Origin of the sequence: Carboxylicivirga mesophila, from assembly GCF_018271975.1 — a bacterium.
Taxonomy (GTDB): Bacteria; Bacteroidota; Bacteroidia; order Bacteroidales; family Marinilabiliaceae; genus Carboxylicivirga; species Carboxylicivirga mesophila.
In genome coordinates, this window is sequence record NZ_JAGUCN010000004.1 from 115,344 (window position 1) to 173,014 (window position 57,671).

General features: G+C 40.3%; 48 protein-coding genes (2 of these 48 cut by a window edge). 25 read left to right on the forward strand and 23 right to left on the reverse strand.

From position 1 onward, the window contains the following. Together KEM09_RS05220 and dinB are read right to left on the reverse strand one after the other, a co-directional pair. On the reverse strand, window positions 1–1,144 hold the 5' end (the start) of the coding sequence (locus tag KEM09_RS05220) for a DNA polymerase III subunit alpha (RefSeq protein ID WP_212226430.1). It extends 1,832 nt beyond the left edge of the window; only the first 1,144 of its 2,976 coding nucleotides appear in the window; its start codon is at window positions 1,142–1,144; its stop codon lies beyond the left edge, outside the window. A 79-nt stretch (window positions 1,145–1,223) separates the two neighbouring features. Further along, window positions 1,224–2,492 (reverse strand): DNA polymerase IV, encoded by a 1,269-nt coding sequence (dinB, locus tag KEM09_RS05225; RefSeq protein ID WP_212226434.1) that lies wholly within the window; start codon window positions 2,490–2,492, stop codon window positions 1,224–1,226. A gap of 143 nt (window positions 2,493–2,635) precedes the next feature. Between dinB and KEM09_RS05230 the strand changes: the two genes are divergently transcribed. The 3 genes from KEM09_RS05230 to KEM09_RS05240 all read left to right on the forward strand — a co-directional run bounded on the left by KEM09_RS05230 (window position 2,636) and on the right by KEM09_RS05240 (window position 4,900). Further along, complete coding sequence (locus tag KEM09_RS05230) at window positions 2,636–3,349, forward strand: XRE family transcriptional regulator (RefSeq protein WP_212226438.1); 714 nt, start codon at window positions 2,636–2,638, stop codon at window positions 3,347–3,349. A 91-nt stretch (window positions 3,350–3,440) separates the two neighbouring features. Continuing rightward, window positions 3,441–3,908 carry a hypothetical protein gene (locus tag KEM09_RS05235; protein WP_212226440.1) on the forward strand — a complete coding sequence of 156 codons (468 nt, stop codon included), beginning with the start codon at window positions 3,441–3,443 and terminating at the stop codon, window positions 3,906–3,908. Window positions 3,909–3,976: 68 nt separating this feature from the next. Next, a complete protein-coding gene (locus KEM09_RS05240) occupies window positions 3,977–4,900 on the forward strand; it encodes a DUF6263 family protein (RefSeq protein WP_212226442.1) in 924 nt (307 codons plus the stop codon). A gap of 55 nt (window positions 4,901–4,955) precedes the next feature. On the opposite strand, the gene KEM09_RS05245 is transcribed toward KEM09_RS05240, so the two are convergent. The 3 genes from KEM09_RS05245 to sfsA form a co-directional block, all read right to left on the reverse strand. Beyond that, window positions 4,956–6,878: a DUF3857 domain-containing protein gene (locus KEM09_RS05245; RefSeq protein WP_212226444.1), complete on the reverse strand. Its 1,923-nt coding sequence runs from the start codon at window positions 6,876–6,878 to the stop codon at window positions 4,956–4,958. Beyond that, window positions 6,862–8,742, reverse strand: a complete 1,881-nt coding sequence (locus tag KEM09_RS05250) for a hypothetical protein (RefSeq protein ID WP_212226446.1) — start codon at window positions 8,740–8,742, stop codon at window positions 6,862–6,864. The genes KEM09_RS05245 and KEM09_RS05250 overlap by 17 nt, the downstream gene beginning before the upstream one ends. Before the next feature lie 150 nt (window positions 8,743–8,892). Continuing rightward, window positions 8,893–9,591 (reverse strand): DNA/RNA nuclease SfsA, encoded by a 699-nt coding sequence (gene sfsA, locus KEM09_RS05255; protein WP_212226448.1) that lies wholly within the window; start codon window positions 9,589–9,591, stop codon window positions 8,893–8,895. A gap of 35 nt (window positions 9,592–9,626) precedes the next feature. On the opposite strand from sfsA, the gene KEM09_RS05260 reads away from it, so the two are divergent. Beyond that, window positions 9,627–9,935, forward strand: coding sequence for a YkgJ family cysteine cluster protein (locus KEM09_RS05260; protein ID WP_244824847.1), 309 nt, complete (start codon window positions 9,627–9,629; stop codon window positions 9,933–9,935). 7 nt (window positions 9,936–9,942) lie between these two features. Here KEM09_RS05260 and KEM09_RS05265 read toward each other — a convergent pair whose 3' ends face one another. After that, window positions 9,943–10,773: a nitroreductase family protein gene (locus KEM09_RS05265; RefSeq protein ID WP_212226451.1), complete on the reverse strand. Its 831-nt coding sequence runs from the start codon at window positions 10,771–10,773 to the stop codon at window positions 9,943–9,945. A gap of 203 nt (window positions 10,774–10,976) precedes the next feature. Here KEM09_RS05265 and KEM09_RS05270 point away from each other — a divergent pair, with 203 nt between their 5' ends. Both KEM09_RS05270 and KEM09_RS05275 read left to right on the forward strand, forming a co-directional pair. Next, entirely contained in the window at window positions 10,977–11,702 is a 726-nt protein-coding gene (locus tag KEM09_RS05270; RefSeq protein WP_212226452.1) for a lysophospholipid acyltransferase family protein, read from the forward strand. 37 nt (window positions 11,703–11,739) lie between these two features. Continuing rightward, window positions 11,740–13,695, forward strand: a complete 1,956-nt coding sequence (locus tag KEM09_RS05275; protein ID WP_212226453.1) for an OmpA family protein — start codon at window positions 11,740–11,742, stop codon at window positions 13,693–13,695. A gap of 31 nt (window positions 13,696–13,726) precedes the next feature. Here the strand turns inward: KEM09_RS05275 and KEM09_RS05280 are convergent, their stop codons facing one another. Then, window positions 13,727–14,134 carry a response regulator gene (locus KEM09_RS05280; protein WP_212226454.1) on the reverse strand — a complete coding sequence of 136 codons (408 nt, stop codon included), beginning with the start codon at window positions 14,132–14,134 and terminating at the stop codon, window positions 13,727–13,729. 211 nt (window positions 14,135–14,345) lie between these two features. Between KEM09_RS05280 and KEM09_RS05285 the strand changes: the two genes are divergently transcribed. After that, entirely contained in the window at window positions 14,346–16,865 is a 2,520-nt protein-coding gene (locus tag KEM09_RS05285; RefSeq protein ID WP_212226455.1) for a serine hydrolase domain-containing protein, read from the forward strand. 153 nt (window positions 16,866–17,018) lie between these two features. Beyond that, window positions 17,019–19,001, forward strand: coding sequence for a glucosamine-6-phosphate deaminase (locus tag KEM09_RS05290; protein ID WP_212226464.1), 1,983 nt, complete (start codon window positions 17,019–17,021; stop codon window positions 18,999–19,001). Between the two features lie 113 nt (window positions 19,002–19,114). Here the strand turns inward: KEM09_RS05290 and KEM09_RS05295 are convergent, their stop codons facing one another. The 6 genes from KEM09_RS05295 to KEM09_RS05320 form a co-directional block, all read right to left on the reverse strand. Continuing rightward, the gene (locus tag KEM09_RS05295) at window positions 19,115–20,311 is read right to left on the reverse strand and encodes an FprA family A-type flavoprotein (RefSeq protein ID WP_212226465.1); all 1,197 of its coding nucleotides are present in this window, start codon (window positions 20,309–20,311) and stop codon (window positions 19,115–19,117) included. Window positions 20,312–20,482: 171 nt separating this feature from the next. Next, on the reverse strand, window positions 20,483–20,935 hold the full coding sequence (locus KEM09_RS05300; RefSeq protein ID WP_212226466.1) for an SPOR domain-containing protein: 453 nt from the start codon (window positions 20,933–20,935) through the stop codon (window positions 20,483–20,485). 20 nt (window positions 20,936–20,955) lie between these two features. After that, entirely contained in the window at window positions 20,956–21,588 is a 633-nt protein-coding gene (locus KEM09_RS05305) for a hypothetical protein (RefSeq protein ID WP_212226467.1), read from the reverse strand. 114 nt (window positions 21,589–21,702) lie between these two features. Beyond that, a complete protein-coding gene (gene mltG, locus KEM09_RS05310; RefSeq protein ID WP_212226468.1) occupies window positions 21,703–22,770 on the reverse strand; it encodes an endolytic transglycosylase MltG in 1,068 nt (355 codons plus the stop codon). A 33-nt stretch (window positions 22,771–22,803) separates the two neighbouring features. Beyond that, window positions 22,804–23,817, reverse strand: coding sequence for a UDP-N-acetylmuramate dehydrogenase (murB, locus tag KEM09_RS05315; RefSeq protein ID WP_244824849.1), 1,014 nt, complete (start codon window positions 23,815–23,817; stop codon window positions 22,804–22,806). Between the two features lie 119 nt (window positions 23,818–23,936). Continuing rightward, window positions 23,937–25,946 carry a methyl-accepting chemotaxis protein gene (locus KEM09_RS05320; protein ID WP_212226470.1) on the reverse strand — a complete coding sequence of 670 codons (2,010 nt, stop codon included), beginning with the start codon at window positions 25,944–25,946 and terminating at the stop codon, window positions 23,937–23,939. 251 nt (window positions 25,947–26,197) lie between these two features. Here KEM09_RS05320 and KEM09_RS05325 point away from each other — a divergent pair, with 251 nt between their 5' ends. From KEM09_RS05325 to KEM09_RS05360, 8 genes are all read left to right on the forward strand, one after another. Beyond that, window positions 26,198–26,698 carry a hypothetical protein gene (locus tag KEM09_RS05325; protein WP_212226472.1) on the forward strand — a complete coding sequence of 167 codons (501 nt, stop codon included), beginning with the start codon at window positions 26,198–26,200 and terminating at the stop codon, window positions 26,696–26,698. A 97-nt stretch (window positions 26,699–26,795) separates the two neighbouring features. Continuing rightward, window positions 26,796–27,701: a 1,4-dihydroxy-2-naphthoate octaprenyltransferase gene (menA, locus tag KEM09_RS05330; RefSeq protein ID WP_212226473.1), complete on the forward strand. Its 906-nt coding sequence runs from the start codon at window positions 26,796–26,798 to the stop codon at window positions 27,699–27,701. A gap of 37 nt (window positions 27,702–27,738) precedes the next feature. Beyond that, window positions 27,739–28,755 carry an o-succinylbenzoate synthase gene (locus KEM09_RS05335; protein ID WP_342343997.1) on the forward strand — a complete coding sequence of 339 codons (1,017 nt, stop codon included), beginning with the start codon at window positions 27,739–27,741 and terminating at the stop codon, window positions 28,753–28,755. After that, a complete protein-coding gene (locus KEM09_RS05340; protein WP_212226476.1) occupies window positions 28,752–29,828 on the forward strand; it encodes an AMP-binding protein in 1,077 nt (358 codons plus the stop codon). Before KEM09_RS05335 ends, KEM09_RS05340 begins: the two co-directional genes overlap by 4 nt. Window positions 29,829–29,893: 65 nt before the next feature. Then, window positions 29,894–31,648, forward strand: a complete 1,755-nt coding sequence (locus KEM09_RS05345) for a DUF4091 domain-containing protein (RefSeq protein ID WP_212226478.1) — start codon at window positions 29,894–29,896, stop codon at window positions 31,646–31,648. Window positions 31,649–31,802: 154 nt separating this feature from the next. Continuing rightward, window positions 31,803–32,987, forward strand: coding sequence for a C1 family peptidase (locus tag KEM09_RS05350; RefSeq protein ID WP_212226480.1), 1,185 nt, complete (start codon window positions 31,803–31,805; stop codon window positions 32,985–32,987). A gap of 80 nt (window positions 32,988–33,067) precedes the next feature. Then, window positions 33,068–33,652, forward strand: a complete 585-nt coding sequence (locus KEM09_RS05355; RefSeq protein ID WP_212226482.1) for a cysteine hydrolase family protein — start codon at window positions 33,068–33,070, stop codon at window positions 33,650–33,652. A gap of 493 nt (window positions 33,653–34,145) precedes the next feature. After that, complete coding sequence (locus KEM09_RS05360; protein WP_212226484.1) at window positions 34,146–34,880, forward strand: hypothetical protein; 735 nt, start codon at window positions 34,146–34,148, stop codon at window positions 34,878–34,880. 85 nt (window positions 34,881–34,965) lie between these two features. On the opposite strand, the gene pheT is transcribed toward KEM09_RS05360, so the two are convergent. Further along, window positions 34,966–37,416, reverse strand: coding sequence for a phenylalanine--tRNA ligase subunit beta (gene pheT, locus KEM09_RS05365; RefSeq protein WP_212226486.1), 2,451 nt, complete (start codon window positions 37,414–37,416; stop codon window positions 34,966–34,968). A 167-nt stretch (window positions 37,417–37,583) separates the two neighbouring features. Further along, complete coding sequence (locus tag KEM09_RS05370) at window positions 37,584–38,879, reverse strand: tetratricopeptide repeat protein (RefSeq protein WP_212226488.1); 1,296 nt, start codon at window positions 38,877–38,879, stop codon at window positions 37,584–37,586. 96 nt (window positions 38,880–38,975) lie between these two features. Here KEM09_RS05370 and surE point away from each other — a divergent pair, with 96 nt between their 5' ends. The 7 genes from surE to KEM09_RS05400 all read left to right on the forward strand — a co-directional run bounded on the left by surE (window position 38,976) and on the right by KEM09_RS05400 (window position 46,809). Then, window positions 38,976–39,758, forward strand: coding sequence for a 5'/3'-nucleotidase SurE (gene surE, locus KEM09_RS05375; protein WP_212226490.1), 783 nt, complete (start codon window positions 38,976–38,978; stop codon window positions 39,756–39,758). Window positions 39,759–40,059: 301 nt separating this feature from the next. Further along, window positions 40,060–41,208, forward strand: coding sequence for a lipid-A-disaccharide synthase (lpxB, locus tag KEM09_RS05380; RefSeq protein ID WP_212226492.1), 1,149 nt, complete (start codon window positions 40,060–40,062; stop codon window positions 41,206–41,208). A gap of 12 nt (window positions 41,209–41,220) precedes the next feature. Further along, window positions 41,221–41,952: a gliding motility-associated ABC transporter permease subunit GldF gene (gene gldF / locus KEM09_RS21920; protein WP_244824851.1), complete on the forward strand. Its 732-nt coding sequence runs from the start codon at window positions 41,221–41,223 to the stop codon at window positions 41,950–41,952. Window positions 41,953–41,961: 9 nt separating this feature from the next. After that, window positions 41,962–43,656, forward strand: coding sequence for a gliding motility-associated ABC transporter substrate-binding protein GldG (gldG, locus tag KEM09_RS05385; protein WP_244824852.1), 1,695 nt, complete (start codon window positions 41,962–41,964; stop codon window positions 43,654–43,656). 211 nt (window positions 43,657–43,867) lie between these two features. Then, complete coding sequence (gene dnaN / locus KEM09_RS05390; protein ID WP_212226494.1) at window positions 43,868–44,995, forward strand: DNA polymerase III subunit beta; 1,128 nt, start codon at window positions 43,868–43,870, stop codon at window positions 44,993–44,995. A 162-nt stretch (window positions 44,996–45,157) separates the two neighbouring features. After that, window positions 45,158–46,360, forward strand: coding sequence for a tRNA 2-thiouridine(34) synthase MnmA (gene mnmA / locus KEM09_RS05395; RefSeq protein WP_212226496.1), 1,203 nt, complete (start codon window positions 45,158–45,160; stop codon window positions 46,358–46,360). A gap of 8 nt (window positions 46,361–46,368) precedes the next feature. Next, window positions 46,369–46,809: an alanyl-tRNA editing protein gene (locus KEM09_RS05400; protein ID WP_244824854.1), complete on the forward strand. Its 441-nt coding sequence runs from the start codon at window positions 46,369–46,371 to the stop codon at window positions 46,807–46,809. Between the two features lie 54 nt (window positions 46,810–46,863). Here the strand turns inward: KEM09_RS05400 and KEM09_RS05405 are convergent, their stop codons facing one another. The 3 genes from KEM09_RS05405 to ppk1 are packed head-to-tail and all read right to left on the reverse strand — an operon-like array spanning window position 46,864 to window position 50,340. Continuing rightward, the gene (locus KEM09_RS05405) at window positions 46,864–47,736 is read right to left on the reverse strand and encodes an SPL family radical SAM protein (RefSeq protein ID WP_212226499.1); all 873 of its coding nucleotides are present in this window, start codon (window positions 47,734–47,736) and stop codon (window positions 46,864–46,866) included. Further along, window positions 47,733–48,236, reverse strand: coding sequence for a SixA phosphatase family protein (locus KEM09_RS05410; protein WP_212226501.1), 504 nt, complete (start codon window positions 48,234–48,236; stop codon window positions 47,733–47,735). Before KEM09_RS05410 ends, KEM09_RS05405 begins: the two co-directional genes overlap by 4 nt. Before the next feature lie 10 nt (window positions 48,237–48,246). Beyond that, window positions 48,247–50,340, reverse strand: coding sequence for a polyphosphate kinase 1 (gene ppk1, locus KEM09_RS05415; protein WP_212226503.1), 2,094 nt, complete (start codon window positions 50,338–50,340; stop codon window positions 48,247–48,249). Window positions 50,341–50,416: 76 nt separating this feature from the next. Between ppk1 and KEM09_RS05420 the strand changes: the two genes are divergently transcribed. Continuing rightward, on the forward strand, window positions 50,417–50,920 hold the full coding sequence (locus KEM09_RS05420) for a metallophosphoesterase family protein (RefSeq protein WP_212226505.1): 504 nt from the start codon (window positions 50,417–50,419) through the stop codon (window positions 50,918–50,920). A gap of 83 nt (window positions 50,921–51,003) precedes the next feature. Then, window positions 51,004–51,435 (forward strand): OsmC family protein, encoded by a 432-nt coding sequence (locus KEM09_RS05425; RefSeq protein ID WP_212226507.1) that lies wholly within the window; start codon window positions 51,004–51,006, stop codon window positions 51,433–51,435. 37 nt (window positions 51,436–51,472) lie between these two features. On the opposite strand, the gene KEM09_RS05430 is transcribed toward KEM09_RS05425, so the two are convergent. The 5 genes from KEM09_RS05430 to KEM09_RS05450 form a co-directional block, all read right to left on the reverse strand. Further along, the gene (locus KEM09_RS05430) at window positions 51,473–52,348 is read right to left on the reverse strand and encodes an NADPH-dependent 7-cyano-7-deazaguanine reductase QueF (protein WP_212226509.1); all 876 of its coding nucleotides are present in this window, start codon (window positions 52,346–52,348) and stop codon (window positions 51,473–51,475) included. A gap of 18 nt (window positions 52,349–52,366) precedes the next feature. After that, window positions 52,367–53,224 carry a 7-carboxy-7-deazaguanine synthase QueE gene (locus KEM09_RS05435; RefSeq protein ID WP_212226510.1) on the reverse strand — a complete coding sequence of 286 codons (858 nt, stop codon included), beginning with the start codon at window positions 53,222–53,224 and terminating at the stop codon, window positions 52,367–52,369. Window positions 53,225–53,245: 21 nt separating this feature from the next. Beyond that, entirely contained in the window at window positions 53,246–53,911 is a 666-nt protein-coding gene (queC, locus tag KEM09_RS05440) for a 7-cyano-7-deazaguanine synthase QueC (RefSeq protein ID WP_212226511.1), read from the reverse strand. 277 nt (window positions 53,912–54,188) lie between these two features. Beyond that, on the reverse strand, window positions 54,189–55,364 hold the full coding sequence (locus KEM09_RS05445) for a PP2C family protein-serine/threonine phosphatase (RefSeq protein WP_212226512.1): 1,176 nt from the start codon (window positions 55,362–55,364) through the stop codon (window positions 54,189–54,191). Window positions 55,365–55,492: 128 nt separating this feature from the next. Then, a protein-coding gene (locus KEM09_RS05450) for a TonB-dependent receptor (protein ID WP_212226513.1) crosses the window boundary here: on the reverse strand, window positions 55,493–57,671 show its 3' portion. 266 nt of this gene lie beyond the right edge of the window; only the last 2,179 of its 2,445 coding nucleotides appear in the window; the start codon falls outside the window, past its right edge; the stop codon is at window positions 55,493–55,495.

Here is a 57,671-nt window from a genome sequence, read left to right on the forward strand (position 1 = left end):
ATTTGAAGGTAACGTAGTTGCCCAACAGGGCCACGTGCTCATAGCCATAGGTCTCAAAAATATACCGGGTCACATCGTCGCGGTCGGTCCATGAAAAGTCAATGTCAAAATCGGGCGGCGACTGCCTGAAGGGGTTGATAAAGCGCTCGAAATATAAATCCAGCTCAATGGGGTCTACATTGGTGATTCGCAGCAGGTAGGCCACTAAGCTGTTGGCACCGCTTCCCCGGCCAATGTGATAAAAATTCTGACTGCGGGCATAGTCCACAATGTCGAGCGTCACCAAAAAATAGGCGCAGAATCCCAGGTTGCGTATCACCTCCAGCTCTTTGTACATACGCTTGACAACCTCCTCGTTTTTATCCGGAAAGCGATAAGTAAGCCCTTCTTCGCAACGCTTCTTCAGTAGCTCAAAATCTGCTTCTTTGCTGCTGGTGAAAATCTGCTTGTTTTTGTTGGTGCCAAAGCTAAAGTCGATGCTGCACGAGTCCAGCAACTTTTTTGTGTTTTCAATAATCTGCGGATAGGTAGTAAAAAGTTGTAGCAGTTTGTCTTTGGGCAGGATGGTGTCTGCCTCACTGGCCTGCTCGCTTTTAGGTAGTTTGCTCAGCAAGGTGTTGTTGTCGATGGCTCGCAGCAAACGGTGCGCATTGTAATCGTGTTTGTTGCGAAATGTGCAGGTGTGTTTAAGCACCAGTTTATCCAGACGATTTCTCCAGGGAGAGAAGGGAAGCTGTTTCAGCTCTTCCGGCGAAATGCCAATGAACTCATTGTCGCGCAGCTCGTCGTCGTCATGGGTAAAGGGATAGATGATATAGACATTATCAAAAGATGGCGCCAGCGGGTCAAAACTGACCTTCTCGTGTAGATGAGGCGTCAGGTATTCGTTAATTTCTCTAAAGCCTGCATTGTTTTTTGCCAGAGCTATGTATTGCTGCTGCGTGCCGTTTCGAAAGTCCACACCCACCACCGGGCGGATGTTGTGCTGAGCCGCCAGGCGCACAAAATCAATGCTCGCTGCTGTATTGTTGATATCAGTGAGGGCAAAGGTGGTGTACCCGTGATGTGTCAGCACCTTAATCAAATCCTCGGTGGAGATGGTACCGTATTTAAAACTGTAGTATGAATGGCAATTAGTTAGCATGTATTTAGTTTGTAGTTGTATTGTCAGTAGTCAGTAGTCAGTAGTCAGTAGTCAGTAGTCGGTGCATGGTGCGTTGTGCTTAGTGCTCCGGACTTGTATGCATCGCACTCTGCATTGTGCACTGTGCACCGATTGAGGGCTTCGGACTAATAATTGCACCATCCATCTGTCCGTTAAATGGGTTCATCTGTTTTACATGGCGTGCCCGCATGCCCTGAGCGCGTTTGACGGCATCTTCGCCGTAACGTCCACGCAGTTTGTCCATGGCCTGGTAGAGCTTAATCATCTTAAACGAGTCCTCAAACAAGCGTATCTGGTAGCTGCCACCAACCAGGTTGCTAAAGCGCACGCCAATCAGGCGAACCAGTACCCGGCGATTGTATACTTTCTCAAACAGGTCTTTCACCGTTTCAATAAGTGTATGATCCAGAGATGTGTAAGGGATGTGCTTTTGTTTGGTATGTGTTTGAAAATCGGAGTAGCGCACCTTTACCGAAACACACGAGGTGAGTTTATTACTGTTGCGCAGCTGATAGGCCAGACTCTCGGCCATGCCCACCAGTATGCTTTTGAGTGTATACACGTCGGTGGTGTCCTGCTCAAAGGTACGTTCGGTAGAAATGGATTTACGCTCACTCCACGCTACTACCGGCGTGTTGTCAATGCCCTGTGCCTTTTTCCAGATGGCAATGCCGTTTTTGCCCAGTACGCGTTCCAGCAGTTCGGGTGGCATCTCCTGCACCGTGCGTACCCGCTCAATGCCCATGCGTCGTAGCAGATGATAGGTTTTGTTGCCCACCATGGGTATTTTCTTGATGGATAGAGGAGCCAGAAAGGGTTTTTCGTAGCCCGTTTCTATCTGAATGTGGTTATTGGGCTTAGCCTCACCGGTCCCCACTTTGGCTACGGTTTTGCTGGTAGATAGTCCAAATGAAATGGGGAGCTTAGTCTCGTGAATGATTTCTTCGCGTAGTTCTTTTGCCCATAGATAGGTGGTTTTGATGTAGCGATCCATGCCGGTTACATCAATGTAAAACTCATCAATGGATGATTTCTCAAAAAGGGGAGAACGCTCCCTGATGATGTCGGTGATGGTATTGGAATATTCGCTGTAGGCCTGACTGTTGCCCCTTATGACTTTGGCATGTGGGCACAGCTGCCGGGCCATACGCATAGGCATGGCCGAGTGTATGCCGTAAGCGCGGGCCTCGTAGCTACAGGCAGCTACCACACCTCTGTCTGATGTTCCGCCAATCAGCACAGGAACGCCTATCAACTCCTTATTTATCAAACGCTCGCACGACACAAAAAAAGTGTCTAGATCCAGATGCAAAATTGATTTATTCATTTAATTGTCGATTAAATCGTCATTTATCTGACTATAATATAGTCATGTTTCGTATATTTGTAAATCATTCTAGCCTTCAAAATGAGGGTGAGAATGGCAAGCTATTGATAATCACGGTTAAAAAATTTCAATACGGATGGTCTATGTATTTTGCAGATAATATTAAGTTCTTAAGAAAGCGTAAGGGTATGTCACAGAGTGATTTGTCGGTTGTGTTGGAGCTGACTCGCACCACGTTGGCAGGCTATGAAAAAAGTGTGCAGCCGCCATTTAAAACGCTTATCCGTTTTGCCGAGTATTTTAATGTTTCCATCGATGCGTTGGTACGCTATAAATTAGATGCATTGTCGGAGTTTCAGTTATCGCAGATTGAAGGCGGATTTGATATTGATGTAACCGGACAAAAGTTGAGGTTGTTGACTATTTCGGTTAGCGATGAGGGAGAGGAGAATATTGAACTGGTGCCGGTGAAAGCACAGGCCGGCTATGCATCCGACTATGGAGATACTGGGTTTATAGCCTCATTGCCAAAATTCTCCTTACCCTTTTTACCAAAAGATAAAACATACCGGACGTTTCAGATTCAGGGCGATTCGATGTTGCCCATTCCTGAAGGCGCCTGGGTGACGGGCTCGTATATTCAAAACTGGCAGATGATTAAAGACGGTACGCCTTGTATAGTTGTCACGCGCGACGAAGGTATTGTATTTAAGGTGGTGTATAATCAGGTGCAAAGTAAACAGTCGCTGCTGCTGGTGTCCACCAATCGGTTGTATAAGCCATATGAATTAAATGTGAGTCAGATTGTTGAGGTTTGGCAGTTTGAAACTTATAATGGTTTTGAGATTGAGCGATGATGATTGGCGGGTGTTTTATGCACCTGCAACTTGATGCTGCTTTGAAGAAGATGATTATCTTTACTCAAAACCTTAAAATATTAAATGAATTATGAGAATTACTTTATTAATCCTTATGGCAGGATTGTGCTTTGCGTGCAATGACATCAACCAGAATTCAACCACTTTTCCGGAACAATATGTGGGTGCCTGGCAGTTGATATCGTCCGATTATCACAGTAAAGATTCGGTGACTTCGAATATGGTAGATGGGCAGGAGATGATTAAGATTATCACTCCCACGCATTTTGCTTTTTTTCTGCATGATTTACAGCAGGGTAAAGATAGCAGCACAGTCGCCTATATGTCGGGTGGTGGCACAGTGAGCTTTAGCAATGGCGAGTATGTTGAAAACCTTGATTTTTGTACCGCCCGCACCTGGGAAGGTCACTCGTTTAAATTTAAGTTGGAGCTAAAGGGCGATACACTTATTCAGCAAGGAGTGGAAGAGTTGGAAGAGCTGGGCTTGGGTGATGAGAACCTGTTGCTAATTGAAAAGTATGTGCGCGTAAAGGAATAGTGGAGCAGCGGGCAATCCTGAATAAATTTTCTTAGCTTCGTAACATTATAATTAATAAACCTAATATTATGAAGAAACTTAACTTGTTTCTGCTGCTAATTGCAGTAGCGCTGTTTTCATTAGATGTATCAGCGCAAACAGCTTTACGCTATAACCTCAAAGTGGGCGAGACTTATCTGCTTAAGCAGCATACAACCCAGGCCATTGAGCAAAATATTTCGGGGATGTCCCAGAATGTCAGCACAACTATTGCTGGTGATATTTCTATTAAGATTAATGACAAAAGCAGTGATGTTTATACCTCGGAGCTGGTGTTTGAGTCGATGCTGTTTAAACTCGAAGCGGCCATGATGAACATGAGTTATGATTCAAATGATGCCAATGCCGATCCAAACAATCCTTTAAATAAAACTTTTAGCCTGATTGTAGGTCATAAGTTTCAGATGAAATTTGATGAACGGGGTAATGTTTTGGAAGTAAAAGGCTTTGAAGCTGTCTTGGAGAAATTGTCCACCGCCTTTGGTGATAATCCGCAGCAGGCGGCCATGATGAAGCAGCAGTTGTCAGGTCAGTTCTCTGATGAGAGTATGAAACATACGATGAGCAGTATGCTTATTATTTACCCGGTTGAAAAAGTGAAGGTTGGATCAAAGTGGACTACCAATACTCAATTGGTGCAGCCTGTTCCAATCGACAATACGTTTAACTACAATGTGGATGCTGTGAGTGGTAATGAGGTGAAACTGTCGGGTTCAGGCACCATGGCTACAAAAGAAGGGCAGTCGGTTGAGCAAATGGGTATGACGCAGCATTTTAATCTGAAAGGCGATGTGTCGTTTACTGCTAATATTAATGCTAAAACAGGCTGGCCAACAGAGGTAAAGCTCACTCAAAGCCTGGATGGAAACGTCGCAATAGAGTCGGCCCAGCTGCCTGCTCCAATGGAAATGCCGATGAAGATCAAAACCGAGTCGACTTATACAAGTATGTAAATTCGATTATATTAATAGCATAAAAAAAGCCGGTGTAACCGGCTTTTTTTATTGTTTATGTTTTCGAAATCAGAACTGTTTTGGCATTGTCGGCTATCGATACCTTTTCAAGGAACTCTCTGAAGTCATTAAATTCTTCTTTAGGGTAGGTGCCTTTGTTGATTTGAAAATAGCGATGGTAAATGATATGACCATCTTTATTTTCTGCAAAGCTTTCATATTCGCCATATTTTGAGCTAAGCACAGTTTTAGTAGGGAGCGCTTCTATTTCTACATCTGCAGGTAGTGCATATTTTATGGTGTCCGATTCGCTGTAGTTGCGTTTGATGTAAACCGGATTGTTTCTCTTTCGTGCATATTGAGGTACCGAATTGAACGCATTGAACAGATTAAGTTTCAGGATGGTCCTGTTACCCATTTGTGTGCAATAGTTTGAAGCTTCCAGTCGCATATTTTTGGTTAGAGAAGGAGTACTGGTTTTCTCATCTGCCAATTGATAGTCTATCAATTTAAAGTTTGGTATTCTAATGTCTTTAATGATTTTTTTGCGCCTGTCCTTTTCATCAATATGCAATAAGTAGTATTCATCACCGTAGTTGGCCCCAGAATATTTGATCTTGGCATCTATGTCTAATAATAGGTTATCTGTAAATTGAACCTCCCCAATTGTACTTTGGCTATTTACTTTAGCTGAGTAAGATGGTGTTTTAACAAGTTTACCGCCATTGTCTTCGATTAATAATACATACCGATCGTCGGTGAAATCACCAATATAACCACAAGGTGAGGTAGCACTGGTGCATTCAAGCCAGATTGTGTCTTGTTGAAAAGGAACACACAAAAAAGCATGGTTGAAGTTATTTCCTGGGAAATCTGGATTGATTGGGCGTTTACTTGCTCCTGCATAAACCAATGTATATCTGGATTCGATTCCCACAACCTTGAGTAGAGCCTTGGTGTAGTTGGATAACGCTTTGCAGTCGCCATAAGATAGTCGGTCAACTGTCTCAGCCGGGAAAGGTTGCCAGCCACCAATACCAACTTGTACACTGATGTATCTGTTCTTCTTTTGCGAGTATTGATAAATAAGTGCCACCTTTTCGTGAATGTCTGTCACATCTTTTACAAGTTCTTTAATTTCATTTTGTGTTTCTACTGGCAGAATATCCAGGTCTTCGTTAAGCGCGCACATAAAGCGCCCCATGTCGTCCCAGGTTGAGAAATCTCCATCGTAGTTGTTGATATTAAATGTACTGGGTTCGGTTTGCACACAAGGGTAGCTGATGGATGATGGCGGACTGAATGGTTCGTAGTTTATTGCTTTAAAATTATCATGCTTCCACGCATATATTTTTTGCTCACCACTTTGCCTGACCTCTGCCTTTTCTGAGAGATTGAGTTCGTTGTATCTAAGGATATAAGAGTTTGGGGTGGTTACGCTATAGCTTGAGTGTTCAACCGAAATATTATATCCGGGGAAAACATACCATGATGGCATAAAGAATAATGATTTGTAATCTATTGAATAGGAGTATTCAATAGTAAAAGGCAAGGTCATGTATTCAGGATCAATGGCTTTAACACGGTTATCTTCATAAAGGGAGAATCCCTGGATAGCGCTGTAATCCAGAATATCTTCTGTTTTTATTCGTTTAACGCGTTTCCCATTGGCATCGTAAATAATCCCTGAAATATCATTGATCTTAATGTATTTATCATATCCCTGAGCAAAGAATGATTCATCAATGGCATTTTCTTTTAGAATAGTTACTGCATACTTTACCTCTTTGTTGGCTTTGTTTTTAGACAGGATGTTGAGCTTTACTTCATTGATGCGAACCACTGCGTTCGCGTTCTTTAGAAGTTCAGCAGGTATCTTGTCTACTGCATATTGTGGTGCATCTTTGGCTGTAGATATTGAACCAAAGCTGAAGCATACTAATAGTAATAAGATGTATTTATTATAAGCTGGCTGCATCGGAAATAGGTTTTAGAATTACTGGTTCTGCATGTTTTTTTATAATTTGTTCGTATATCAATTTCAATTGAGCATACTCATCAGGTAAGAACATCGTTTTGTTGATGTTGAATTTGTAGACAGTCATTAACTTATTGAACTTTTGCTGATGCTGAATCATAACAGATACTGACTTGTCAGGTGTAACGATTCTTATTGCTTGAGGTAACTCAGATATGGTGTAGCCGTCAGGGATTGTAATGTTTGAAACCAGGTATTTAGTGCGGCAATATGCAAAATCGACCGGGTATTCTCTTTTCTCCAGTTTAAATGGGTTTTCATTTACTTTTTCAAGTAAAAAAGGATTAAGCATTACCATGTCATTAATTCTTTCCACTTTGTTTTTTAGTTCCACTTCGTATTTGTCTCTTACTGGTTGGCTGATTTCTTCTGCATTGTCAATTGAAAAATCTTTAATTATCAAACCATTGTGTTTTGATTCGAGAGCCACCAGATAATCTTCATCACCTGCATATTTTTTAAATTTCTTGCGAAAATCATATGCCGCATAACCGGTTCGACTATAATTAACCTCACCTTCCAGTGTTAGGTTTTCGTCAAGTTGTAGATCATAAAACACCGTTTCATAATCTCTGAAACTAGGGATAATATCAACCCATTGGCCTTGCTGATTGGTAACTATGCGCCCCTGATGGTTTAAACACCTTAGCGGAAGCATGCCAAATTCAAGCTCTTGCTCAGTGGCATCAAGCAGGTAGTTTTTATCATCAATTTTGGCGCAAACCAATGTGTAATTTAATTTTTCATAACTCGGGTAAAATGGATTAAGCATACCATTATTTCGTGTGCTGATTACTACAGGGTAAACCTCAATGTCAAGCTTTTTTAGCAGGTGTATCAGCATAAAGTTGATGTCTGTGCTATTGCCAACTTTTTCTTTAAAGGGCTTTGACATTAGGTTACCCGAAGTAAATATCCATATTTCATTATTCCATTTTACTGTTTTAATGGCTTCAAAAGCCGCTTTAGCTCTATCAATTGGCGATAGATTCTGCGCTTCAATTTCTTTTACAATATCAGATAGGTAACCTCCTCCGCTTTTGAGAGTGCTTCCAAAATAGTCACTTTCCATCAGCCGGTCATTAACTGCTTCCCATGAGGTGGTAAATGACTCGTAATATCCAGGAAAGTTCACACTGAGTAAGTCAAATTCAAATTTGGTGATATAGTTTTCTTTCGAATTGATATATGCTTCAGCTTTAAAGGCAGGTACATTTCTGGCTATAAAGCGTTTGCCGTCGGAATGGTCAATGGGCTCGTATCCAACCATCCTTTTTCGATAGTTAATATAGTTTGATTCTTCAAGTAATAGTTCGCAGTGTTTAACCGGTATAGAGCGCTGAAATGTCCACTCAGTTGGCAGTCCTACTGTTGATGTTTCAACTTCAATAACACTTCCCTCTTTAACATTAGGCAATGCTACCCGATATCGAAAGTATCGCTCAGTAACTCTTTCTTTAAAGATTGATTCACGTTTAAGCTTGTCTTCAACAACTTCACCATCAACCAGATTGTAAGTTCTACCTCTGAAGGTGTCATTTTCTCTGCCAGGAAATATAAACTCGGCATATTTAGTGCCTGATTTTTTGAGAATTTTTATTCGTTCAATTCGAGTAAATTTAAAGTCTGAAGCACTGAAGCGGCCGTATTTGCATAATACAACAGCTGCAGCTGATGTATCTGGTTCATAGGTGGTCATTTCTACTTCTTCTTTGCTGACTTTGCCAAATTTAATTGGCGCTTTTTGGGCATTAACAATTAATGCTGTTAATAAGAACAGTGTAGCTAGAATATTCCTTTTCATAGAGTTGGATTTGAATGAGACAATATTTTTAAATATAGTTAATTATCAAACCAACAGTATAATGAATAGCGAAATAAAGTAGTAGATATGTTAATTTAGAATGATTATATAATAATTTTGATAGTAAAGTTTGTATATAACAGTCGTGTGTTAGGCATCTAACTCAAAAGGCAACTCTTTCTCAATGTTAATTTCATTGGGACTTACTTTTACACGAATTGGAATAATTTCAACACCAGCATTATTTGCATGCTTTAAAGTATAAGCATAATCTGGGTCTATTTCATGTGCTGGGGCAAAAATTTCCACATCACTTCGCTGGATGATGTATAGCATAACAGCTCGTAAGCCTTCTTTCTTGAGTTTGATTAATTCATCAAGGTGCTTTTTACCACGAGTGGTAACAGCATCGGGGAAGCGTGCATATTTGCCGTCCTTCATGGTCACATTCTTGACTTCAATAAAGCAGGTCTCATGGTCGTTTTGTGCCATGATGTCTATGCGGCTATCGCCTGTTTTTACTTCCCGTTGTACGTGGGTGTATCCACTGAGTTTATCAATTGTACCATTTTTAATGGCTTCAAAGGCTATTAGGTTGGGGTGTGAGGTGTTAACACCCACCCATTGATCGTTGATTTTAATCATCTCCCATGTAAACCGGGTTTTTCGCTTAGGATCTTTGGCCGGCGAGAGATAGACTTCGGCGCCTTCTTCAATGCAGGTTTTCATGGAGCCGCTATTGGTGCAGTGGGCAATCACAGTAGTGCCATCATCAAGCTTGATGTCGCTCAGAAAGCGCTTATAGCGTCGAATTAGTGTGCCATGAACCAGAGGTGTTTCAAAAATCATATATCATTATTTTCTCAATCAAAAGTATATAATTAATGGTGAATGCTATATTTTTGCGGCAGTTTAAAAATGCTGATGTAATGGAATGTAGAGCTAATTGTGGGGCCTGTTGTATTGTGCCCAGTATATCATCAAGGTTACCCAAGATGCCGGAGGGTAAGCCAGGTGGCGTTCCATGCCCTCATCTAACAGCTGATTATAAATGCGATATTTTTAACTCACCTGAGCGTCCCGGTGTTTGCGCAGGTTTTATGCCTGAGCCCACTTTTTGTGGTCATACCCGCAGCGAAGCTGTTGAAATATTAGCACAGCTTCAGGGGTTATCAGAATGGAAACATTTATAGAGTATGGCTATTCAATTGTTTTGATAAGCGGAGGGTTTCGCTCAACCGTATTTGCAAATTTATTATGTGGATAACCAATTAGGAGAGCAGCATAAACTGTTTCTGATTGATCGATATTCAATGTCCTTTTTACCTTATTATTTCGTTTGGCCGCGTTAACAATGTAGCCATTGATACATGTGCAAAGATCTAGTAATTCAGCATACAATATAGCCATGCCAGTCCAGATGTTTGCATCATGGCAGGGCATACCCACCGGACTTGTCGGACTGTGTACAATAATCATTGCCGGGGCGTTGTAAGTTATCATTTGCTTGTTTACAGCTTTCTTGTTAAGAAATTTTCGTTTCGATTGTTCCATCTGTGCTAGACGGTGTTGGCCCAAAAGTAAGCGGATGAGTGGTTTGGTAAACGCATTAAGTGAGTTATAGGCGCCAGTTAAGGTGTCTATTGTCAGGTTATTAACTTCTTGTATCTTGTCCTGATTGGTAACAACAGTAAAGTTGAGTGTCTGCAAATTGCTGGCTGTTGGGCTGAAGCGCAGATGATTGATGAACTCTTTAAGTATTTCAGGTGCAACTTTGCGGTTGCTATATTTCCGATGAGAGCGACGCTGTTGCATCAGCAACTCAAAGTTGTAGGGTGATATGTTATTTTGAGTTGCTGTGCCTGGTAAGTATTCAGCATTTATTGCCTTCTGGGGGCAGATAGCACCACAGTGGTAACACTTTATGCAGTTATAACTAATGTTATTATTATTTATATCAATAGCCGATACAGGACATATTTGCTCACACTTTTTGCATCGGCAGCAGTTATCACTAATAGAAGTCATCATTTGTTCAAATCATTTTTGGGAGCCACAAATATACATAACGTGACTGATTTTAATATCAAACACCTGTTGTGCCAATAATTTGAATCACTATTTTTGCATTAAGCTATTTCAAAAATGAGTGTTGAGGGCTTTTATATTGATTAAATAAGTTTTAAAAAGTTGTTGATAACAACCCTGGGGCTGTTTAAATTGATGATTGTAACATGAAGAAATTCGCATACTGGCTGTATCAACCCTACAAGTTCTTTATTTTCATCCCATTATTTGCCGTTTCTAGTCTGCTGTTTTCATTCCTGGCAGCCAGTTTCTCTATCCTTGTCAGTCCCCGAATCGGTAGTTTCTGGGGGGCTACCTGGGCGCGTGTAACCGGTTATCTTACGCCCATGCTGGTAACTGTAATGGGACGCGAGAATATAAAAGAACAACAGTCCTATGTTATTATTGCCAATCACCAAAGTGGTTACGATATCTTTTTACTATATGGTTGGTTGGGGATTGATTTCAAATGGATCATGAAGAAAGAGCTTCGAAATGCACCGGGAATAGGTTATGCGAGTCATAAAGTTGGTCATATTTTCTTGGATCGCTCTTCACCGCGTGCAGCCATGGAGTCCATTGAAGAAGCCAAGCGAAAGCTGGCGAATGGATCGTCTGTAGTTATTTTTCCCGAGGGCACCAGAAGTGGCTCCAACCAGATGGGCCGATTTAAAAAGGGGGCTTTTAAAATTGCTTTTGAACTTGGTCTGCCCATTCTGCCCGTTAGTATTGTTGATACTTATAGGGTGTACAATAAAGGCTTGAATCTTTTTCCCGGTTCAGTAAGAATGGTGATACATGAGCCAATTGATACCCGGCAGTATACCGAATGTCAGAATGATTTGATTGATTTAACCCATACAACTATTCAATCGGCCTTAAGCGTAAATTAAATAAACATTTCGGATGAATAATCGTAGTACTTGCAGTATGAAGTATTTTTTAATTATTCTATTTGCATGCTGCAACTTTGGTTTAGTGGCGCAGAATTACAGTGTTAAATCAAAAAAAGCGATAGCAAGTTTTGAAGCTGCCCAAACAAGTTATGCCAACGAGCGAGCTGCTGACGCATTAAAACACCTGGATGGTGCTATCAATAAAGAAAAAGCTTTTATTGAGGCTTATCTTTTAAAGGCTGATATCTACTTTAATTTAAAGCAGTACCAGAATGAGGTACAGGCCCTAGAAAAGGCCCTGGCTATTGATAGTACATTCTTTGTGCCCGCTTTGTTTAATATGGGTGTGGCTAAATATAATACTGGCGAGTATGATGAGGTGCGCGTGTGGATGGAGGCCTTCATACGGCATAACAAAAATAAGCGTACAAAGCTCAATCCCGAATTTTGGATTGAGAAAGCGCAGTTTGCCAAAGAAGCTATTGTGAATCCTATTTATATAGAGCCATATAACCTGGGAGAAAACATCAATAGTCAGTTTGATGAATATTGGCCCAGTTTAAGTGCAGACGGTGAAACAATGATTTTTACGGTACTGGTACCCAAAGATCCTTTGATAACGGATACGGACGGATTAGCTAAAAATGCCATTAATTTTCGTGAAGATTTTTATGTGTCTTATAAAAAGGATGGAGAATGGTTACAGCGTGAGCCGCTGGTGTCGTTAAATACCAATAGCAATGAAGGTGCGCAGGCACTTAGTGCCGATGGTAATTGGATGTTTTTTACGGCATGCGGTCGCCGTGGTGGAAAAGGGAGCTGCGATATCTGGTTTTCAAGACGCGTTGCGGAAGGTTGGAGTAAACCCGTAAATTTGGGTGCCCCTGTGAATACGCCCTTTTGGGAGTCGCAACCAAGCTTTTCATCCGATGGGCGTACGCTATATTTTGTTAGTAACCGGCCCGGTGGAAAAGGCGGTAAAGATATCTGGAAGTCCACTATAATAGGGTATAAAGAGGATGGTTCGCCATTTTTTGGTAAAGTTGAGAATTTAGGAGACAATATCAATTCTGCAGAGGATGAGAATTCACCGTTTATACACCTCGATAATCAGACCTTATATTTTTCATCAGATGGCTGGCCAGGTATGGGTGCAATGGATTTGTTCTATTCGCGATATGATAGCGTCAATGGTTGGAGTCGGCCTGTTAACCTGGGATATCCGCTCAATACCGAAGATGAGGAAATAGGACTGGTGATTAACGCAAAAGGCGATTTAGGGTATTTCTCTTCTAACGGCCTGGATAATCGTGAAGATAAAGATCTTTATCAGTTTACGATTCCTCAAAAGATAAGGCCAATGCCCGTTACTTATATTAAGGGTAGGGTGTATGATAGTGAAACAAATGAGACACTATCTGCCGACATTAAAATCAATAAATTACCTGGCGGACAATTATCGGTCAATACATTTACAGCCCCTCATTCTGGTGAATTCTTATTTTGTCTGCCGGCTGGCGATACTTATGCTCTAAATATTCAGAAAGAAGGTTACCTGTTTTATTCCGATAACTTTGATGTATCGGGAAATGGGACCATTGAAAAACCGCAGGTTCTGGATGTATACCTGAGTCAGATTAAGGAGGGAGCCAGCTTTGTATTACGCAATGTGTTTTTTGAAACCGACTCTTATCAGCTTAAGGCCGAATCGCATACTGAGCTTGATTATGTAGTTCGCTTACTTCAGTTAAACCCAACACTAAAAGTGGAGATTGGCGGACATACGGATAATACCGGCAGTCGTGACTACAACCTGTCATTATCAGAACAAAGGGCGAAGGCAGTGTATCAGTATATCGAACAAAAAGGTATTGATGTACAACAACTCCATTTCCGGGGATATGGTTTTGACAGACCGATAGAATCAAACGATACAGAAGAAGGGAAAGCTAAGAACAGACGAACAGAACTGAAGGTGATTGAAAAGTAAGAAGCAAAAAAAACTGCCCGAAGGCAGTTTTTTATTTATTTAAATATTTTGACAGAGTATCCATAAGTATTTGTAGGCGAATGGGCTTAGCCAGGTAGTCATCGCAACCAGCTTCCATACACTTTTCTCTTTCGCCCGACATCACGTGCGCTGTTTGCGCAATAACCGGAATAGCTTTATTAATAGCTTTTATTTCACGAGTGGCCGTGTAGCCATCCATAATAGGTAATTGCAAATCCATCAAAACCAAGTCAATTTCGTTGGCTTTAAATAGTTCAATGGCTTCTTTTCCGTCTTTCGCCCAAAGAATTTTAGCATTGGTTTTGCGTAATGCGGCATCAAAAAATATTTTGTTAGTATCCACATCCTCAACTACTAAAATAACCTTATCAGCCCAATCCTGTATCAGCGAATTGTTTATCGAATCACTTACACTCATTTCAATATAGATAGATTAATATCCTTTTTCGAATTCTAAAATAGTCTATGTTTATCTATTATCCAAAAAAGGTTATGAAAATCCTGTATGGTGTCTATTGGCAATGAATTTTAATTGGTCGTTTTTTCATTTATTTTTTATGAAAAAAATGGGTTGGCTCAACAAAAGCACTAATTTCGTTTACTTGTTTTCTTTGGATAGACCCGGTGTGATGAGAATTTCTATTTTGTTTTATCTTATAAGTTTCTGTGCATTAGCTGTTGATGCCAATGAGCGATTGGATTCATTGTTTAGTCAGTTGTCAATCAGTCAGAAAGTGGATCTTTTATTTATAAAAAGCACCGTTGCAGATAGAAGGGATAGTTTAACAATTGGTGTAAGCTATCCGGTTTGTGATACAAGGATGGGATTTGAAGATGATTTAGAGCTTTCGTATCCTAACGAAATTACAATACAGGCCATTAATGATGAACAGCTGGTTAAACGTTTGTTCAAATGCAGTGAATTGTCCTTCCGACAATTAGGTTATTGTGGAATCGTAATTCCAGGAGCTTCAGCTGGCACGGCTCGATTATATACAGGTGAGCACCTTAATGGGAGTTGTAAAGCCAGTTTTCCTATAATTGATTTTCCATATGATGTATTCAATGATTTAGTTATAAAAGCACGCCTGGGAACCGATGAAGCAGATAACGAATCTGCTATTGATTGGGCGAATATTGGTTTGCCTGCACTTGATATCTGGAAACCATTAAAGCCCAAAAACATTACACTTTCTAATTTTTTACAACATAATTGGTTGTTTTGGGACGCGAATAGTTCGTTTGGCAAACAGCAACTGAAAGAGGCGATTGAGGCAGGAATGGTACCTGTTGATGATCTGAATGTTTGTACAAAAAACGTTTTGAGATGTCTGCTGGAGGTGTCATCCGATAGTATGCCAGCTGATAAAATGCAAGGTTTGATGCGAGAACAGGCTTTCGTCAAGTCAATAAGTATCTATCAGCGCCAACAGATTTTTCCGATAAATAATCTGGCTGACTATAGCACCTCTATTGAAAATAAATGTATTGGCAATGCCGATGAATTCATTTTAAGAGCCGACTTTTACAAGCAGATAGATAGCGCAGCTCCTGGTGGCAAGCATATATGTTTTTTGTTATGCGATGATGAGCAACAACTTCGTTATGTCTTGCGGCGCGCGGAACGAGATAAAGGTGGTCAGCAACAAGTGTTGGTATACGCAGGTAATTTAAGTAAATCAACGCTTTTAAAAGCCATGATGCACTTCGATGCTATTGTCTCAATGCCAGAAAACATTCAACACTCGTGGAGCATTTTGGCACAGGCTGTTTTTAACGGAGTGGGTGTTGATGGTTTCTCGCCTCACCATTATTGGTTTATACAGAATGCTTTTGACAGAGTCATTGCTGCCAAAAATCGGCTTGGGTTCAAAGAATTTCGCCTGAACCATCTGCCCGGCGATTCAATCGCAAAAATTGATAGTATCATCTATGATGCCATTAAGAAAGAAGCAACGCCTGGTGCCCAGTTACTGGTTGCTCATAATGGAGATGTGCTAATTCAAAAAGCCTATGGATATCATACCTATAAAAAACGGCAAAAAGTAGAAAACGATCATCTGTATGATGTGGCTTCAATCACTAAACTGGCGGTCACTTTTCCATTGGTTATGCAACTGTATGAAAGTGGTGTTATTGATCTGGACGCAACACTTGACGAGTACATTGCAGGTATTGATACTACAGATAAAGCAGGTATTACTGTTCGTGAGCTGTTATTGCACCAAAGCGGTTTAACCAGTTATATTCCGTTTCATACCAATGCTTTGGATCGTGAGTCGCTTGGGAAACGTCTCTTATATAGTCGCCACTATACACGGCTCTACAATACTCGTATTGATACGCGACTGTATCAAAACAGGCATGCCCGTTACCGAAAGGATGTATTTTCGACCGAGTCAGATGACGCCTTTAATATTAAGGTGTCAAAAGGCATGTTTATGCATGAGAATTATGTCGATTCGATGTATACAGCTATTTATTCATCAGAGCTCCATAAAAAGGAATATCGCTACAGTGACTTGGGGTATTACCTGTTACAAAAGGTTATTGAAAAGGAAAAGAAAGAGCATTTGGATTCGTTGTATTACAGTCGGATAACAAAAAGTTTAGAAGCTGGTAATCTGGTGTATTGTCCATTAAATCAGTTTAGTGAAAGTGTTATTGTGCCCACTGAAGATGATTTGGCATTCAGAAAAGAGTTGCTTCACGGGTATGTGCACGACCAGGGCGCTGCTATGCTTGGAGGCGTGGCGGCACATGCCGGTTTGTTTGCCAACGCCGGTGATTTGGCCAAATTGGCGCAGATGCTTCTGAATGAAGGAACTTATGGGGGAATCAGATACATCACTCCCGAAACCATTGGTTTGTTTACTCAAACAGCCAATCATGGTAACCGGCGTGGATTAGGCGTGGACAAGCCAGAACTGGAGCCATCAGAAAATAGCCATGTGTCAAAAAGTGCTTCTCCCGCATCTTATGGGCATACTGGTTTTACAGGTACTATCTTGTGGGTTGACCCGGAATACGAATTGATTTATATTTTTCTGTCCAATAGGATTCATCCAAAATCCTATAATAAAAAGTTGATTGAAATGAATGTGCGTACCAAGATTCAGGATGTGATTTACAACTCGGTTAAGTACTGAGGAAGATGTTAAATAATCATGCGAAAGTTTCGATAACTTTTAAATTATTCTAAAATGGTTATTAAAACTTTCTATTTTTTTTATTTTTAATCATTATAAATTGTAAATTTGCATCAGATCTAAAACCAAAAAAAACTTCAATTTAGAGTTGTTATGATAGAAAAATTCAATCAGAAAATCTCCCCTGCCGGGAAATTCAAGAATGAAGGTTATCACGATGATCCCTACCTACGGGCTTTAATTACAAAGCACGAGAAAATATCGACAAAGATATACGGTTCATCAACCGAGGGTTCAAAAGCTGTTGCTTCCGAAATAGCTTCCATTATTAAAATTAAAGAGCTTGAAGGAGGAAAATGTGTTTTAGGATTGGCAGTGGGCTCCGCACCAAGCGAAGTGTACTCTGAGTTGATTCGTTTGCACAAAGAAGATGGATTAAGCTTTAAAAATGTGATTGTTTTCAATGTGATGGAATATTACCCCATTGCACCTGAAGCATTGCAAAGCTTTAACAGAAATATACGTGAGAAATTCTTTAATCACGTAGATATACCGGAAGAGAACATAAACTACCTTGATAGTACCATTCCACAGGAAAGGATCTATGAATTTTGCCATGCCTATGAAGAAAAGATTCAGAAGGTAGGTGGTATTGACATGCAGATTTTAGGAATTGGACGTACCGGGCATATCGGTTTAAACGAACCGGGTTCATCAGGTAATTCATTAACGCGCATTGTGTCGCTTGATAATATAACACGTACCGAAGCAGCATCTGACTTTTTTGGTATTGATAATGCACCGCGCAAGGCTATTACAATGGGGGTTAAAACCATCTTAAATGCCAAACGAGTGCGTGTGTTAGCCTGGGGTGAAGGTAAAGCGGCTATCCTGAAAAAGACGATTGAAGGAAACATTACTGAAGAGATTCCGGCATCATTCCTGCAGCGTCACGAAAACTGCAAAATGATTGTGGATGAGGCGGCTGCAGCTGACCTGATTCGCGTGCAAACGCCATGGTTAATCGACAGTGTTGTGTGGGATGACCGTTTGATAAAAAAAGCCGTATTGTGGTTGTGTCAGAAGGTGAATAAGCCTATTTTGAAACTGACTGACCGTGATTACAATGATAACGGGATGGGAGATATTCTGGCAGAACGTGGTTCGGCCTATCAGACCAATATCCGTATTTTTAATGAATTACAGCATACGATTACAGGCTGGCCGGGAGGTAAGCCAAATGCCGATGATACTAATCGTCCGGAACGTAAGACACCAGCTAAAAAGCGCGTGATTATCTTTAGCCCGCACCCTGATGATGATGTTATTTCGATGGGAGGAACCATGTTGCGACTGGTTGATCAAGGGCATGAGGTGCATGTTGCTTATCAGGTATCAGGTAGTATCGCTGTATCAGATGATGATGTGTTGCGTTACCTTGATTTTATTGGCGACTATACAACCGGTTTAACTGAAGACGACAAGAAAATAAGAGCTGAGCACGATAAAGTGCGTAAGTTTTTGGCTAATAAAAAGCCGGATCAGATTGATTTGCCTGAAGTGCGCCGCATTAAAGGTCTTATCAGGGTAGGAGAGGCAAAGGCAGGCTGTCGTTATGCCAAAGTAAAGGATGAAAATGTACACTTCCTGAACTTGCCATTTTACGAATCGGGTAGTGTGGAGAAGCACCCAATGGGAAAAGCTGATGTGAAAATTGTGGCTGACCTGATTAAGGAGGTGAAACCGCATCAGATTTTTGCTGCCGGTGATTTATCCGATCCGCATGGAACACACCGTGTATGTCTGGATGCTATTTTCCAGGCCATTGATGTATTGAAGAAAGAAGAGTGGATGAAGGACTGCTGGGTGTGGTTGTATCGTGGTGCATGGCACGAGTGGGAAATTCACAACATTGAAATGGCCGTACCAATTAGTCCTGATGAGTTAATGCGCAAGCGTAATGCTATTTTTAAGCACCAGTCACAGAAAGATGGAGCTATGTTCCTGGGTGGTGACAATCGCGAGTTCTGGCAGCGTGCTGAGGACCGTAATCGTGGCACAGCTCAGTTATACAATGACCTCGGAATGGCCGAATATGAAGCTGTTGAAGCATTTGTACGGTACGAATTTTTGTAAGCAATTAAGCTCATAATATTTAAAGGTGTCTCAATGAGGCACCTTTTTTTTTGACAAAAAAAGAGCAACTGCTCAGCAATTGCTCTTCCTCTTCAGAATTTATTGTTCTAATACTACCTGTCTGCCTTAAGTTTTTCAGCCATTGCAACTCCTAATTGCCAGCAGGCTTCGTACTTGTCTTCTTTTAATGCGTGTTTTTCTTCCACGGCCTCTGCTACTTCTTCCCACTTCAGGGTTTCGCCAATCTCGCGCAATTTCTTAACCGATGCGCCAGCCCATGTAAATGAACCTAGGACACCAAAATAGTGGTTGGTAACACCCATGTGCTCCAGTTTCAGAGCAAGAGCTTCCATATTTGGATGTAATTCATTACTATAAGTAGGACTTCCCAGGATTAAACCTTTGAACTTAAAGATGTCTGAAATAATGTACGAAGGATGTGTTTTGCTAACATCGTAAACACGCACGTTTTTAATGCCGCTTTCAGTAATAGCCCGAGCAGTTACTTCAGCCATTTCTTCTGTATTACCATACATTGAAGCATAGGCTACAACAACACCTTCTTCGCCTTCGTACTTGCTCCATTTATCGTACATGTCAATCATGCGGCCAATGTTTTCTCTGTAGATTGGACCGTGCGAAGGTGCTACCATTTTAATATCAAGACCACCCAGCTTTTGCAAGGCTTTTTGAACCGGATTACCATATTTACCTACTATATTTGAGTAGTAGCGACGCATCTCATCAATATAATGCTCAAAATCCAGCTCATCATCAAAAATGCCGCCATCCAATGTGCCAAAGCTACCGAAGGCATCAGATGAGAAGAGTATCTTGTTGGTTTCTTCAAAACAAACCATCGACTCGGGCCAGTGTACCATTGGTACAGTGTAAAAGGTTAGCTTACGTTTACCGAGGTCAATTGTGTCGCCTTCTTTCACTAACTCAAAGTTACCTGTGATACCATAGTAACCTTCAATCATTGGAACTGTTTTTTTGTTTCCAACAATTTTCATCTCAGGATATAGTTCCGTCAAAATTCGAATGGCTCCGGAGTGATCTGGTTCCATGTGGTTAACCACCAGGTAATCCACTGGACGTCCATTGAGGATCGCTCTTACTTTAGCAATCCATTTCTCAAAATGACCTGCTTCAACAGTGTCAACAATAGCCACTTTTTCGTCTGCTATAACATATGAGTTATAGGAAACTCCACGATCGAGCGGCCACATATTTTCAAATAAGTTGGTGCGGCGATCGTTGACTCCCACATAAAAAATATCTTCCGAAAGATTTACCGGTCTATACATTTCTTGTCTGGTTTATATTGTATGTAATTTATTTCGGTATTTGAATGCGCAAAAATAGGAAAAAGTTAGCGAGTAGAAAGAATAAAAATCATCTTATATCCTGACTAATAATTGATGTGTGCAAAAAAGCCGGAACAGGAGTACCGGCTTAAATTAATACTTTAGTTTAAATTATGAGCGACGAATCAACAACCACACATCGTCATATTTATCGTATTTGCTGCGTATGGCGCTGATGCGTTCGCGTGCAGGCATCTCTTCATTATACGCCGAAACGGATACTCTGTACAAGCCATTTTCATTCTCGAGCAATACGGGCAGGAACCCTTCTCCTGACAGTTGTTTTTTATAGCTTTGCGCATTTTCTAATACCCTGAATGAACCAATAATAACGTAGTATTTAAATACTTCAGTTTCTGGCTCATCAACTACCTTTACTTTTTCTTCTTTAACCACAATTTTGTCGGTCTTAGGAGCAGGCTTTTCTTTTACTACAGGAGTGGTTTCTTCCTGTACATAAGGGCTGTCGCTATCATCAAAGCTGGATGACCCATTATTAAGCGATGCGCATGATACAACTACAATTGAAAGTACGGTTAGTGTTAAGATTTTAAATTGCTGCATATGTTTATAGTTTATTGTTATTATCTGTTAGCAAAGCTAATGGCTTCATAAAACTGTTTCCTTTTACGAAAATAGTTCCAATTTTCTTCTGTAGCTACTTCTTGCAGATAATCTTCAAAAATGTTGCTAAAAATATTGGCAAATGTAAAGTGTTCAGATTTTAAATAATCCATCGAATGTATAGCTTTAATACGGGCTATATATTTTTCGATAATTTTTGACTTATTAAGATCGTTCCTGTATTCGCCATTCAAGATACCTTTTTCGAGATTATCACTTAAGCGTTTTTCAATAAAATCAATAATTTGGTTCTGATAAGAATGATATAATTCAGGATTCATTTTTGCGATGAATACATATTTAGCTGGCGATAGCTGACCAAAGCGTTCATATATCTCCTGGCCGCTGATGACCATACTGTCAATGGCACTTTCTGATTCATATTTTTCAAAATCGAGAACTTCAGATATTACAAGGTTTTTAAAATCAAGAATCTGCTTAATCAGGCTATCGGGCGTTGGTGCCCACCGTGTAATGTCAGTTAGTTGATAGCCCAATGCTTTGCATACTTCTGCCAGGTTGATTTTTTCGCTCTGATGTGAGTGTAAATAATCGCGTAGTTGAATAATAAGCAACCGTTGATCCTGTTTCATCGCGCAAGATTTTAACATATTTACAATGCACTATCAAATTAGGCATTTTTGCCATAAAAAATCAAATTATGCATCAGTGCTTTTGCTGAAAACCAGAAGATTTGAACATTTAGGTTACCTGTAAATTCGTTGTTGATTAAGGGCCCGTTGAAACTTAGCTGCGTTTATATTGTGTTGTTTCAGTGTTTTAGCAAAATTATGATAGCCCGAGAAATCTTCTTTGGCGCACATATACAAGTATTGGTGCTGAGTATAATTCAAAACGGCTTCAATACCAGACACTGAAGGGATACGTATTGGGCCGGGAGGTAAACCAGCATACAAATAGGTGTTATAAGGTGAATCTGTTGCTAAATCTTTTGTAAGCACACGCTGTATAGTGAAATCACCAATGGCATATTTAATGGTAGGATCAGCCTGAAGACGAATGTTCTTTTTTAATCGGTTGATGTACAGGCCTGCTACCTTTGGCTTTTCATCTTGTTTAATTGTTTCTTCATCCACAATTGCAGCCAGGGTACTCACTTCCAGTGGTGTTAAACCGGCAGCCTTTGCCTTACTGCGTCTGCTTGCCGTCCAGAATTTCTCATACTCATTATGCATTCTGTCAATGAACTTCTCAGGTGATGTGTTCCACCAGAATTCGTATGTGTTGGGAATAAAAAGTGCTGGACTTGTAGCTTTATTAAATCCCAAATCCTTAATGAGTTCTTCATTAGTAAGAGCCTCTAAGAATGCAGTGCTATCGGCTTCGAGGTATTGGCTGATTTTACCTGCCAGTTCAGGCATGGTTCTGATGTTATTAAACGTTACTTTAACTGCAGATTGGTTACCCGAGCGTAAGGTATTTACCAAATCGTTATTTGACCAGTTATTCACCAACTTGTACCTGCCAGGTTTAATAGTGGTGTAGTTTTTCTTTTGAGCAACCCATTTAAAGGCGTCAACATCTTTTATGTAAGCGCCGTCTTCCAGTGCAACGATTACATCCTCAAAATCGGCACCGGTAGGAATGTAAAAAAATTCCTGCCCACCTTTAATGGTTACGTTGGGTTCAAAAATCTTATTGTAGAAAGAGCGTCCGATTAACACAGCTGCAATGATAACAATAAGCAGCATGTAAAATAGACGCAATAATGATTTATTTGGACGAGCTTTTTTGCTTTGTTGTTTAATAGCCATAACTAATGCTTAAGAGTTTTTATTTATCAGCCATCAAATAATATTGACTTCGGGCTCAATTGATATCCCGAATTTATTGTTAACATCTTGCATAATTGTATGGGCCAGTTCTAGCATATCTTTACCAGTGGCACCTCCTTTATTAACGAGCACAAGTGCTTGTTTGTTATGAACAGCTGCTTTGCCTAAGGCTTTACCTTTCCAGCCTGCTTGTTCAATAAGCCAACCAGCAGGTACTTTAATGAGATCGTGCGCTACCTGGTAAGATGGAACTGAACTGTGCTGTTCCTGCAAAGTGGCAAACTGTTCTTTACTGATTACCGGATTCTTAAAAAATGAACCGGCATTACCCAGTTCTTCCGGTTCGGGCAGTTTACTTTTGCGAATATCAATAATGGCTGTTCGTACATTCTGCAATGTTATTTTTCCCATTTTTCCAACCTGTTCTTTTATGGGGCCATAACTTAGATTGTAGCTTTCAGTTTTATTTAGTTTAAACACCACTGATGTTATAACGGTTTTATTTTTAAGTTCACCTTTGAAGATACTCTGTCTGTAGGCAAACTGGCAAGCTTCTGCACTGAGAGAAAAAGCCTCATTATTTTCAATGAAAATGCCGTTAACCTGTTCAATGCAGTCTTTTACTTCAGTACCATAGGCTCCAATGTTTTGAACTGGAGAGGCGCCCACATTGCCTGGAATGTAGGAAAGATTCTCAAGTCCAAACCAATTATTGTTGACACAGTGTTCCACTAGTTCGTCCCATACTACGCCAGCTTGCACATCCAACCATATGTGTTTATCGTTTTCTTTGAGTATACTGATTTCTTTCATAGCAGGATGAATGACGATGCCATTAAAGTTGTTGCTAAACAAGATGTTGCTGCCACCACCCAAAATCAGATATGCCTGAGGATGATTCTTGAGGTAAGATAAAGCATCTTGCAGCTGTTCATTTGTATGGCATGAGATGAAACTTTTGCAAGATACCTCAAAACCAAAGGTATTGTACGACTTGAGGTTAAAGTTTTCTTGAGTCTGAATCATATGTTTCCAGTTGAACAGGCAAAGATAAAAGAATATGCCATAAGGAATCGCAGGGTTATTTGAAATTACGAAAAAAGGGAAAGCTCCTGCCTTCCCTTATTAACTTGGTCATTGTATGTCTACATACTTACATATTCACTTTCGTCCACCATCTCTTCAAACTCAATATAGGCTTGTTTTTTATTCGTATCAGTATTTTCGGATGGGGGGTGGTTGTTTTCAAAGGATTTGTATTCTGTCTGTTCGGTTTCTTTTACCTTAAAAAACTTCACCATACTATCCAGTTCAGCAGCCTGACTTGATAGTTCTTCAGAGCTTCCTGCCATTTCTTCAGCCGAAGTGGCATTCTGCTGGGTTACCATGCTGAATTGGTGTATAGCTGCATTCACTTGGTTAACACCCTGCTCTTGTTCCAGACTGGCACTTGCAATTTCCTGCACCAAATGGGAGGTGTTGTTAATATCAGGTATAATTTCTTTCAAAAGGTTATTTGAGCTTTCCGATATTTGAGCGCCCTCTTTAGCCAGTTCAACAATCGCACTGGCAGCTTCTTTACTTTTTTCAGCCAGCTTCCTTATTTCGTTGGCTACAACTGTAAATCCTTTACCGCTTTCACCTGCTCTGGCGGCTTCAACAGCTGCATTAAGGGCTAATATATTTGTTTGCTGTGCTATTTCAACAATCACTTTTATTTTAGAGTTGATATTCGCCGAGGCCTCCACACTGTTAGCCGATGCGCTGGCCACATTATTAATAGAGTTGGCTGCTCGCTGTGATACTCGCATGGCTTCATGGGCATGCTCCGAATTTTGTTGGATATTGGCAGTCATTTCTTCCATTGATGAAGAAATTTCCTCGGCGGAGGCTGCTTGTTCATTTACGCCGCTGGATATTTGCTGAGCTCCGGCCGTAAGTTGTTGACTGGCCACCGCCAAATTATCTGAGCCGGTTTTAATATTTGAGATGATATTATTTAGTTGAGTTGCCATGTTTAGCAGTGCGCTGGCCAATTGGCCTATTTCGTCCTTTTGGTTAATGTCTACTTTGGCTGTTAAGTCACCATCAGCTACCTCATTGGCAAATCGAAGTGATTTTTTAATGGGTTTAACCAGGTTGTCGGTAATGAAGAAGGCCAATATTGTAGCCAATACAACCGCTATTATAATAAAAATGATAACAATGGTTTGTGTACCCTGAGCTTTGTCTAGCATCACCTTGTCGGTAAGAATATGCTTTTTTGATTCATCTATTGCCATATTAAATAATTGTCCCATGGTTTCCAGATGGGCCATGGTTTCGTGCTGATAGATATAATTGGCTTTATCCATTCCTTCCAGGTGTTGAGCACTCCAATTACCAAGTTCCACCAGCTCTGCCAGCACATTTTCAGTATTCTTCCTTATGGTAGAATTGAAGTATTTGCGGGCTGCTTCGTTATCACCTTTTCGTTGCATTGATTCGGCCACATAAACACTGGTGTGCAATTTCTCGTGCTTTTCAATAATCTGATTGATGAATGTTTGTATATCAGGATTTTGCTCCACTAATCTTTGTAAATCTTCTGAGTTCAGCCATTTGCCAAAGTTGCATTGGGCCGGATCTTTGTTGACATTAATTACTTTGCTGTTGGAGATAAAAATCGCATCCTTCACCTTATTCATCCAATTGATATGGTCTAGTTCCGCCTGCTTTAACTGCAATGACAGGTGCCAATCCATCTGCTTGAATTCTTCCTGTAATTTAATAGCGGAGGCATGCAGGTGTTTGTGAGGTTCTTCAAATTCATCAAATAAAGGCCTTAACTCGGGTGCCAATTCTTGTGCCTTTTCTCTGCCTTCGCCATAATACCACTGACCAAAGGCACACAGATGATGATCAGTTTGCACACTTAATTCTGTTACTTCGTTATCCGTTAATAAACGGTTCACTTCTTTCGCCCAAATTAGATGGTCAACATACTTACCTTCTAAATCGCTTCTTAGTTTGTTACCATCAATTGTTTCCGATGCATTATCAACAATGCCATTAATGCCAAAAATAGCCCACAAACCGGTGGCTAGCAATAATGAAATAATAACACTGAAAGCAAGAAAAAACTTTCTACTCAGTTTTAAGTCAATCCATTTCATAGATGTAGTTTTTCGTTCTGCTTCCTGACTCTCACATTCCCGCAGCTATAATACGGAAATATACGTAGTATGGCCATTTTTTTTGACGAAAAGAAAATAATCTAATGCAAATACAGATATTAGAATAGATATCTTTTCAACAGGAGGAGGAAGTGGGGTATAGATAATAGAATTGTAATCTTTCACATCTTTTTTGTTTTGTTTAATAATTCTGGTATGCCTCTTGAAGAGATGCTAATAAACAGAATAGCATGTTGCCAGATGATGTGTGGGAATTAATTTCCAATTCCTACAAATATGAACGAAGAAGGTGTCGTAAGCAGTTTGAAGAAGTTTGCAGCAGATCGTCGTACCGTATGATTGACTATCGCAATGATAGAGTTTTGAAAGGCTTTGTTGGCTTTTGGGATTTTGGCAAATGGGTGGTTATTGAGCACTTAGCTGTAAGTAATAATCAGGTTTTTCATGAAACCATGTCGATGTTGCTTAAGCAACTAATTGAACAAGTGGATAAGAATGTGATTATTGTAGCTGAAGTTGATATTCTTTTGGCTCCGGAACATTACTTGTTGAAAAGTGAATATGTCAGTGCCGGGTTTATTGAGAATCCATATGTTTATATTCAACCATCATATCATAAAGGTTGCGCATCATACCCACAGCGGATTATGAGTTTTCCTCATAGTATTTCGTATGAACAGTTTAAGGATTTAAGGAGTTTATTGTACCGCTTTATTTATGGTAAAAACTGATTAATGTGGGCCTGCTAAAAGCTGTTTGAGCTAATATCCATCATATCTGATTCTTTTGTTTTATGGCATTTATTTACTTTTGCAGTAAAATGATTTTATGACAAAAGTACGTGCGTGGGTGAGTGCCTTTAGGTTACGCACATTGCCTCTGGCTCTCTCAACAATAATAATGGGCGGTTTTCTGGCCCAATTTTATGGAATGTTTAAGTGGTCAGTATTTTTATTGGCCATCATTACCACCTTGTTTCTCCAGGTGCTCTCCAACTTGGCCAATGATTATGGCGACACAGTTAATGGTGCCGATCATAAAGGTCGACAAGGGCCTCAGCGCATGGTGCAATCTGGTTTAATCAGCCAGCAAAGTATGCGCAGAGCTATTGTGATTTGTGCATCGCTGGCATTGATTTCAGGTATATTACTCATTTACTTCTCGTTTTCGCAGGCGGCAAGCATTAGTGGCTTAGTATTCTTTTTATTGGGAGTGGCTTCTATTGTTGCGGCTCTAAAATATACTATGGGTAAAAATCCTTATGGCTACCAAGGGCGTGGTGACTTATTTGTGTTGCTCTTTTTTGGCCTGGTGGGTGTTGGCGGTTCATTTTATTTACACGGGCAAATGTTTCATTGGGATGTTTTGTATCCTGCACTTGCCATTGGGTTTTTAAGTACAGGTGTTTTAAACCTCAATAATATGAGGGACAGGCAGAGTGATAAAGAAGCTGGTAAAAATACTCTGGTTGTTAAAAATGGCATCGTTTGGGCTAAGCGCTATCATTATTTTCTGGTGATTGGCGCGTTGTTGCTGTCTACTGTATTTGTTGTTACTAATGGGTATCATATGTCGATGTTTATGTTCCTAGTGAGTACACCACTTTTCATAAGACACCTTTGGGTGGTTAACAAAGCGGTAATTGCCGATGATTTTGATCCTGAACTTAAAAAATTGGCCATAACTTCATTAGTGTATGTGCTGTTGTTTGGCACCGGTTTAATTCTTACATAGTAGTATGCTAACAGCCACTTATAAAAAACAGGAATTAGTGTTTAAGGAAGCAGGAGGAACATCTCGCGGCGTATTAAACACCAAGCCGAGCTGGTTTATTAAAATACAGAATAATCATGGGATTTTCGGAATAGGAGAATGTTCCATTATTCCTGGCTTAAGTATGGATGACAGACCAGATCTTGATGAAATTATTGCAGATGTTTGCATAAATATAAACGATTATGTCCTGGATTATCATCAGCAACTTAAGGACGTGCCCGCATTGCGTTTTGCTGTTGAAACAGCCATGAAAGGATTAGAAATGGAGCACCCTTACGAATTGTATCCAAGTCAGTTTATGAACGGCACTGAACCGATTGTTATTAACGGGCTTATTTGGATGGGAGAAGCAGAAACAATGTTGAAACGTATTGATGAGAAGCTGCAACAAGGTTTTTCTTGCCTGAAACTTAAGGTTGGTGCCATCGATTTTAACGAAGAACTTTCTTTGCTGAGGCATATAAGAAATCGTTACAGTGAAAAAGACCTGGAGCTTAGGCTTGATGCCAATGGTGCTTTTGCACCGGAAGAAGCTTTGTTCAAATTAAAAGCATTGTCGTCCTTTAAAATACACTCCATTGAGCAGCCAATTAAGGCGGGACAGTATGAGGATATGTACCAATTGTGCCGAAAGACCCCTATTCCTATTGCACTTGATGAGGAGTTGATTGGTGTAAATGATATGTCGGCAAAAGAGGAGCTACTAAGGGTAATTACGCCTCAATACATTATCTTAAAGCCCAGCTTGTTGGGTGGTGTAATGGCTTCAGATGAATGGATTAGTATAGCCGATGAGCTCAATATTGATTGGTGGGCCACCTCGGCTCTTGAAGCCAATATTGGTTTAAATACCATAGCGCAATGGGTAGCTACGAAATACAGCTCTCTTCGCCAAGGATTAGGGACAGGGCAGGTTTTCACTAATAATCTGCGGTCACCACTTTATCTTAAAGGGCAGGAGCTGTATTATGATTTGCATGGTGAATGGGAAAATCCTTTTGAAGCTGAATGATGGATAGGATGGATTCATACAAGCAATACGATGAACTATTGGTTGATGGTGAGCAATACTGCGGGATTGCATCCATACTGACTTGGGTTCAAAAACTGGAAGCAACAAACCAATCAGAGAACCTTTTGATAGCGAGATTTATTCGGGATTGGTTTGATGATAAGGCGTATATAAAGCTGCAAACGTCAGGGAGCACCGGGCAGCCAAAAACAATTAAGGTGCATAAACAGTCAATGGTAGCGTCAGCCCATCGCACCATTCGTTTTTTTAACCTTCAACAGGGCGATAGTGCCTTATTGTGCTTGTCAGCCAAATATATTGCCGGTAAAATGATGCTTGTAAGAGCATTAGTGGGAGGATTGGATGTAGTGATAACGAATATCAATTCTAATCCTTTGCAACAGATCAATCGGGTAATTGGTTTTGCAGCCATGGTGCCAATGCAGCTACACAATATTCTATCCAATACTCCAGGAAAGTTACAGAACATCAAACAACTAATTGTAGGCGGAGGTAGTGTTAATCCATTGTTATTGGACCAATTGTCGGGATTGACTACAGAAGTGTGGGAAACCTATGGTATGACTGAGACAGTATCACATATTGCCTTGCGTAACTTGTCAAATGGTGATGAAATGTTTAAGCTGTTACCCGGACTGGTGATTGATGTTGATAGTCGTGGTTGTTTGAAGGTTTTGCCATCTGATATCAATACTGACACACTATTCACCAACGATATGGTTAAGCTGGAGTCCTCAACTCAATTCCGCTTGCTGGGGCGATGGGATAATGTAATTAATACCGGTGGTGTAAAAGTGATACCCGAGCTGATTGAAGCCAAACTTAAATCAGTAATTAAGGAGGATTTTATAATCTCCTGGAAGCCTGATGATATTCTGGGGCAGAGGGTTGTGCTGGTACTGGAGTCTGATTCACAAGTTGGTTTAGATGATATGGATTTGTCTATGATGTCCAAATATGAGCAGCCTAAGGAGGTTGTGGCTGTAAGCTGTTTTCCTAAAACAGAAACAGGAAAGATACAACGGCTTAAATTACGCGAACTGTTGGGCTAAAAATCGTTTGTCCATCGCCAAAATATTATATTTGCTTACTTATTTTTATCGAACACATCAAAGGAATGAAAATATACATTGTTTTTGCTCTGGCGGGTTTATTCTTGCTTACATCATGCTATAACCAGCGACCAGATATTAGTTATTCTACATTTAGCGAGATTGATGATTCAACTCCAAAGAACCAGGAAGAGTGGCTGGCAACGGGGCGTGGTTTGCATTTGTCATTTGGGTCAAAAGATGTTAAATATATGAAGGGGAAAGTGCCCATGCTGGCAGTTGTGAAGGACAAACAAATTCATGCATGGAAAGGTGAAACGGTATCTTTTCAGGCTGTTTTGTGGAGTTCCTATGACGTTAAGCAGGTGGAATGTATCTGGGAAGATTTGGTTTCAGAAGAAGGACAAACAATTGAAAAAGATATTATACAAACAAGATATGTGAGGTATATGCTGAGTGATGCCGGATTTGTAAATGACCAATCATTAGCATCGAATCAGCGTGATTCAACGCTATTGCCCGATATGCTGGATAGTTTGCCTTGTATAGATATGGAGGCGCAAAGTGTCAGACCAATATGGTTTACTATCCAGGTGCCGCGAGAGGCTAAAGCCGGTATTTATAAGACGGCGCTTAAGGTATACTCCAAAGAAAATCCGCCACAAGAATTAAGGCTCAATCTTCAGGTAATAGAAAAAACATTGCCGTCAACAGATGATTGGCGCTTTCAAACCAATATGTGCATCAATCCGGCAGAGATAGCGCGTTGGCACAAGGTTCCATTATGGAGCGAGCAACATTTTAATGAGCTTCAACCATATGTTGAGCTGATGAAAAGAGCTGGGCAGAAGAGTATAACTGCTTATTTGTTCGATCACCACAACGATGTTAACGCTCCACTTGTACAATGGGTGAAACAATCAAACGGCCAGGTAGTGGCTGATTTTACCAACTTTGATAAGTGGATTACTTTCTTGTTAGATAATGGTATAACTTCTCAAATTGATTGTTACGCCTTTGAACCAAACATTAGCAACAGCATAACTATATTAGATGAAGTGACTGGTAAAAGGCAGTTAAAAGAACTGAAGGTACAAGATGATGGCAGGCTGATTAAAGCCTGTTATACTAATATCATCAATCATTTGCTTAAAAAGCAATGGTTTGATAAAACTGTATTTGTTGTTAATGAAGGGCCAACTGAAGAGGTAACCAGGCTGAAGCAGCTGTTGCATGAAGTCAACAAGGATGTGAAGCTTGAGTTGCTGGCACATGAGTGGACATCTGGGTTGCTAAAAGATGTTTATGCTGCAAATGTGCCTTCTCAATTCAGTAATCTGAAGGAATGGTTTCGCATCAGGCACCAAAAAGGTTTAGAAACTTCCTATCATTTGGATGCCAATAGTCCGTTTCCCAATGTTTTTCTACACTCGCCATCGGCAGAATCAGCTTGGTTTGGGTGGTATGCAGCTGCTCAGGGTATTGATGGCATACACATTGAAGCATTTAATAATTGGTTACCAAATCCTTTGATAAATGCACGACAGGAGTTTCGCTCTTCGGGCAGTAACTATCTTATTTATCCTGATGCAAAAAGCTCAATCAGGTTTGAGCGATTGATTGAAGGGATTCAGGATTTTGAGAAGATATTGCTGATGCGCGATGAATTGGAAGGTGTGGATGATGAAACTAGTCGCCGGAAACTCGAATTATTAAATGAAGTGCTAAGTGATTTTGTTATTGAACGGATACCGCGGGAAAGTGCCAGTCAGATGGTGCGAGAGGGGCAGGAGCTGCTTTGGGAACTTCATAATCAATGATTGCAGAATTGAGATTAAGCCATCAATTATTTTATTGAGCTGAATAATATCATTCATCTTTCTGTTCAACTTTATTTAATTTGTCAGCGTCGAAGTTAAATGCATCCCTTTATCAGGGTGTTATCGTTAAATCTATTGCAATAAATATTAGCTTATGAAACTATTATCAACAATGCTGCTGAGCCTGATTTGTTTGGCTGTGGTTGCACAAGACCAAACAGAAGGGTATCAGTTTGAAACAATCTATGATTTAGAGGCGACATGCGTGAAAGATCAGCATCGCTCAGGAACATGCTGGAGCTTCTCGGCTTTAGGTTTCTTTGAATCGGAAATGATTCGAATTGGTAAAGAGCCAGCTAACCTGTCAGAGATGTTTGTGGTACGTCACTGCTATGCTGACAAAGCAGTGAAATATGTGCGCTTGCATGGTTCATTAAACTTTGGTCCTGGTGGCGCATTTCACGATGCTGTTTATGTAATGAAGAATTATGGTATGGTGCCTGAAGAAGCTTATGCAGGGCTGGAATATGGTGAAGAGTCGCACGTGCATGGTGAAATGGATGCCGTTTTGAAGAACTATGTTGATGCTGTAATTTCTAATAAAAACAAGAAGCTGAGTACAGCCTGGAAAAATGGGTTTGACGGTACTTTAGATGCTTACCTTGGTGAGTTACCTCAATCTTTCGAAGTAGACGGCAAAAGCTATACGCCTCAAACCTATATGGAAGAGAGAGTAGGTCTTGATATGGATGATTACATTCAGGTATCTTCGTATACACATCATCCAACCTACGAAACGTTTATTATTGAAGTGCCAGATAACTGGTTGTGGGGTGAAGTATACAACGTAACATTAGACGACCTGATGACTATTTTTGAGCATTCACTTGAGAATGGTTATACAATTGGCTGGGCAGCTGACGTAAGTGAAAAAGGATTTTCACATACTAATGGCGTAGCAATTGTACCAGAAAGTGATGCAAAAGAGATGTCAGGTTCAGAACGTTCGCGTTGGGAAAGTATGTCACGTGCCGACCGTAACAAGATGCTTTATAGCTTCGATAAACCTGTAAAAGAAAAGGTAATTACGGCTGAGATGCGTCAGGAAGCCTACGATAACTATCAGACTACTGATGATCATGGTATGCAGATTACAGGTATGGTGAAAGACCAGAACGGTACCAAGTATTTTAAGGTGAAAAACTCATGGAATACCAACAATAAATACGATGGCTATTTCTATGCATCCGAGGCTTTCATAAAATACAAAACCATGTCAATCATGATTAATAAAAATGCATTGACCAAAGACCTCAAAAAGAAACTTGGAATAAAGTAACCAGATATTGATTTGGTAAACAAAAGGGTGGCGAAAGTTACCCTTTTTTATTTAATTAGGCTCACACTAACTATAGTATTATGAGAACGGTTATTATTCTAACAGTATTCATCTCAAGTTTCACTTATTTAAATGCTCAGGAGCCTGATAAAACAGCACTTATTCTTATTGATATTCAGGATTTCTATTTTGAAGGAGGAGCTGTGGAGTTGGTAGATGCTCAAGAAGCCGGAGAGCAAGCACAGAAGCTTTTGCAGTTATTTCGCGATAAGGGCTTGTTGATTGTTCATGTTAAACACAAGGCAACAAAAGGGAGTGATATTAATAAAGTTGTTTGCCCTTTAGTGAATGAGAAGGTTATTGAGAAAACGGAAGTCAATGCATTTATAGGTACAGACCTGAAGGAATACCTCGATGCTCATCATATAGAACATATAGTGATGGCTGGCATGCAAACGCATATGTGCTTAGAAGCAGGAGTGCGTGCTGCTGCAGATTTTGGGTATGAAGTTGTGGTAGTAGAGGATGCTTGCGCCACCAGGGATTTAACCTATAATGGCTTGGTTATACCTGCGGAACAAGTTCACTTTTCCACCTTGTCCACATTAAAAAGTTACGCCTATATAATGAAGCAGGAAGTTTTTCTGGAAAAATTTTTGAATTAATGAAAAAAGCTTCATATTTGTATTTGTTAAAATGTGTGAACGAAAAGTTCCGGAAACATTTGTAGAATTTAGAATTACAAAATCGCGTTAAAAAAGTTTAAAAGATTGCGTTTAGTGCAATAATTATGGAACTTTATTTATGCGAATTGAGTATAAAGATTTATGAAGCTTTCTTCATAAGTTAGGGTTAAGGTTAGGTTGAAGAAGGAATGTTTGAAAAGTCAAACATTCCTCTTTTTTTTATATATACCCGAAACTATTTAGCTTTAAGTGTGTTCTAATATTAAGTTAAGATTTTTTCATAGATTTGGATTTTGAGTTAAGGTTAGAAGGAAAAAGGAGTTGCTCAGCAACTCCTTTTTTTTTGCCGTTAACTACTGCTGCATGCATCAAATGTTCGATAACTACCTTGTGGTAAGAAACTTTATTTGAATTTTAAACTGATTCTGATAGTTTATTGTATATTTGCCTTGGGGAATTTTAAATTATCAGTATGAATTGGGAAGTTCGTTTCATTCAAAGCATTTTTCTATGTGTTTTGTTGAGTTTTAGTATCTGCGTGCTTGATGCGAAAGCAGAGGGATTATCCAAAAGAATTATTAAATCAGCAGTCAAACTTTCTGGCAACGAGCATGTGAATCTTTCTGCAACAGCAGTTAATAGCTTATTTGTACTCAATTGTGTCTCAGATGGAGTTGTTACACTTACCAATACAGACAAGGATATGAAAAGAGGTGTCGTTACTGTATTCAGCAAAGAGATGAAGGAAATACTTGTGCAGGCTACTCTAAACAGTAATGAATCGACCTCGTTTTATTCGGTAAATAATTGCAGGTGTTTTATTTGTTGGGCTCCGAAGGATCGGAGGGATACGCTTACATGGTCTGTAAAGCAGGATTCTGTTGAAGGTTTGTCGGAGCGAAGTGCAATACAGATAGAAGCAGGTATGCAGGAAGTTAGTCATTTGGATAACATGGATAAGTGGTTTGTGTTTACTGCAGCTAAGAATGGGCAGGTTAAAATCTCAACAGTCGGTTTGACAGGTGAAAATACTACCCTATTTATTTATAAGGATAGTGCTGAGCAAATGATTAGTTCCAGTAATTATACGGCTAATTCATTGCAGTCAGAAGTAATAGTTAGTGTTGAGGCAGGTTGTTCATATCTAATAAAGTGGAGCAGTGCCTTCACTAATAAAAGCTACAACTGGAATCTAACTTATCTTTAATGACGTAAAGGTTAATAAAAAAAATGGTTAAAAAACGGCGAAACTTCAGTGTTTCGCCGTTTTTTTTATTTTCTATTTGGAATGATTATTTTCTGATTACAGCACCAAGTTCGTTTTCATAGGTGGTCATCAGTTTTTTCATAATCTTATCAATTTGCTTGTCATTAAGCGTTTTCGACTCATCCTGAAGAATAAAGCTTACAGCGTACGATTTCTTTCCTGCTCCAAGTTTCTCTCCTTCAAACACATCAAATAATGAGATGCGTTTCAGTAGTTTTTTCTCGGTTTTCTGAGCGATGGTTTTAACTTGCTCAAATTTGATGTCTTTATTCAAAACAAGTGCTAAATCACGTTTTACTTCCGGGAACTTTGGTATTTCTGTATAGGTAACAGTTTTCTTTGCACTTTTCTTCAGGATAATGTCCCAATTAATTTCTGCAAAATAAACTGGTACATCAATGTCAAAGGCTTTTAATAGTTTACCGTTCACCATGCCGTAGTCAGCCACTACCTTATCGCCTTGCTTCAGGCAGATGCTTTCTGCAAATAAGTCTGATTCAGTTGAGACTTCGTCAAAATCAATAAACGTTAATCCTAGCCTTAAGAGGATATTTTCCAATTGATTTTTCAGGTCAAAGAAAGTCACCTTCTGTTCTGGGGTGTTCCAGTTGGTTGCTGCCTTATTTCCAACCATGAAAATGGCCAGACGCTGCGTTTCGTTGTAGTTATTTAAATCGGATTTATCTCCTGTGTTGAAATGATAGGTGTTACCGTATTCAAATAGTTTTAAGTCACTGTTACGACGGTTGATGTTGTGGCTGATTGATTCCAAACCACCAAATAACAAGGTTTGGCGCATGCCATTTAAATCGTTACTCAGTGGATTGGCTAACTCAACCACATGCTGACGAGGGTAAACATCTAACGTTTCATAGTATGATGCTTTTGTCAGTGAGTTACACATGATTTCACTAAAACCCTGAGCCATTAATTGGTTGGCTACTGTGTTTTTTAGCTTATGGTCATCGGGCTTCTGCGAATAAACGATAGTGCTGTTAACCGAAGATGGCATCTCAATGTTGTTGTAGCCATAAACTCTAAGAATTTCTTCAATAATATCAGCTTCGCGTTGCACATCAACACGGTATGGAGGTACCGAAAGCTTCAGACCTTCTTCTGTTTCATTAATAATATCAATATCAAGAGCGCTTAAAATACTTTTAATGGTTGCTTGAGAAAGGTCTTTGCCAATTAAGCGTGTGATATTGCGGTAGGTCACATCAACTTCGAAATTTTCAATCTTAGTTGGGTAGATATCTGTAATTTCGCTTGAGATGGTACCGCCGGCAACTTCCTTAATTAGTAAGGCTGCTCTTTTTAGGGCGTAAATGGTCATGTTAGGATCCACGCCACGCTCGAAGCGGAAACTGGCATCGGTACTTAATGTATGGCGCTTGGCCGTTTTTCGCACCCATACCGGATTAAAGTAGGCGCTTTCCAAAAATACCTTCGTGGTTTTCTCGCTCACGCCGCTTTTCAAACCGCCAAATACACCGGCAATACACATGCCTGCTTCGGCATTGCAAATCATCAAGTCATTTTCCGAAAGTTCACGCTCTTCTTCATCCAGCGTCTGGAAAAGCGTACCGTCAGCCAGTGTTTTTACAATAACCTCGCTGCCTTTTATTTCATCCCCATCAAAAGCGTGTAATGGCTGTCCAACTTCGTGTAGTACAAAGTTAGTAACGTCAACCACATTATTAATCGGGCTCAAACCAATGGCTTTGAGTTTGTTTTGTAACCATTCAGGTGACTCTTGTATGGTGATGTCGCTGATAGTTACTCCGCAATAGCGAGGACAAGCCTCTGTATTTTCAACTGTTACTTTAACCTCGTAGTTGGTGTTGTCAACCTTAAACTCATCAACAGAAGGCAACTGTAGTTTTACATCATCCTGGTGTTGCTTTAGGTAGGCAGCTAAGTCGCGAGCGACACCGTAGTGCGATGAGCCATCAACACGGTTAGGTGTTAAGTCAACTTCAATGGCTGTGTCATTTTCAACCTTAAAATAGTCTTTGGCCAAGGAGCCAACCTTAACTTCGGCCGGAAGAACCATAATACCATCATGGCTGGTGCCTAATCCTATTTCATCTTCGGCACAAATCATACCCATTGATTGCTCGCCTCTGATTTTAGATTTCTTAATGGTAAAGCTCTCGTCTCCGCTGTAAAGCACTGTACCAACAGTAGCCACAACTACCTTTTGACCAGCGGCCACGTTAGGAGCTCCACACACAATGGGCAGTGGTTCGCCATTGCCAATATTTACCGTGGTAACACTTAGTTTATCTGCGTTAGGGTGTTTTTCGCAAGTTAAAACTTCACCAATCACCAGGCCTTCCAAACCACCTTTAATAGATTGAACTTCTTCCATGCTTCCCACCTCTAATCCAAGGTCGGTAAGTATTTCAGATATTTTCTCTGGTGCTAAATCAACGTTGAGGTAGCTTTTAAGCCAGTTGTATGAAATATTCATTCGTCTAAAATCATTATGTGTTGAACATCAAATCGATACATACTATATCGAATAGCATCTTTCAAAAAGAGCAAACAAAAGTAATGATTTTGAGGGCTGTAAACTAATTATTTGATGGTGATTTTATACGTAAAACAGGAGATTGATAGTGATAGAAATGCTATTGCTTAGATTATTCGAAGTTCGAAGTTCTCAAAGATGTCTGGTTCAATAAAAATGTACTTCAGTGTCTTTTTACTAAGGTTGCACTTGGTGCGACGGATAACTATTAAAACGTTAGTGCCTTTTTCATAGAGATAGATGAAGTCCATTTCCTGACCTTTAAAGAATCCCTGATTACGCACAATGTGCTGCTTTATCTCCTGTCGGGTAAAGTTGCCTTTGGGAGGGATGCCTTTGTTTACATCGGGCTCACCATTTTCATCGGTTGTGTATTTTTTGTAAAAATAGGCGATAGAGTGCGACAAATAATCAGTTTCGTATGGTTTAATTAAATTGAAAAAACGATTAGGGCCACAATTGTTCTCGATGAAGTAGTTAATATCTTGCTTTAATATGTAGTTAGAGCAAAACATGCTGGCCGAATCAGCGTGCTTACAGGCTGTCTCAAAGTTCCTGTTTTCATGAGCAATGTAGGCAGATAGTAACTGGGCCCAGGTGTTTCGGGGTTCGAGTTGGCGTAAAAGATGAACATCACTTTTAGCTTCTTCATATCGATGCAGATTATAATGAATCCACGAGCGTTGTTGGATGTAATAGCTTTTGTTCGATAAATTGATAGCATTGGTAATGTGTTCCAATGCCTTTGTGGTGTCAGCCCTGAAAATGTATTGCTGGCTCATTTGCGATTGAAGATACGCGTTGTCGGGCTCTTTGCCTAAAGCTTCACTTAACAGGTGAAAAGCTTCATCGGCTTTCCCTTCGTATGATACTTCTTTGGCTTGTTGGTATAGCTTTTGTGCTTCGGGATTGGCTATGGAAGCTTCCTGCTGAAGGTTAATTAAGCCAATTTTGATGCCTGTTATTGGTGGGCTCTGCTTAATTGCATTCACTATTTGATAGCCCAAACTCATATAGAACGGAATGAACAGCAAGGTTAATATCTGAGAAATAGTTGAGATATTAGACAATATTTGAAGTTCTTTATTTTGGTGTTTGTACCATTGGCGAAGGCCTGCAAGTGACAGTATTATCAGGGCGATAAAACCAAGTGTGAATCCTTTAGTAATCAGGCTAAAGTGAATGGCTAGTAAAAGCAGAATGCCCAATAGTGTTATTGCAATGGTGATAAATCGTTGAGATTGGTGGCGGAAGATTCTTAATGTGTTAAAGAATATAGTGATAAGAAGTACTGCTTGTACATACTCAATGTGAATGAAATAATGCGTGCACAAGCTGCTGGTAATGATTAAAACGAGGGAAAGAAAAGCGACAATGCTGTTCAGTAGATTTGCAGATTTCATCAAAGGTTCAATTTTAAATTTCGGGTAATAAAGGGTAAATGCTTATCAGATATTGTTCATTATATCTATCTTTGATAGGCTAAAATTAATCTTTATATGTCGAAAACAGAAAAGGAACGGCCGCTGATTTTGGTCACCAATGATGATGGTATCAAGGCCAAAGGGCTGGAGTCGTTAGTGAAGATGTTGAAGTTATTTACCGATGTGGTTATTGTGGCTCCCAATGAGTCGTATTCGGGTATGTCACATGCAATTACTGTAAAAACACCACTTTATGCCAAATTGGTTAAAGAAAAGGAAGGTTTGCAACTATATAAGGTTAACGGAACGCCGGTTGATTGTGTGAAACTGGCCATAAATGTGTTGTTGCCGCGTAAGCCTGATTTATTGGTGTCTGGTATTAATCATGGTACAAATTCAAGTATTAGTCTTCATTATTCAGGTACAGTTGGAGCAGCTCGTGAAGGTGCTCTTAATAAAATTCCGGCTGTTGGCTTTTCGCTATTAAATTACAGGCATGAGGCTGATTTTACAGAAGCAGTGAAGGTGGCAGAGCATGTTGTTAAATCTATTTTAGGTGATAAATTGCCAAGTGGTACCTTCTTAAATGTGAATATTCCGGATGTGAGTCCGGTAAAAGGAGCCAAGGTAGCCCGACAAAGTAAGGGGCGATGGGTGGAGGAATTTGTTGAGCGTCAGGATCCGCGAGGAAGAAACTACTATTGGCTGACCGGGCATTTCGAAAATCTGGAGCCTGAAGCCAAAGATACCGATGAGTATTTGCTGGCCAAAGGGTATGCCTCAATTGTGCCGTGTCACCTTGATGCGACAAATTTTAACCTTTTATCATACCTGAAAGAACAGAACTATGAATTGTAAATGTAACAAGCTTTATATAGGCATGTTAGTAGGTATATTATTGCCGGTAATTATGTCTTTTGCCTTGTACTATTTTTTGTACCGGGGCGATTTGAGCTATTGGCCGTTTCTTAATCAAATGGTAAGGATGGGGAGTGTCGGGAAGTTGTTGAGTATAAGTGTGCTTCCTAATCTTGTTGTCTTTTTAATTGCAGTTAATAAAGAGCGTCTTCTGGCTGCTCGTGGTATTGTTACATCTACCATTATATATGCAATTGTGGTTATTGCATTCAGATTTTTATTATAGAAAACAACAGGTAATATGCGCTATTATATCATTGCCGGCGAGGCTTCCGGCGACCTGCATGCCTCTAACTTAATGAAAGCTTTTAAAGAGCAGGATGCTCAGGCTGACTTTCGTTATTGGGGTGGTGATTTAATGAAAGAACAGGGCGGAACGCTGGTGCGTCATTATAAAGACACAGCTGTAATGGGACTTTGGGATGTATTAACCAATTTAAATTCCATTAAAAAGAACTTCAAGCTCTGTCAGGAAGATATCTTGGATTACCAGCCTGATGTGTTGTTATTGGTTGATTATGCAGGGTTTAATTTGCGTATGGCTAAATTTGCCCATAAGCACAATGTTTTGGTATATTATTATATATCACCCAAGATATGGGCCTGGAACCAAAAGCGTGTTAAAAAGATTAAAGCCACAGTTGATCGCATGTTCACCATCCTTCCTTTCGAAACAAAGTTTTTTGAGGAGCATGGGGTAGAAGTACAATATAGTGGAAATCCGGTGCTGGATGCTATAGATAATCGCGACAACAAAGATGAATCTTTTGAAGATTTTGTGGCAAGAAACCAATTGGATAACCGACCTAAAGTGGCACTGCTGGCTGGTAGCCGTAAAGGCGAGATAAGCTATAATTTGCCCGATATGTTGGAGATGGTGGATAAGTTTCCGGAATTTCAGTTTGTTATTGCTGGTGCACCATCATTCGCCGTTGAAGAGTATCAGCCATTTATTAAAGACAAAGATGTGGCAGTTGTATCTGGACAAACATACCAGCTACTTCAGCAGGCCCGGGCGGCATTGGTGACATCCGGAACTGCAACGCTCGAAACAGCTTTGTTGAATTGTCCGCAGGTGGTTTGTTATAAAATGTGGGGCGGTGGCTTTACCGATTTTGTTGCCAAGAAAATCCTGATTAAAGTGCCTTATATATCACTGGTTAACCTGATTTTAGATAAGGAAGCCGTTTTGGAATTGTTTCAAAAAGATTTCTCATTGAGTAAGCTCGAACAAGAGCTTGGATTGCTGTTGCAGGATAGCCGGCGAAGAAATGAGATGCTGGCCGATTATGAGGAGTTAGATCGTCGAATGGGTGGCCCTGGCTCTAGCGCACGTACGGCTGGTCTAATGCTTGAAGCACTTAAAAAAGATAAGAAGCACGCCCGATAAAAAGCAATTTAGATGTTTGCACTGTTTAAAAAAGAGTTAGTCACATTTTTTAGTTCTATAACCGGAGCGCTGGTATTGTCTGTCTTTTTATTGGTAACCGGTTTATTCCTATGGGTTATACCTAATGATTTAAATATTATTTATGGTGGGTATGCTACCATGGAGTCACTTTTTTATTTAGCACCATGGGTTTACCTTTTTTTAGTTCCTGCAGTTTGTATGCGCTTGTTCGCCGATGAAAAAAAGATGGGAACATTAGATGTATTGCTGACGAGGCCAATATCGGAGATGCAAATTGTGTTTGGTAAGTTTCTGGCGGGTTTAGCGGTTGTTCTTATTAGTCTTTTACCGACATTGATTTATGTTTACAGCGTTCAGCAGTTAGGACATCCGGTAGGTAATATGGATATGGGCGGCACGTGGGGATCATACATTGGTCTGGTGTTTCTGGCTGCTGTTTATGTGGCTATCGGTGTATTTGCGTCCTCATTAACTGATAATCAGATTGTGGCGTTTGTATTGTCGGTGTTGCTATCTTTTATGTTTTATTCCGGGTTTGATTCGCTGGCCGCGATGCCTGGTCTTGCAGTATATCGTGATACTATTAGTTATTTAGGAATTGATAGCCATTATCGCTCTCTCAGTCGTGGGGTTATCGACTCCAGAGATATTGTTCACCTGGTATCTCTGGTATTCTTCTTTTTATATGTTACTAAACTATCGTTAATGCGTTCTAAGCGCTAGTTATCTGTTATGAGTAAGAGTATCAATCGTTCAAATAAACTGGTTCAATTAGTTGTTGTATTATTCGGATTAATGGCAGTGGCCTGGATAAGCAAGCAGCTGTTTTTTCGCATTGATCTGACTTCGGAGAAACGTTACACCTTAACAGAAACTACGCGTCGGTTCATGCAAGAACTGGATTCTGATTTGTATGTAAAGGTATATCTGGAGGGTCAACTGAATAGTGGCTTCAGGCAACTGTCAAATGCTTCACGTGAGATGCTGGAAGAACTTAAGGCAGAAGCAGGCCGTAATATGCAGTATGAATTTATAAATCCTGATGACCGTAATAGCAAAGAAAAGAAAGCGCTTATTGCGGAATTGGCTGAATATGGTTTTGAACCACAAAGCGTGTTTGAATCAGGTGAAGATGGTCGGCAAATTCAATCCTATGTTTTTCCATATGCGCTTGTTTACTATAAAGATCGCATAGTTGGAATCGACCTGCTGGAGAATTTGCCCTCACGCAGCGGAGCTGAAAATCTGAATATATCAATAGAGAGCCTGGAGTATAAGTTGGCTGAGGCATTTAAACGATTGGCCAGTGAGGAGCAGCCTAAAATTGCTTTTTTGGAAGGGCATGGTGAGCTTGATGAGTTGGATGTTATAGAGGCGACGGATGCACTATCAGCCTATTATCAGGTGGATAGAGGACGGATTGGAGGTGATGCATCGGTGTTGGAACCTTATGAGGTGGTAATTATTGCTAAGCCCTCCAAACCATTTTCTGAGAAAGATAAATATGTGCTTGATCAGTACCTGATGAATGGGGGGCGACTATTAATTTTTATTGATGCGGTTAATGTAACATTGGATAGCCTGCGCCGAACACCACAAACAATAGGCTTGTATAATGATGTCAATCTTGATGACCAGTTGTTTAAATATGGTGTAAGAGTAAATCCGGTGGTGATTGAAGATGTGCAGGCCGGTCGGATCCTTATGAATGCGAGGCCGCAGGGACAGCCTCAATTAGTGCCGGTTCCCTGGTTGTATAGTCCGCTTCTGTCGTCCGCACAAAATCATCCGGTAACCCGTAATATTAATCTTGTTAGAGGTAGTTTTGTTGGAACCATCGATACAGTTGGTGCAGACTTGCAAATTAGCAGGCAGGTGTTGCTGCGTTCTTCGCAATTTACAAAGGTCAGTAAGACACCGGTCTTTATATCTATGGCTGATGTTAATAAACAGCCAAAGCAGCAGGAATTTCAGTCTCCGCACCAAACTGTTGCCCTTATTCAGGAAGGCATCTTTCCTTCAGTATTTGTTAATCGACAGGCACCGCAGGACTTGGATCAGTCAAAAAGCTTTGTTTCAGAAAGTAAATTCACCAGGTTGATGGTGGTAGCCGATGGGGATATTATTCGAAACGAAGTAAGGTTTAAAGACTCTAATCCGCAAATACTACCATTGGGTTTTGATGAAGGTTCCGGGCAGCAATATGGCAATAAGGACTTTATTGTTAATGCAGTTAATTATCTTTGTGATGATGATGGCTGGATGCAGTTGAGAGGACGCCACTTAACCCTTCGTTTGTTAGACAAACAAAAACTATCTGGAGGTACTGGCTGGTGGAAGTGGTTGAATGTTGCCTTTCCTGTAATATTGGTGATATTCGGCAGTGCTATGTTTACTTACTGGCGCTTTCGTCGGTTTGGCCGATAATTACAAATGTCAGGTGCTCAAAATTGTTATTGCTTTTAGTTAAAACGGGGTGTTAATAACTCATGAAAAGTTAGTGAATTCATCCTTTTGAGCAGTAGTGTTTTTTAGTATCTTGCAACTTACGAATTCATTCATTTAAAAGAACAGATGAAATCGTGTAATTATCTGTTTTTTTGATATATTTGATAAAAACTAATAACAGAATAATCATATGAAATTTGTTGTTTCCAGTACAGAATTACTATCGCATCTGCAAGCTATTAGTCGTGTGATTAGTAATAAGAGTACGTTACCAATCCTCGATAACTTTTTATTCGACCTGAAAGACAATAAGCTTGTTTTAACAGCATCTGACCTTGAAGTGACAATGGTGACTTCGTTGGAGTTAGATAATTCTGACGGGGAAGGTATTATTGCATTGCCATCTCGCATTTTATTGGAAACATTGAAGAAATTCCCTGAACAGCCTTTAAATTTTGATATTAGCATGGATACATTTGGTGTTAATATTATTACCGAGAAAGGTAAGTTTAGCATTGTTGGACAAGATGGGGCTGATTTCCCTGAGTTACCGCAATTGGATGCTGATAAAAGTTCAAATTTACAGGTGGCCATCGATCTGTTGGAGTCAGGAATCAATAAAACATTGTTTGCTACAGCCGACGATGAATTACGTCCGGTGATGAATGGTATTTTGGTAGAGTTATCGCCAGAGAATGTTACATTTGTTGCTTCAGATTCTCATAAATTAGTTCGTTATCGCCGTTTAGATGCTAAAACCGATTATTCAGCATCTTTTATTTTACCTAAAAAACCTGCAGGCTTACTAAAAAATGTATTGCCAAAGGAAAGTGGTGAGGTGGTTATTGAATTTGATGATAAAAATGCCTTTTTCACCTTGCCAAACTACAAGTTGGTTTGTCGTTTGGTGGAAGGTAACTATCCAAGCTACAATGCCGTGATTCCTCAGGATAATCCGTATAAAGTGATAATTGATCGTAATGAGTTTCATAATACACTCGGTCGAGTGTCTATTTTCTCAAACCAGGCCAGTAATCTGGTTAAGTTGAAGCTAACTTCTGGTGAAATGGTTGTTTCAGCTCAGGATATTGATTTTAGCATCTCGGCGCATGAGCGTTTGAACTGCCAGTATGAGGGTGATGAAATGGAAATTGGTTTTAAATCTGGTTTCTTAGCCGATATCCTTGGAAATCTTAATTCAACTGATGTTATTCTTGAGTTATCCGATCCATCAAGAGCTGGTATTCTATTGCCATTTGAAAATGGTGAAAATGAGGACGAATTGATGTTGCTGATGCCAATGATGATCAACGTATAATATTTGTTTGTACTACATATAAGAGCCACTGTATGTTAGCATGCAGTGGCTTTTTGTATACAACCAGCTGATGCTGGTGATGAGTTTGAAATTCATATTTCTCAATAGACAATAAAAAAATAGTATTTTTGTGCGCTAATTGGCAAGAAAGGAGAATAATAGATGCAGAAAAAGAAAGTTGTGATAGGCCTGTCGGGAGGAGTTGATTCAAGTGTTGCAGCATACGTGCTCAAAGAGCAGGGGTATGAAGTGATAGGCTTGTTTATGAAAAACTGGCACGATACAACTGGTGTGCTGAAAGCCGATTGTCCCTGGTTAGACGATCAGTTTGATGCTAAGGCGGTAGCTATGAAGTTGGGTATTCCGTTTCATACGGTTGACTTGAGTGACTTTTATCGTCAAAGGGTGGTTGATTATATGTTTGCTGAATATGAAAAGGGGCGTACACCAAATCCAGATGTGCTTTGTAATCGCGAAATTAAGTTTGACGTTTTTATGGATAAGGCATTGGAGCTGGGAGCTGATTATGTGGCAACAGGGCATTACTGTCGTAAAGAAACCGTTATGGTTGACGGCAAAGAAGTACATCGCCTGCTGGCCGGTAGCGATGATAATAAAGACCAGAGCTATTTTCTATGTCAGTTAAGTCAGGCTCAGCTGGCTAAAGCCTTATTTCCTATAGGTGATATTGTTAAACCCGAAGTAAGGCGTATTGCCAATGAACTGAATCTAATAACAGCGCATAAGAAGGATTCTCAGGGTATTTGCTTTGTTGGTAAAGTGGATTTACCTGTTTTTTTGCAACAGAAACTTGAGCCTAAAAAAGGCCGAGTATTTATAGTTGATAAAGACAGTGAGCTTTTTGTTAGGGACTGGAGTAAAGCTGAGCTTGAAAATCCAGAGGATGAGGTATTGGAAGAACTGTCAAAACCCTATGCTTTTCATCCGAAATATGGCAAAAAGATTGGGGATCATAATGGTGCACATTTTTATACCATTGGTCAACGTAAAGGCCTGAATATTGGTGGCTTTCCTGAACCGTTATTTATTATTGGAACGAATGTAGAGTATAATCAGGTGTATGCCGGAATGGGTAAAGAACACCCAGGTCTGTTTCGTAAGGTCTTGCGGATAATGCCAGATGAAATACATTGGGTGCGTGAGGATCTGGCTATGAATGTTGGGGAATCCCGACGGCTGAACCTGCGTATTCGTTATCGTCAGCCTTTGCAAAAAGGGATTTTGCATTGCCGGGAGAACGGCATGTTTCTGGTATTCGACGAAGCTCAAAGAGGCATAACAGCCGGACAGTTTGCCTCATGGTATGATGAAGATGAGTTGATAGGTTCAGGTGTAATTTCTTAATATGTACTATGAAAAGTTATAATCCTGAGATGCATACAGCTGAGCATGTGCTCAATCAAACGATGGTTCAGCTATTTGAGTGTAATCGATCTTTTTCTAACCATCTGGAGCGAAAGAAGTCAAAATGTGATTATCATTTCAACCGGCCGTTGACCAGTGAAGAGGAACAGGTGATAGTAGGAAAAGTTAACGAGATACTAATGCAGCACCTGGATGTAACAGAGCAGATAGTAAGACGGGAAGATGCAGCTTCTCAGTTTGATTTGGATAAGTTACCTGATGCAACCGGAGAAGAGATACGAATTGTGCGGGTGGGTGATTATGATGCATGTCCGTGTATTGGTGAGCATGTGAAAAATACCAAAGAGGTTGGAGAGTTTGTGCTGGGAACAGCATCCTATGATAATGGGGTTCTCAGGATAAGGTTTAAGCTAAAAAGACCACAATAAGATACAATGCCGTTCAGTGATGAGCGGCATTTTTATTTAAGAAGTACCGTGGCTTTAGAACAATGTGCCCTGCATGGATTGTGGCGGTTGGTAAAACTGCATTTTTGTAGCCATATGTTTTTCGTTACATGCCAATTTAAAGTGATTATAAGCTTTGTTGGTTTGTTCAGTAAAACAATTATGTCTATCACCAAATTGCTTCATATACCGGTCTTTTAAACCCGGAAAATGTTTGTCGAGCTGTTGGTAATAATACTCCCGATTCCCTTCTCTTAATGTCATGCCAAAGCCGCCGATAATGTATTGAGCACCTGCCTGACTGGCTTGAGTTATCAATTGTTCTGTATTTTCAAATGAGTCTGTTGTAAAAGGCAATACGGGCATCAGGGTGATGCCGCAATAGATTCCGGCATCAGACAGTGTTTTGATAGTTTCGAAACGTTCAGAGGGCAGTGGGGCATTAGGTTCAATGGTTCTGGCAAGGGCATCGTTAGCTGTTGTGATTGTAATGGAAACTGCTGCATATACTTTTGCAATGGCCTTAAGCAAATCAATGTCCCGAAGAACTAAAGTGCCTTTCGTGATGATGTGTACAGGAAAACGATAATAAACGTCAAGATCAAGTGCCTGACGGGTTAAATTGAGTTCCTTTTCTATTGGCATATAGCAGTCGTTCATTGAGCCAAAGCCAATAGTGCCGCGTTTTTTCTTAGACCGCAGTTCTTTATTTAGCAATTCGATGGCGTTCTGCTTTACCTGGATGTTATCCAAGTCATCGATCTGGTAGCATTTGCTGCGCGAATCGCAATAGATGCATCCATGACTGCAGCCGCGATATAAGTTAATGGTGTATGATGTACCAAACCAGGGATCTACTTTTGCAGCCGATCCGGTCAATATAGTTTTGGCATTAATTAATCTGGTCACTTCAGCATCTTAGGACTTACAAACCAGTCGATTTTTCCTTCTCGGGCATTAATATCTTCCCAGTTATTAACGTTAAATGTAATAGCAATTGTGCCTGTTGTAGGAAAGTGAAGGTAGTCGCTGTCGGTGAGCGTTATGGCTGTCATGGCAATTTCCGGGTTGTGCCCAACCAGCATAATTGTGTTACAAGTATGGTTATACTGTCCAAGGTAGGTGATTAACTCAGAAGTAGTGTAACAATCATACAAAAACTGCTCATGTACCATTAAGGATTTATCCATGTTGAATGTATCTGCAAAAATGGCTGCTGTTTGTTCGGCTCTTTGCGCTTTACTGGTTATGAGTAAGTCCGGAATGATGTTTCGCTGCAGAAGTTCATTGGCAATAAGCTTGGAATCGTTATAGCCGCGTGGCTTTAATTCTCTTTCAAAGTCAGACTTGGAGCTCATGTAACCCAGCTGCTCTGTTTTAGCATGTCTTGTAAGTATGAGTGTTTTCATTGCCTGGGTATTATTTTTGCTTTTTAGAATCTTCGCGCACAATCGTATCGAGCTGAAGCAAGTATTGGTAGAATGCCTGCTGAGCCTTTAACGGTTTTGAGTTGCTTTCTATCCGCACATTATTAAGGTACTCGTCAATGTTTCTGGCTTTCACATTATCTGCCAGTTGCATCTCCAGCATTGTCAGAATCTCAGCTTTTAGTTCTGGTTGTTCAATGGGAAAGGCTGTTTCAATCCGGCGATTGATGTTTCGGTTCAGCCAGTCGGCCGATGATAGAAACATTTCTGTGTTGTTATTATTACCAAATACCCATATACGAGCGTGTTCCAGGAAGCTATCTACTAATCGCAATACTCTTATGTTTTCACTGTATGGCTGATTAGGCACCAGGCAGCATATACCCCTTACTATCAGGTCTATTTTTACACCAGCCTGGCTGGCTTCATAAAGTTTGCTGATTAGATTTTTATTCTGAATACCATTCATCTTAAGGAGTATATATCCCTGCTTGCCATTTTTAGACAGCTCAATTTCTCTGTTGATGCGCTTCATAATTTGCTTGCGTAAATTAATCTGTGTAATCAGCAGTTTATTTAGCTTAGGTTTAGTGCTTTGGTCCTCAAGGTACTTGAACAGACCTTCCATATCATCGAGGTAAGCATCATTACAGGTAAAGAAACCATGATCAGCATATAGCCGTGCCGTCTTTTCATTGAAGTTGCCAGTACTGAGGTAGGCAAATGAGCGCTTGCGTTCGCCATTGGCTCTTCTGATGGCCAATGCCATCTTTGCATGCACTTTCAGTCCGGGTATGCTGTAGATAATTTTGATGCCAGCCTTCTCCATTTGCCTGGCAAAATACAGGTTGTTTTCTTCATCGAAGCGCGCTTTAACTTCAACAAAAACAGTCACTTTCTTTTTGTTGTGAGCTGCAAATATCAAGGCGCCAACTACCTCTGAGTTACTGGCTACGCGGTATTGGGTAACCTTTATTTCATCTACTTTCTCGTCTGTGGCAGCTTCCCGTAAAAATTGGATAACATAGTCGAAAGAGTGATAGGGGTAATGTAGTACCCGCTCTTTACGCTTAATGGCTTCAAACATTGAGCCGGCCTCTTCCAACTCAAATGGTTTTATTGGTTTGGGAGCCTGCCATTCCAGCTTTGGCGAGAAAGGATTAGGGAACGAAAAGAAATCATGCAGATTTTGGTAGCTGCCTGTTTCAACCAGCTCAATGGGTTTAATGTCAAACGAATCCATCAGGAAGTTAAGCACATCGGAAGGTATCGCTCTGTCGTGATATAAGCCGGCTGGTGTGCCGGTTTTTCTAAGCGCCAGATTTTTTCTGATTTTCTCCACCAGGTCGCCCCAAAATTCATCTTCAATACCTAAATCGGCATTGCGGGTTATTTTTACACCCCAGCTGCCTACTACATCGTAGCCCGGAAATAGTTCGGGTAAACCGTAGCGAAGCGCATCATCAAGAAACATGTAATGGTGTTGCTTATCTACTTGTGGCAGCTTTATAAAGCGTGGGTGATCGTTAGTTGGAACTTTGATTAATGCATAACGAGCTCTTCTCTTTTTATTCTTTTTATCCCTGTTTTTGTGTTTACGGTAGAGTTTTACTGCGAGATATAAGCGGTTGTCGCGCATAAAACTTTTGGTGCCTTTATTAAGCAAAACCGGCTGACAATATGGGATGAGCTCTGTGTTAAAGAAGTTGTCTATAAACTGCATATGCTCGGTTTTGTTTGAGTAACCGTCCAGGTGCAGCGTGATGCCATTTTCTTCCATTAACGGAAGTATTTGGCCTTTGAATATTTTGCTGTATTCAATCCAATGCCGACCAACAATGGTATTGATCTTTTCAAGTGTCACTTTTGCATGAGGGATGTCCGGATAACTCTCTGGGTGCAAAGTGGCGTTGCGATATTCGGCCACTCTTACCTTGTAAAATTCATCAAGGTTGTTGGAGTAGATGGCCAGAAATTTTAACCTTTCGAATAGAGGCAGACTGGTATCTTTTGCTTCTTCAAGTACTCGATGATTAAAAGAAAGCCAGCTGATATCGCGGTTAAAAAATTGTTGTTCGATTGGCATAGTATAGCATCTTATAAGCTTAAAAATATTAAAAATAGGGTAGATTTGGCAATGAATTATAATATTTCGAAGGGGTATGACCAGGATAGGCTTATTATCGGATACACATTCGTATCTGGATGAACGATTTAAGGAGTTATTTAAAGATGTTGATGAGATTTGGCACGCTGGTGATATCGGTGATATTCGTGTACTTGATCAATTGCGGCAGTTGAAGCCTGTACGTGCTGTTTATGGCAATATCGACGGAACAGATTTACGGCAGGAGTTAAAAGCTCATGAGCGGTTCATGTGTGAGGAGGTTGATGTTTGGATGACTCATATTGGTGGCTATCCTGGCAAATACGATAGCCTGATTAAAGGTCAAATTTATGCGCATCCACCGAAGTTATTTATTTCAGGGCATTCACATATTCTGAAGGTGATTTACGATAAAAAGCTTGAACTACTGCATCTAAACCCTGGTGCATGTGGCATTTCTGGATTTCACAGTGTGAGAACAGCATTGCGGTTTGCCATTGATGGGGCAGCAATCAAAGATATGGAAGTGATTGAGTTAGGGCCTAAAGCTGTTAAATAACATGTACGAAAGAAGAATGGTAATGAACATATGTTTGAAATAAATCTTACTTTTGCGCCTGCTAACAATTAAACTTTTATATCATGGCTATATCAACCTTAAAAGTGGGTGCAAAAATGCAAGAAGGCTTTCGCACCGAAATTGAGTGTTCACACAATTTTATTATTGATCAACCTAAACCTGCCGGCACGGATGAAGGACCCAATCCGATGGAAATATACCTGTCTTCCATTCCTGCATGTATTTGTGCCATAGGGCGCATTATTGCCAATCAAAAGCGATTACCGGTTCGTAGTATATCTGTTAAGCTTGAGGGTGATATTGATAAAGATTATTTACTGGGAAAAACCCAGGAGGGGAGAGCCGGATTTGTTGAAATACGGACCAAGGTAGAAATTGATGCGGATATGACAGCAGCTGAGAAAGAGCTTTATCTGTGTGATATTGAAAAGCGTTGCCCAATTGCTGATAATACAATTTATACGACCAGTTTAAAGACAGAACTGGTTGGTTAAGAAATTTTGCCCTGCTGGTATTGGCAGGGCAAAGTTTTTATTGTCTCAGCAGTTTATGGCTTAAAACAGAAGTATCAGACAGGTACCTGGGTAATAGGTGCTCATGGCTAACGCGTATTGGGCAGATGTCAATACCACCCCGTCGTGTGTAAATGCAGCTGACAGCCAGTTCGTCGGGTTTAAAAATATCCCACAGACGCTTGTAAAGCATCTCACAGATTTCTTCATGGAAATGATTCTCATTCCTAATTGAAACAATATACTGTAAGAGACTTTCGCCAGTTGGTAGCTCTTGTCCCTTAATATGAATATACGCAGTGCCCCAATCGGGTTGATTGGTTATCTTACAATTGCTTCGTAACAGGTGAGAGGCTACGTTTAGTTCTCCTGCAATACCCGATGTTTTTAGCAAGTCTGGATTTTCGTTGTAATGCTCAAATTTGATTATATCGGCATTAACCATATTTTCCAGTACTCGATAATCAGCGAAATCATAAGCCGTCTTAGCGCAATCCTGTCGAAAAAAGTGAAGCGAAATATCAGTATCCATAAGATGGCTTAAGTCTTTTTTAATTAATGATAATACTTCTTTCAATCCCTCCTGCATGGTGTTGCCAAAGCGGTGCATATTAAAGGAGTTGAGGTAAAGTTTAAAGGATTTACTTTCGACGATGTTTTTACTTGTGGCAGAATAAACCACCTTAAGCAGGCCCGTTACGGGCAGTCCGTTATTTGTCAGAAAGCTTAGTTCGTAGGCGTGCCATACATCAACACCAATAAATGGTAAACTATCCTCATGTAAATTATATTGTGTGCGATTGAAATGTCGTGGTACAGCTACCAGCATTTCGGGCGCATAGTTTTGTGGATAATCTACCTGTTTGCCAAGAAATTTTCCTTCACTGCTAATCATTGCTTGTTAATTGTATAGTTAAACTCCGGACTTGCTGCCAAATAGCTCAATATGAACACGGGGGCAAAATCGCCAACCATTTCTAATGGCCATCTCAAGAACCAAGGGTGATGACTTCGCTATTTCTTCGCGAGTGGCACCCAAAGGCATTAGCATGATATCGTCTGCTTTCCAGTTTGATAGGTGGCTTAGGAAATCATCTTTTATCTCATTATAATCATCGCTTTTTCCTGCAACAAATTTCAGCTGCAGTTCCTTATTGCTGCTATTAGTCAGGTCGATATATGCTTGCAGTGCTTCAATGTTCCGTCTTTTCTGGTTATGAAACTTGTATGGACCAGCTTCATTGAGTTGGTAAGCTGCCAGTTTTTCGGGGGTAGGCACTGAGTTGCTTAGTTTGGGCGAAATACTAAACAGGTCAATCCATTGTGCCACATTGGCATCGAATAGTGAACCGTTAGATTCAATGGTTATATGTACGTTTAATTCCTCTTTAAGTTTTTGGCATAAAGGGGCTAATGCTCTTTTTTGCAGGAGCGGCTCACCACCGGTTATTACCACATGGTGTATTCCATCCAGATTGTACTTTACCCAATTAAAAACATCGTCAGTGCTTAATTCGATAATTTCATTCGGATGAAATGAGGCGTAAGTGGTGTCGCAACGACAAAAGCTGTTGTCCTCCATTTGCCATATACAGCGCAGATTACAACCCGACAGGCGTATAAATAGTGACGGTACGCCGGCTAATTTTCCTTCTCCCTGGATAGTGCCAGGAAACTGTAAGCCTGTTTTTGGCGCGTCACTTATGTGTTCACCAATATGATTGTAAACTACCGGAAAAACGCCCTCTTTGGCCAATACCAACTTCTCCATTTTTTATTCTTCTCTTATTGTTTATAGTGCCGTATCTGTTACGCCGGCCTCGGCAAATGCCTTAGCTCTTAGAAGGCAACTGTCACATGTGCCACATGGTTTTTCTCCTCCTCGATAGCAGCTCCATGTCAGACCAAAATCGACACCAAGTTCAGCGCCTAATTGTATTTCTTCTGCTTTGGTTTTGTTTACGAAAGGGGCATGAATTTTTATTGGCCTGTTTTGTTCAGCACCCATTACAGTACCCAGGTTAATCGTTTTTTCCATGCTCTCGATAAATTCCTGGCGGCAATCAACATAGCCCGAATAATCGACCTGGCTGACGCCGATGAAAATATCTTGTGCTTCAATTGCTTCGGCTAGTGAAGCGGCTACAGAAAGAAAAACCATATTACGGGCCGGTACATAAGTCACCGGAATGTCCGCTCTGTCAACGTCGCCATCTTCCACTTCCATTGCGCTATCTGTAAGGGATGAGCCTCCCCATTTATCAAGCTTCAGGCTAACTACCTGATGTTCTTTTGCTCCGGCTTTTTCGGCAATTGCTTTCGCCGCTTCCAATTCGCGGTTATGGCGCTGACCGTAATCAAATGATAGGGCATACAGCTCAAAGCCTTGCTGTTTGGCAAGGTATAAAGCAACAGCAGAATCTAATCCGCCAGATAGTAATATAACTGCTTTTTTCATTTTAATTAACTTAAAAACAGCAGCAAACAAAATTGTTATAAAACAGAGAAGACCATGACCATGAATACAGTCACTTCTGAAAAGCAATGTTCAAATCTCCTAGTTTTATTTTACAACAGGATGGTTGCGAACTGTTGGTATCATAATTAATACGGTGCAAAGATATAATACTTTGCTGTATTTTTATGCTTATGAGTTCATTAAATGAATATCGTTTGTGTTCTGACAGGAGGTCAATAGTAATGGTAATAAACTAAAAGTCATTAAATAGGAGAGGCTATAGTCTGATGCCAATTACCAGTACATCATCTATCTGGTCGTTAATGCCTTTCCACATGTCAAAGAAGTTATTGTAGATGTCGCCTTGCTCTTTCATTGAATATTGATGATTTTCAAGGAGCAGGTTTCTAAACCCTTTTTGCATGAGCTTCTTGTCATTGGGGCCGCCAAACTGTGATGGGTAGCCATCTGTATAAAGGTAGATGCAATCGCCCGCTTCATAATTAATGGTGTAATTAGTATATGGCTGATTTATTTCGCCAATAGACACAGGCATGTGGTCGGCTTCGTAAATTTGCATGTCTTTGTTGCGCAATAGCAGCATATCGTTAAAGGCACCGGCAAATTCAATCACTTGATGCTTTTTATCGATGCTAACTATGCTGATGTCCATGCCATCTTTCACTTCGCTGCCTTCATCCTGTTTAAGCGATTCGATAACAATTCGTCGCAGTTCGTTGATGATTTCGGCAGGTTGTGTAATTTCATTTTTACCAACCACTTCGTGAAGGTAGGCTAAGCCAAACATGCTCATGAAAGCACCGGGGACACCATGTCCGGTACAGTCAGCTGATACAATAATAAGCTTGTCGCCGCTTTGTTCGGCCCAATAGAAATCGCCGCTTACAATATCGCGCGGCTTAAAAAGTATGAAATGCTCAGGTAATACCTTATTCAGAAAGTCATCTGAAGGTAAACTGGCATTCTGGATTTTTTGAGCATACTCAATACTGTCAGTCAACTTTTTGTTAACGGTGCGTATTTTGTTCATTAGCCGTTGATTTTGGTCGCGGGCCATTTTTATCGATAGCTGTGTTTTGACTCTTGCTTTGAGCTCCAGTATGTTGAACGGCTTGGTGATGTAGTCAACGGCACCTGCCTCGAAGCCTTTTAGAACACTTTCAGAATCGTTTTGTCCGGTAATGAAAATGATAGGAATATCTTTAGATTGCTCGTTGCCCTTGAGTATTTTACACACTTCATAACCATCAATACCTGGCATGATAACGTCTAGCAGTATAAGGTCGGGTTTATTCCTGGAGAAGGCAATTTCCATGGCATCATCACCATTGGAGGCTGATACAGTATTGTACCTGCTGAGTGCCTCTGAAAGGATTTCGAGGTTAACCGCAGAATCATCCACTAATAATATGGTCGGGTCGAGTTGAGTCATAGATTTATCCAACACAAAAGTAACGGTTTATTTACGTTAAAAACGCGCTAAGGTTCCTTTTTGTTACGCTAATACTAAAAGATATTTTTAATAAAATCCTTTTTTGTGTTTGGTTCGAATGATGGGAGTTAAAACATTATAGAGAATTTAAGGTTGAGCCTTCTGGAAGTTAGGTAATTGGGCACTGCGTACTGACGATTGTAAATGTCACTCACCCAATAATACGAAATGGTGTTACTGATATCAAACAGGTTAAAAACTTCGAGACTTACCCAGCAATCTCTTACTATATTGTTATTTTTGTTGAACCATTTTGTTAAATCCTTCGAAAAGCCAATATCAACACGTCGGTAGGCTGGCATGCGGTTGACTGCCATGTAGCGTGGCGACTGTGGTGGGCCAAAAGGAAGTCCGCTGGCATATAGTAAGTTAAGGTTAACTCTGAAGTCAGGATTGTTTGGCAAATAGTCCTGGAAAAACAGCGAAAAGGAAAAGCGTTGATCTGATGGCCTGGGAATATATCCCGGGTAAATTATTGTTTCATTACCATCAATGTCGGTTTCGGTGTAATAGTCATCTAGTATATCCTCTTCAGTTTTCATTAGCGAAAGGTTGGCCCATGATTCAACACCAGGGACAAACTCGCCATGCAGCTTAAAATCAATACCAGTTGCATATCCCTTTGCGTTATTAGTGCCTGAATAGCGTATGCGAACATTGTCTACCTGATAGGGATTAAGGTTAGTCAGATGTTTGTAATAGGCCTCAGTTGTGAATTTAAATTCGCGCTGCATGGCCTCAAATATGCGGTCAAAGCCGCCAACTATTTGAACAGACTTTTGGGCCTTTATTTGCTCGTTGATGGTGCCGTCAGGTCGTCGCATTTCTCGGTAAAGAGGCGATTGGTAATAAATACCTCCAGCCAGTCTGTAGCGGGTGTTAACTGTTGAGTTTGGATAATAAAGCAGGTTAATGCGTGGACTTATCAGAAATTCATTGTTGAAATCCCAGTAGTTGGTTCTGATGCCGGCGTTAACTAACAGAAAACCATCATTAGTATATAGCTTAAAGGCATCTTGCACATAGCTGGTAACACGATTGCTGCTAGTTTTATGATCGGCTTTGTACGAGTATACAAGCTTTACTTCTTTATCAGAGTGTGGTAAGGAGTAATCGGCAGAATCGCGCATTTCCCACTCATTAATATAATCTTTAAAATACTCGTGCTGGTACTTCACTTCCCAGGAAAACAGATGTTTGCCAATATTGTGTTTACCCTGTAAGGCAATGTTTTGTATAATGCCTAACAGGTCGTTGCGAGCATGTTCGAGATTGGTGCCAACACCAATGTTCTGTATGCCGTCTTCCTGTGGGTTGGGTGTTGAGCCATTCGGGTTTTCTATATTCTGTAACCAATATTGCCCCAGTATGTCATAGGTTACCTCTTCATAGGTTCTGTAACCCATCGTGGTTATTTTATATTGGTTGTCGCCGTTAGGGTTGAATTGGAGGGCTACAGCGCCTAAACCTGTTTGGAATACGTCTTTCTCCTGGCCTTCGAAGTATATTTTGAGTTTTTTAGCCTCATTGATGGTCCCAAACGACGTTTCTCTGTCAACAGGCTCAAATTTGTAGTTGTTTTGCGAGTAGTAGCCAAGAGCTTCTAATTGCCAACGGTCAGAAAGTTGGTAAGTGAGAAAGGTTTGAACATCGAAGAAGCTGGGATTGTAATCGCCACTAATATCGAGTGTGCCCAACAGATACTGATTTGTTTTATAGCGTATGCCGGTAATGGCCGTAAAACGCTGGTCTTTTGATGTTCCTTCAATATGTCCGGATGCTCCTAGCAGGCTGGCATTCATGCTTCCACTTAAGGACTGGGGCTTCTTGTATCGTACATCAAGTACCGATGCCATTTTATCGCCGTATTGTGCCTCAAATCCTCCGGGGGAGAATTTTAATGAGGAAATCAGGTTGGGATTGACGAAGCTTAGACCTTCCTGCTGGCCTGAGCGGATTAAAAACGGGCGATATATCTCTATGTCGTTGACATATATAAGGTTTTCATCGTAATTGCCACCTCGTACCCGGTATTGAGAGCTCAGCTCGTTATTCGACGAAACGCCCATCTGGCTTTTGATTAATCCTTCAATGTTACCACCTCCTGCATCTGGTAGTCTGTTAGCAAGCTTGGGGTCAATCTTCGAAAAAGACTGGTCAGCTATTTGTCCCTCAATATTTACTGCATTGAGGTTTTCCTGTTTTACACGTAGTGTAATTCTTATATTTTGTGCTTCAACCGAGTCT

What these genes read in the sequence shown, in the direction of transcription:
- KEM09_RS05360 (WP_212226484.1), top strand. Translation starts at nt 34,146, where the DNA reads ATGAATTGGGAAGTTCGTTTCATTCAAAGCATTTTTCTATGTGTTTTG.
- surE (WP_212226490.1), top strand. Translation starts at nt 38,976, where the DNA reads ATGTCGAAAACAGAAAAGGAACGGCCGCTGATTTTGGTCACCAATGAT.
- dinB (WP_212226434.1), bottom strand. Translation starts at nt 2,492, where the DNA reads ATGAATAAATCAATTTTGCATCTGGATCTAGACACTTTTTTTGTGTCG.
- KEM09_RS05275 (WP_212226453.1), top strand. Translation starts at nt 11,740, where the DNA reads ATGAAGTATTTTTTAATTATTCTATTTGCATGCTGCAACTTTGGTTTA.
- KEM09_RS05280 (WP_212226454.1), bottom strand. Translation starts at nt 14,134, where the DNA reads ATGAGTGTAAGTGATTCGATAAACAATTCGCTGATACAGGATTGGGCT.
- KEM09_RS05350 (WP_212226480.1), top strand. Translation starts at nt 31,803, where the DNA reads ATGAAACTATTATCAACAATGCTGCTGAGCCTGATTTGTTTGGCTGTG.
- murB (WP_244824849.1), bottom strand. Translation starts at nt 23,817, where the DNA reads ATGATTCAGACTCAAGAAAACTTTAACCTCAAGTCGTACAATACCTTT.
- KEM09_RS05260 (WP_244824847.1), top strand. Translation starts at nt 9,627, where the DNA reads ATGGTGAATGCTATATTTTTGCGGCAGTTTAAAAATGCTGATGTAATG.
- KEM09_RS05425 (WP_212226507.1), top strand. Translation starts at nt 51,004, where the DNA reads ATGGCTATATCAACCTTAAAAGTGGGTGCAAAAATGCAAGAAGGCTTT.
- KEM09_RS05345 (WP_212226478.1), top strand. Translation starts at nt 29,894, where the DNA reads ATGAAAATATACATTGTTTTTGCTCTGGCGGGTTTATTCTTGCTTACA.
- KEM09_RS05340 (WP_212226476.1), top strand. Translation starts at nt 28,752, where the DNA reads ATGATGGATAGGATGGATTCATACAAGCAATACGATGAACTATTGGTT.
- KEM09_RS05320 (WP_212226470.1), bottom strand. Translation starts at nt 25,946, where the DNA reads ATGAAATGGATTGACTTAAAACTGAGTAGAAAGTTTTTTCTTGCTTTC.
- KEM09_RS05235 (WP_212226440.1), top strand. Translation starts at nt 3,441, where the DNA reads ATGAGAATTACTTTATTAATCCTTATGGCAGGATTGTGCTTTGCGTGC.
- KEM09_RS05230 (WP_212226438.1), top strand. Translation starts at nt 2,636, where the DNA reads ATGTATTTTGCAGATAATATTAAGTTCTTAAGAAAGCGTAAGGGTATG.
- gldF (WP_244824851.1), top strand. Translation starts at nt 41,221, where the DNA reads ATGTTTGCACTGTTTAAAAAAGAGTTAGTCACATTTTTTAGTTCTATA.
- KEM09_RS05285 (WP_212226455.1), top strand. Translation starts at nt 14,346, where the DNA reads ATGAGAATTTCTATTTTGTTTTATCTTATAAGTTTCTGTGCATTAGCT.
- KEM09_RS05445 (WP_212226512.1), bottom strand. Translation starts at nt 55,364, where the DNA reads ATGACTCAACTCGACCCGACCATATTATTAGTGGATGATTCTGCGGTT.
- KEM09_RS05250 (WP_212226446.1), bottom strand. Translation starts at nt 8,742, where the DNA reads ATGAAAAGGAATATTCTAGCTACACTGTTCTTATTAACAGCATTAATT.
- KEM09_RS05245 (WP_212226444.1), bottom strand. Translation starts at nt 6,878, where the DNA reads ATGCAGCCAGCTTATAATAAATACATCTTATTACTATTAGTATGCTTC.
- ppk1 (WP_212226503.1), bottom strand. Translation starts at nt 50,340, where the DNA reads ATGCCAATCGAACAACAATTTTTTAACCGCGATATCAGCTGGCTTTCT.
- KEM09_RS05325 (WP_212226472.1), top strand. Translation starts at nt 26,198, where the DNA reads ATGTTGCCAGATGATGTGTGGGAATTAATTTCCAATTCCTACAAATAT.
- queC (WP_212226511.1), bottom strand. Translation starts at nt 53,911, where the DNA reads ATGAAAAAAGCAGTTATATTACTATCTGGCGGATTAGATTCTGCTGTT.
- KEM09_RS05240 (WP_212226442.1), top strand. Translation starts at nt 3,977, where the DNA reads ATGAAGAAACTTAACTTGTTTCTGCTGCTAATTGCAGTAGCGCTGTTT.
- KEM09_RS05420 (WP_212226505.1), top strand. Translation starts at nt 50,417, where the DNA reads ATGACCAGGATAGGCTTATTATCGGATACACATTCGTATCTGGATGAA.
- KEM09_RS05270 (WP_212226452.1), top strand. Translation starts at nt 10,977, where the DNA reads ATGAAGAAATTCGCATACTGGCTGTATCAACCCTACAAGTTCTTTATT.
- gldG (WP_244824852.1), top strand. Translation starts at nt 41,962, where the DNA reads ATGAGTAAGAGTATCAATCGTTCAAATAAACTGGTTCAATTAGTTGTT.
- KEM09_RS05290 (WP_212226464.1), top strand. Translation starts at nt 17,019, where the DNA reads ATGATAGAAAAATTCAATCAGAAAATCTCCCCTGCCGGGAAATTCAAG.
- KEM09_RS05355 (WP_212226482.1), top strand. Translation starts at nt 33,068, where the DNA reads ATGAGAACGGTTATTATTCTAACAGTATTCATCTCAAGTTTCACTTAT.
- mltG (WP_212226468.1), bottom strand. Translation starts at nt 22,770, where the DNA reads ATGGCTATTAAACAACAAAGCAAAAAAGCTCGTCCAAATAAATCATTA.
- KEM09_RS05265 (WP_212226451.1), bottom strand. Translation starts at nt 10,773, where the DNA reads ATGATGACTTCTATTAGTGATAACTGCTGCCGATGCAAAAAGTGTGAG.
- lpxB (WP_212226492.1), top strand. Translation starts at nt 40,060, where the DNA reads ATGCGCTATTATATCATTGCCGGCGAGGCTTCCGGCGACCTGCATGCC.
- KEM09_RS05410 (WP_212226501.1), bottom strand. Translation starts at nt 48,236, where the DNA reads ATGAAAACACTCATACTTACAAGACATGCTAAAACAGAGCAGCTGGGT.
- KEM09_RS05370 (WP_212226488.1), bottom strand. Translation starts at nt 38,879, where the DNA reads ATGAAATCTGCAAATCTACTGAACAGCATTGTCGCTTTTCTTTCCCTC.
- sfsA (WP_212226448.1), bottom strand. Translation starts at nt 9,591, where the DNA reads ATGATTTTTGAAACACCTCTGGTTCATGGCACACTAATTCGACGCTAT.
- pheT (WP_212226486.1), bottom strand. Translation starts at nt 37,416, where the DNA reads ATGAATATTTCATACAACTGGCTTAAAAGCTACCTCAACGTTGATTTA.
- mnmA (WP_212226496.1), top strand. Translation starts at nt 45,158, where the DNA reads ATGCAGAAAAAGAAAGTTGTGATAGGCCTGTCGGGAGGAGTTGATTCA.
- KEM09_RS05295 (WP_212226465.1), bottom strand. Translation starts at nt 20,311, where the DNA reads ATGTATAGACCGGTAAATCTTTCGGAAGATATTTTTTATGTGGGAGTC.
- KEM09_RS05435 (WP_212226510.1), bottom strand. Translation starts at nt 53,224, where the DNA reads ATGGAGAAGTTGGTATTGGCCAAAGAGGGCGTTTTTCCGGTAGTTTAC.
- KEM09_RS05300 (WP_212226466.1), bottom strand. Translation starts at nt 20,935, where the DNA reads ATGCAGCAATTTAAAATCTTAACACTAACCGTACTTTCAATTGTAGTT.
- menA (WP_212226473.1), top strand. Translation starts at nt 26,796, where the DNA reads ATGACAAAAGTACGTGCGTGGGTGAGTGCCTTTAGGTTACGCACATTG.
- KEM09_RS05430 (WP_212226509.1), bottom strand. Translation starts at nt 52,348, where the DNA reads ATGATTAGCAGTGAAGGAAAATTTCTTGGCAAACAGGTAGATTATCCA.
- KEM09_RS05400 (WP_244824854.1), top strand. Translation starts at nt 46,369, where the DNA reads ATGAAAAGTTATAATCCTGAGATGCATACAGCTGAGCATGTGCTCAAT.
- dnaN (WP_212226494.1), top strand. Translation starts at nt 43,868, where the DNA reads ATGAAATTTGTTGTTTCCAGTACAGAATTACTATCGCATCTGCAAGCT.
- KEM09_RS05305 (WP_212226467.1), bottom strand. Translation starts at nt 21,588, where the DNA reads ATGAAACAGGATCAACGGTTGCTTATTATTCAACTACGCGATTATTTA.